This window comes from Cohnella sp. LGH, assembly GCF_017671885.1.
In the GTDB taxonomy this organism is placed as follows: Bacteria; Bacillota; Bacilli; order Paenibacillales; family Paenibacillaceae; genus Cohnella; species Cohnella phaseoli.
Genome location: NZ_CP072117.1, coordinates 8,470,168 through 8,527,838 on the forward strand (window position 1 = coordinate 8,470,168; position 57,671 = coordinate 8,527,838).

The 57,671-nt window shown below is 55.4% G+C and carries 50 protein-coding genes and 2 pseudogenes (2 of these 52 only partly in view); 11 read left to right on the top strand and 41 right to left on the bottom strand.

The window, feature by feature from the left end; translation table 11 throughout:
- The 3 genes and pseudogenes from J4772_RS37260 to J4772_RS34935 form a co-directional block, all read right to left on the bottom strand.
- Positions 1-990: the 5' portion of a response regulator gene (locus tag J4772_RS37260; protein ID WP_371822926.1), read on the bottom strand. The gene continues 144 nt to the left of window position 1, outside the view; 990 of the gene's 1,134 nt are visible here — the first part of the coding sequence; it begins with the start codon at positions 988-990; its stop codon lies off the left edge, out of view.
- 24 nt (positions 991-1,014) lie between these two features.
- Positions 1,015-1,908, bottom strand: a pseudogene (locus J4772_RS37265) (sensor histidine kinase); the annotation flags it as partial.
- Complete coding sequence (locus J4772_RS34935; protein ID WP_209073397.1) at positions 1,838-2,314, bottom strand: LytR/AlgR family response regulator transcription factor; 477 nt, start codon at positions 2,312-2,314, stop codon at positions 1,838-1,840. The pseudogene J4772_RS37265 and the gene J4772_RS34935, both read right to left, overlap by 71 nt.
- A 213-nt stretch (positions 2,315-2,527) precedes the next feature.
- Here J4772_RS34935 and nirB point away from each other — a divergent pair, with 213 nt between their 5' ends.
- From nirB to J4772_RS34950, 3 genes are read left to right on the top strand one after another with little or no spacing between them, the layout of a single operon-like run.
- A complete protein-coding gene (nirB, locus tag J4772_RS34940; RefSeq protein ID WP_209073398.1) occupies positions 2,528-4,933 on the top strand; it encodes a nitrite reductase large subunit NirB in 2,406 nt (801 codons plus the stop codon).
- Between the two features lie 2 nt (positions 4,934-4,935).
- Entirely contained in the window at positions 4,936-5,259 is a 324-nt protein-coding gene (gene nirD / locus J4772_RS34945) for a nitrite reductase small subunit NirD (RefSeq protein ID WP_209073399.1), read from the top strand.
- 31 nt (positions 5,260-5,290) lie between these two features.
- Positions 5,291-6,118, top strand: coding sequence for a formate/nitrite transporter family protein (locus J4772_RS34950; protein ID WP_209073400.1), 828 nt, complete (start codon positions 5,291-5,293; stop codon positions 6,116-6,118).
- Positions 6,119-6,140: 22 nt separating this feature from the next.
- On the opposite strand, the gene J4772_RS34955 is transcribed toward J4772_RS34950, so the two are convergent.
- Positions 6,141-6,869 (bottom strand): proline dehydrogenase family protein, encoded by a 729-nt coding sequence (locus tag J4772_RS34955; protein WP_209073401.1) that lies wholly within the window; start codon positions 6,867-6,869, stop codon positions 6,141-6,143.
- Positions 6,870-6,995: 126 nt separating this feature from the next.
- Here J4772_RS34955 and J4772_RS34960 point away from each other — a divergent pair, with 126 nt between their 5' ends.
- Together J4772_RS34960 and J4772_RS34965 are read left to right on the top strand one after the other, a co-directional pair.
- The gene (locus J4772_RS34960; protein ID WP_209073402.1) at positions 6,996-8,417 is read left to right on the top strand and encodes a MocR-like pyridoxine biosynthesis transcription factor PdxR; all 1,422 of its coding nucleotides are present in this window, start codon (positions 6,996-6,998) and stop codon (positions 8,415-8,417) included.
- Between the two features lie 99 nt (positions 8,418-8,516).
- Positions 8,517-10,430 (top strand): sensor histidine kinase, encoded by a 1,914-nt coding sequence (locus J4772_RS34965; RefSeq protein WP_209073403.1) that lies wholly within the window; start codon positions 8,517-8,519, stop codon positions 10,428-10,430.
- Between the two features lie 58 nt (positions 10,431-10,488).
- On the opposite strand, the gene J4772_RS34970 is transcribed toward J4772_RS34965, so the two are convergent.
- A complete protein-coding gene (locus J4772_RS34970; RefSeq protein ID WP_116063899.1) occupies positions 10,489-10,725 on the bottom strand; it encodes an NHLP leader peptide family RiPP precursor in 237 nt (78 codons plus the stop codon).
- 69 nt (positions 10,726-10,794) lie between these two features.
- Positions 10,795-11,784, bottom strand: coding sequence for a hypothetical protein (locus J4772_RS34975; RefSeq protein WP_209073404.1), 990 nt, complete (start codon positions 11,782-11,784; stop codon positions 10,795-10,797).
- Positions 11,785-12,007: 223 nt separating this feature from the next.
- Here J4772_RS34975 and J4772_RS34980 point away from each other — a divergent pair, with 223 nt between their 5' ends.
- The gene (locus J4772_RS34980) at positions 12,008-12,181 is read left to right on the top strand and encodes a hypothetical protein (protein WP_209073405.1); all 174 of its coding nucleotides are present in this window, start codon (positions 12,008-12,010) and stop codon (positions 12,179-12,181) included.
- A 66-nt stretch (positions 12,182-12,247) separates the two neighbouring features.
- Here the strand turns inward: J4772_RS34980 and J4772_RS34985 are convergent, their stop codons facing one another.
- The 7 genes from J4772_RS34985 to J4772_RS35015 all read right to left on the bottom strand — a co-directional run bounded on the left by J4772_RS34985 (position 12,248) and on the right by J4772_RS35015 (position 20,698).
- Positions 12,248-12,889: an NAD(P)-dependent oxidoreductase gene (locus J4772_RS34985; RefSeq protein WP_209073406.1), complete on the bottom strand. Its 642-nt coding sequence runs from the start codon at positions 12,887-12,889 to the stop codon at positions 12,248-12,250.
- Between the two features lie 115 nt (positions 12,890-13,004).
- Complete coding sequence (locus J4772_RS34990; RefSeq protein ID WP_209073407.1) at positions 13,005-13,442, bottom strand: Rrf2 family transcriptional regulator; 438 nt, start codon at positions 13,440-13,442, stop codon at positions 13,005-13,007.
- A 281-nt stretch (positions 13,443-13,723) separates the two neighbouring features.
- Entirely contained in the window at positions 13,724-15,364 is a 1,641-nt protein-coding gene (locus J4772_RS34995) for a response regulator (protein WP_209073408.1), read from the bottom strand.
- Positions 15,340-17,088, bottom strand: coding sequence for a sensor histidine kinase (locus tag J4772_RS35000; protein WP_209073409.1), 1,749 nt, complete (start codon positions 17,086-17,088; stop codon positions 15,340-15,342). Before J4772_RS35000 ends, J4772_RS34995 begins: the two co-directional genes overlap by 25 nt.
- 125 nt (positions 17,089-17,213) lie before the next feature.
- Entirely contained in the window at positions 17,214-18,743 is a 1,530-nt protein-coding gene (locus J4772_RS35005; RefSeq protein ID WP_209073410.1) for an ABC transporter substrate-binding protein, read from the bottom strand.
- 63 nt (positions 18,744-18,806) lie between these two features.
- Entirely contained in the window at positions 18,807-19,697 is an 891-nt protein-coding gene (locus J4772_RS35010; RefSeq protein WP_116063890.1) for a carbohydrate ABC transporter permease, read from the bottom strand.
- 20 nt (positions 19,698-19,717) lie between these two features.
- Positions 19,718-20,698 (bottom strand): ABC transporter permease, encoded by a 981-nt coding sequence (locus J4772_RS35015; RefSeq protein WP_371822804.1) that lies wholly within the window; start codon positions 20,696-20,698, stop codon positions 19,718-19,720.
- Positions 20,699-20,936: 238 nt separating this feature from the next.
- On the opposite strand from J4772_RS35015, the gene J4772_RS35020 reads away from it, so the two are divergent.
- A complete protein-coding gene (locus tag J4772_RS35020; RefSeq protein WP_209073411.1) occupies positions 20,937-21,914 on the top strand; it encodes a metallophosphoesterase family protein in 978 nt (325 codons plus the stop codon).
- 69 nt (positions 21,915-21,983) lie between these two features.
- Here J4772_RS35020 and J4772_RS35025 read toward each other — a convergent pair whose 3' ends face one another.
- Together J4772_RS35025 and J4772_RS35030 are read right to left on the bottom strand one after the other, a co-directional pair.
- Positions 21,984-22,964: an NAD-dependent epimerase/dehydratase family protein gene (locus J4772_RS35025; RefSeq protein WP_209073412.1), complete on the bottom strand. Its 981-nt coding sequence runs from the start codon at positions 22,962-22,964 to the stop codon at positions 21,984-21,986.
- A 417-nt stretch (positions 22,965-23,381) separates the two neighbouring features.
- Positions 23,382-24,233, bottom strand: coding sequence for a DMT family transporter (locus J4772_RS35030; RefSeq protein WP_209073413.1), 852 nt, complete (start codon positions 24,231-24,233; stop codon positions 23,382-23,384).
- Between the two features lie 363 nt (positions 24,234-24,596).
- Here J4772_RS35030 and J4772_RS35035 point away from each other — a divergent pair, with 363 nt between their 5' ends.
- Entirely contained in the window at positions 24,597-25,043 is a 447-nt protein-coding gene (locus J4772_RS35035; protein ID WP_116063887.1) for a carboxymuconolactone decarboxylase family protein, read from the top strand.
- On the opposite strand, the gene J4772_RS35040 is transcribed toward J4772_RS35035, so the two are convergent.
- On the bottom strand, positions 25,036-25,905 hold the full coding sequence (locus J4772_RS35040; protein WP_209073414.1) for a sigma-70 family RNA polymerase sigma factor: 870 nt from the start codon (positions 25,903-25,905) through the stop codon (positions 25,036-25,038). The genes J4772_RS35035 and J4772_RS35040 overlap by 8 nt on opposite strands.
- A gap of 209 nt (positions 25,906-26,114) precedes the next feature.
- Between J4772_RS35040 and J4772_RS35045 the strand changes: the two genes are divergently transcribed.
- Entirely contained in the window at positions 26,115-26,816 is a 702-nt protein-coding gene (locus J4772_RS35045; RefSeq protein WP_209073415.1) for a glycosyltransferase family 2 protein, read from the top strand.
- 80 nt (positions 26,817-26,896) lie between these two features.
- On the opposite strand, the gene J4772_RS35050 is transcribed toward J4772_RS35045, so the two are convergent.
- From J4772_RS35050 to J4772_RS35110, 13 genes are all read right to left on the bottom strand, one after another.
- Positions 26,897-27,637 carry a Bax inhibitor-1/YccA family protein gene (locus J4772_RS35050; protein WP_116063884.1) on the bottom strand — a complete coding sequence of 247 codons (741 nt, stop codon included), beginning with the start codon at positions 27,635-27,637 and terminating at the stop codon, positions 26,897-26,899.
- Positions 27,638-27,715: 78 nt separating this feature from the next.
- Positions 27,716-29,299 (bottom strand): helix-turn-helix domain-containing protein, encoded by a 1,584-nt coding sequence (locus J4772_RS35055; RefSeq protein WP_209073416.1) that lies wholly within the window; start codon positions 29,297-29,299, stop codon positions 27,716-27,718.
- Positions 29,300-29,378: 79 nt separating this feature from the next.
- A complete protein-coding gene (locus J4772_RS35060) occupies positions 29,379-30,401 on the bottom strand; it encodes an ABC transporter substrate-binding protein (RefSeq protein ID WP_209073417.1) in 1,023 nt (340 codons plus the stop codon).
- Positions 30,402-30,509: 108 nt separating this feature from the next.
- Positions 30,510-33,182 carry a YhgE/Pip domain-containing protein gene (locus J4772_RS35065; RefSeq protein WP_209073418.1) on the bottom strand — a complete coding sequence of 891 codons (2,673 nt, stop codon included), beginning with the start codon at positions 33,180-33,182 and terminating at the stop codon, positions 30,510-30,512.
- An 83-nt stretch (positions 33,183-33,265) separates the two neighbouring features.
- Positions 33,266-34,729: a serine hydrolase domain-containing protein gene (locus J4772_RS35070; protein WP_209073419.1), complete on the bottom strand. Its 1,464-nt coding sequence runs from the start codon at positions 34,727-34,729 to the stop codon at positions 33,266-33,268.
- A complete protein-coding gene (locus J4772_RS35075) occupies positions 34,726-35,247 on the bottom strand; it encodes a hypothetical protein (protein ID WP_209073420.1) in 522 nt (173 codons plus the stop codon). The genes J4772_RS35070 and J4772_RS35075 overlap by 4 nt, the downstream gene beginning before the upstream one ends.
- Positions 35,248-35,334: 87 nt before the next feature.
- The gene (locus J4772_RS35080) at positions 35,335-35,886 is read right to left on the bottom strand and encodes an RNA 2'-phosphotransferase (protein ID WP_209073421.1); all 552 of its coding nucleotides are present in this window, start codon (positions 35,884-35,886) and stop codon (positions 35,335-35,337) included.
- Between the two features lie 266 nt (positions 35,887-36,152).
- A complete protein-coding gene (locus J4772_RS35085) occupies positions 36,153-36,980 on the bottom strand; it encodes a TIGR02452 family protein (protein WP_209073422.1) in 828 nt (275 codons plus the stop codon).
- Positions 36,955-37,542 carry a riboflavin biosynthesis intermediates N-glycosidase gene (locus J4772_RS35090; RefSeq protein WP_209073423.1) on the bottom strand — a complete coding sequence of 196 codons (588 nt, stop codon included), beginning with the start codon at positions 37,540-37,542 and terminating at the stop codon, positions 36,955-36,957. Before J4772_RS35090 ends, J4772_RS35085 begins: the two co-directional genes overlap by 26 nt.
- Positions 37,539-38,435: an NUDIX hydrolase gene (locus J4772_RS35095; RefSeq protein WP_209073424.1), complete on the bottom strand. Its 897-nt coding sequence runs from the start codon at positions 38,433-38,435 to the stop codon at positions 37,539-37,541. Before J4772_RS35095 ends, J4772_RS35090 begins: the two co-directional genes overlap by 4 nt.
- A gap of 55 nt (positions 38,436-38,490) precedes the next feature.
- The gene (locus J4772_RS35100; RefSeq protein ID WP_209073425.1) at positions 38,491-39,522 is read right to left on the bottom strand and encodes an AAA family ATPase; all 1,032 of its coding nucleotides are present in this window, start codon (positions 39,520-39,522) and stop codon (positions 38,491-38,493) included.
- Complete coding sequence (gene pnuC, locus J4772_RS35105) at positions 39,519-40,199, bottom strand: nicotinamide riboside transporter PnuC (protein ID WP_209073426.1); 681 nt, start codon at positions 40,197-40,199, stop codon at positions 39,519-39,521. Before pnuC ends, J4772_RS35100 begins: the two co-directional genes overlap by 4 nt.
- A 123-nt stretch (positions 40,200-40,322) precedes the next feature.
- Positions 40,323-41,666 carry an aminotransferase-like domain-containing protein gene (locus J4772_RS35110; RefSeq protein WP_209073427.1) on the bottom strand — a complete coding sequence of 448 codons (1,344 nt, stop codon included), beginning with the start codon at positions 41,664-41,666 and terminating at the stop codon, positions 40,323-40,325.
- Between the two features lie 106 nt (positions 41,667-41,772).
- Between J4772_RS35110 and J4772_RS35115 the strand changes: the two genes are divergently transcribed.
- On the top strand, positions 41,773-42,705 hold the full coding sequence (locus J4772_RS35115; RefSeq protein ID WP_209073428.1) for a DMT family transporter: 933 nt from the start codon (positions 41,773-41,775) through the stop codon (positions 42,703-42,705).
- A gap of 48 nt (positions 42,706-42,753) precedes the next feature.
- On the opposite strand, the pseudogene J4772_RS35120 reads toward J4772_RS35115, so the two are convergent.
- The 5 genes and pseudogenes from J4772_RS35120 to J4772_RS35140 all read right to left on the bottom strand — a co-directional run.
- Positions 42,754-43,128 (bottom strand): annotated as a pseudogene (locus J4772_RS35120) (DUF1905 domain-containing protein); the annotation flags it as partial.
- Positions 43,129-43,337: 209 nt separating this feature from the next.
- The gene (locus tag J4772_RS35125; RefSeq protein WP_209073429.1) at positions 43,338-43,508 is read right to left on the bottom strand and encodes a hypothetical protein; all 171 of its coding nucleotides are present in this window, start codon (positions 43,506-43,508) and stop codon (positions 43,338-43,340) included.
- A complete protein-coding gene (locus tag J4772_RS35130) occupies positions 43,505-45,163 on the bottom strand; it encodes an FAD-binding dehydrogenase (RefSeq protein WP_209073430.1) in 1,659 nt (552 codons plus the stop codon). Before J4772_RS35130 ends, J4772_RS35125 begins: the two co-directional genes overlap by 4 nt.
- A 44-nt stretch (positions 45,164-45,207) precedes the next feature.
- Positions 45,208-46,437 (bottom strand): deoxyguanosinetriphosphate triphosphohydrolase family protein, encoded by a 1,230-nt coding sequence (locus J4772_RS35135; RefSeq protein ID WP_209073431.1) that lies wholly within the window; start codon positions 46,435-46,437, stop codon positions 45,208-45,210.
- Positions 46,406-46,984, bottom strand: a complete 579-nt coding sequence (locus tag J4772_RS35140) for a guanylate kinase (RefSeq protein ID WP_116063921.1) — start codon at positions 46,982-46,984, stop codon at positions 46,406-46,408. Before J4772_RS35140 ends, J4772_RS35135 begins: the two co-directional genes overlap by 32 nt.
- A gap of 165 nt (positions 46,985-47,149) precedes the next feature.
- On the opposite strand from J4772_RS35140, the gene J4772_RS35145 reads away from it, so the two are divergent.
- Entirely contained in the window at positions 47,150-50,227 is a 3,078-nt protein-coding gene (locus J4772_RS35145; RefSeq protein ID WP_371822805.1) for a hybrid sensor histidine kinase/response regulator, read from the top strand.
- 72 nt (positions 50,228-50,299) lie between these two features.
- Here the strand turns inward: J4772_RS35145 and J4772_RS35150 are convergent, their stop codons facing one another.
- The 7 genes from J4772_RS35150 to J4772_RS35180 form a co-directional block, all read right to left on the bottom strand.
- Entirely contained in the window at positions 50,300-51,175 is an 876-nt protein-coding gene (locus J4772_RS35150; protein WP_209073433.1) for an Rpn family recombination-promoting nuclease/putative transposase, read from the bottom strand.
- A gap of 156 nt (positions 51,176-51,331) precedes the next feature.
- Positions 51,332-52,099, bottom strand: coding sequence for an SDR family oxidoreductase (locus J4772_RS35155; protein ID WP_247740937.1), 768 nt, complete (start codon positions 52,097-52,099; stop codon positions 51,332-51,334).
- A gap of 25 nt (positions 52,100-52,124) precedes the next feature.
- Positions 52,125-53,573 carry a CoA-acylating methylmalonate-semialdehyde dehydrogenase gene (locus J4772_RS35160; RefSeq protein ID WP_209073434.1) on the bottom strand — a complete coding sequence of 483 codons (1,449 nt, stop codon included), beginning with the start codon at positions 53,571-53,573 and terminating at the stop codon, positions 52,125-52,127.
- A gap of 29 nt (positions 53,574-53,602) precedes the next feature.
- Positions 53,603-54,583, bottom strand: coding sequence for a 5-dehydro-2-deoxygluconokinase (gene iolC / locus J4772_RS35165; protein ID WP_209073435.1), 981 nt, complete (start codon positions 54,581-54,583; stop codon positions 53,603-53,605).
- Between the two features lie 115 nt (positions 54,584-54,698).
- Positions 54,699-55,721, bottom strand: a complete 1,023-nt coding sequence (locus J4772_RS35170) for a LacI family DNA-binding transcriptional regulator (protein ID WP_209073436.1) — start codon at positions 55,719-55,721, stop codon at positions 54,699-54,701.
- Between the two features lie 160 nt (positions 55,722-55,881).
- The gene (gene uxuA / locus J4772_RS35175; protein ID WP_209073437.1) at positions 55,882-56,952 is read right to left on the bottom strand and encodes a mannonate dehydratase; all 1,071 of its coding nucleotides are present in this window, start codon (positions 56,950-56,952) and stop codon (positions 55,882-55,884) included.
- Positions 56,949-57,671 carry the 3' end of a response regulator transcription factor gene (locus J4772_RS35180; RefSeq protein WP_209073438.1) on the bottom strand. The gene runs 915 nt beyond the window's last position, so 723 of the gene's 1,638 nt are visible here — the last part of the coding sequence; the start codon falls outside the window, past its right edge; its stop codon occupies positions 56,949-56,951. Before J4772_RS35180 ends, uxuA begins: the two co-directional genes overlap by 4 nt.

Sequence of the window (57,671 nt, forward strand, 5' to 3'; positions counted from 1 at the left end):
GAGCAAACGGGCGGCTCTATCCGGATCCATGCCGATGCCGTTGTCCTTAACTTCGACCAGAATGCCGCGATCCGTGCGAATAACCCGCAACCGCAGCTCGCCTCCCTCCACCCGACTTAGCAAGCCGTGCTTAACGGCATTCTCTACGAGCGGCTGGATGGACAGAGGCGGCAATTCCACCCGAAGCTTAGGCTCGACTTCGCGGATCACTTTCAGTTTTTCCCCAAACCGCTCCTGCTCGATATAGAGGTAAGCTTCAACCAATTGCAGCTCATGCTCCAGATCAACCGTCTCGCCCGTGTTCAAGTAATCGAAGCTGATTCGCAGGAAAGAGGTAAAAGCGTCTCCCAACGCTCTCATTCTTTCCGTATCTATCTCGCTAAGCGCCATGAGCGAGTTCAACGTATTAAACAGAAAGTGCGGATGAATCTGTGCCTGTAGATAGGCCGCTTCGATCCGTAGGCGATCCTGAATCGATTGCTTCAGTAAGATTAATGCCCGAATCCGATATCTCAACTCCACGGCATCCGCCGGCTTGGTCATATAATCGTTCGCGCCCGCCAGGAAACCGGTATAGATGTCGGCCGGCAGGCTGCGCGCGGTAAGCAGCAGCACCGGAAGCTCCGATACGGCATACCGCTCCCTCACTCTCTGCGTCAGCTCATACCCGGACATTCCCGGCATCATGACGTCCGCGATCAGCAAATCCCAGTTGTCCGATTCCAGCAGTTCCAACGCCTCTTGTCCGGAGCAAACCGTTTGCAGAATATAAGGCTCCGACGACAAGATGCCCTCGAGCACCTTGAGGTTGATCGGTTCGTCGTCCACGGCCAATATACGAATCTCCCGGTCCGAGAGCAGATGAAGCGAGGAATCTCCGATCGTCCCGTATTCCTTCTCGTCTTCCGGATAGCGAATGACGGCAATCGCCTGCTGCGACGCGGCGACCTCCCGTTCCGAGAGCTCCTCATCAGTAGGGGGTGAAGCCACTTGCTTATCGGCGAACTGCAGCCTGAATCGAAAAGTCGAGCCCTGTCCCTGCACAGAGTCAAGCTGCAGCCCGCTTCCGTGCAGCTCGACCAGCTGTTTGCAAATACTTAGGCCAAGTCCGATTCATCTGCCGTCGCGAATGCCATAATCTCCTTGAACGTACGGCATGAAAATACGCGCTTTCGTCTCCTCATCCATACCGGCGCCGGTGTCGGACACCTGAATCTCGGCATAGCCTTCACCAGTCTCCAAGGAGACCCGAACGCTGCCTTGCTCCGTATATTTGAGCGCGTTGTACAGCAGATTGTACAAAATCTGCACAAACCTCTTCTCGTCCGCCCATACCGGAGGCGCAGAATCGTCTATCCTCATCTCCAAGCGGATCGGCTTGCCTTCCGCCATATGCTTCAACATCGCCAGAATGCCCGGCACAATCGCCTGCACGCTTACCGGCTCGGGTCGAAGAACGACCTGATGCTCCTGAAGTCGGGCGATATCTAGCAGGTCGTCCAATAGACGAGACATCCGCCTGCTGACCGTGCCTACCAGTTCCATCTCCCTGAGGCTGGTTTCCTCCAGCTTGTGCTTTTCTCTGGCGTAGATGCTGCCCGTAATATTCATAATGCCGTGTAAAGGAGTTCGCAGTTCGTGCGAGGTGCTGGCCAGAAATCGATCCTTCATTTTATCCGAAATTTGCAGCTTCTCGTACAAGTCGCTAATTTTATCGGTATTGCGCAAATATCTCAGAAACCAGTATGCCGAGAAAAAGATGACCGCTACTGCAAGATCGAGCGGATAGTAGACATGCATCGTTTCCGAGAAAGAATCCGCGATGCTCCAGGCCAGATTAAACAGAATGCAGACGCATGTCAGCAGCAGCAACCGCGAATCCCGATCCTCCTGCCTGCGTATGAACATGACGACTGCGCTCCAAATCCGGCATTGGCCTAGCTTTCTTAATCCGCAGCTTCTCTTCCACTCTGAGCAACGTCTGGCGCAATCGGTCCTCCTGCACGGGCTTCATGACGTAATCCAGCGCATACAGCTCGAAGGCTTTTACGGCATACCGGTCGTAAGCCGTCACAAATACAATCTCAATGCCGGGAACTGTAGCCTGTAGCTGCCTTCCCAGCTTTAGCCCGTCTATCTCCGGCATATGAATGTCCAGAAATACCACATCGGGACGATGCTCCATCACGCCTGCAGCGACCTCGTTCGGATCGGTATACTCCGCAGCGATGTCCACCTCTTCGCTCTCGCGTTCAAGCGCCCGCCGAAGCCGGAATAGCGCTAGCGGCTCGTCGTCGACCAATATGATTTTCATGATGGTTCCACCCCGCCCGGATCGATGTTGGTAGGGAATATTATACCATTATCAAGTCGCATCCGGGCAGGGTCGTAGATCCCCGGGACTAATAACACATTTTTCAGGGAATTCCCTGATACACGAAATCCTTGAATCATGATACGATGATCGTATAGAAAGTGAAAACATTCACAATATATAAGTGAAAATTTTCACAACAGGAGGAGCCCTATGACAAAAGAGAAACTGCTTCTAATCGGCAACGGCATGGCCGGCGTGAGAACGATTGAAGAAATACTGGAGCGGAACTCCCATCAATACGAGATTACGATTATCGGCGAAGAACCCTATACGAATTACAACCGCATTATGCTGTCCAATGTCCTGCAAAAGAAGATGACGGTGGATGAAATCGTCACGAATCCGCTGCAATGGTACGAGGATAACGGCATTACGCTTATCCACCACGATCCGGCGATCCGTCTGGATCCGCAAACTAAACAAGTCATTACGGCCGAAGGCCAATGTATCCATTATGACAAATGTATTATCGCCACAGGGTCCAGGTCTTTTATTCTGCCCATCGAGGGCGCGGAGCTGGCGGGCGTGTTGGGCTTCCGCACCATTGACGACACGCTGCAAATGATCGAACAAGCCAAGCAATATAAGCGGGCTGCAGTGATCGGAGGCGGCTTGCTAGGGCTTGAAGCGGCTAAAGGCCTCGTCGATCAAGGCATGGAGGTCACAGTCGTTCACTTGGAAAAATGGCTAATGGAAACGCAGTTGAACGAACCAGCCGGAAATTTATTGAAGAAGGATTTGGAGAAACAGGGCATTCGCTTTCTAATGGAGAAAAAAACGACCCGCATACTGGGAACGAGCAGAGTGGAAGGCCTTGAATTCAGCGACGGCAGCACTCTAGAGGCGGATTTGGTCATTATGGCGGTCGGCATCCGGCCGGTGACCGGGCTGGCCAAGGACGCGGGGCTGCATGTCGAGCGAGGAATCGTCGTTGACGACTTCATGACCACAAGCGCGGCGGACGTGTATGCGGTAGGCGAATGCGCACAGCATAATAAAACGATCTACGGCCTGGTCGCTCCGCTGTATGAGCAAGGGAAGGTACTGGCCGACCTGCTCGCACACCGCCCAACGGACGGCTATAAAGGCAGTACGGTGTCCACTTCGTTAAAAGTGTCCGGCTGCGATCTGTTCTCGGCGGGCATCATCCGGGAGAGCGACGACGTAAAGGGCATTGAGGCTTATAACGGCTTAAACAACAGCTACAAGAAGCTGTTTATTCGGGATAATCGCATTGTCGGCATCGTGCTGTACGGCGATACGTCCGAAGAAAATCGCTACTATAAAATGCTGCGGAACGGGACCGATATTGCCGCCCTGAATCCCGTAACGCTGCTGGCGGCCGCCGACGAAGAAGCCGGAGCAAGCGTAGCGCAATGGGACGATACCGATACCGTATGCGGCTGCAACGGCGTCACGAAGGGAACCATCGTCAATGCGATCCACGCGCAGCAATTAACATCTGTGGCCGACGTTGTTCGCTGTACGAAAGCGGGCAACTCCTGCGGCAAATGCAAGCCGATGATCGGCGAGCTGCTCTCGCACGTCCTGGGCGACAAGGTTGCGCTTGCGCCGACGGGCATTTGCGGCTGTACGGATCTGACCAGGGACGACATTGTCCTGCAAATTCACGAGAAGGGTCTGAAAACATCGAAGGACGTCTTCCGCGAGCTGGGCTTCCGCAATGCCGAAGGCTGCTCGAAATGCCGTCCGGCGATTAATTTCTATCTTAATGTTACCTTCCCTAATGAGCATCAGGATGAAAAAGAATCCCGTTATGTTAATGAACGCATGCATGGCAATATCCAGAAGAACGGCAGCTTCTCGGTCATTCCTAGGATGAGAGGCGGCAAAACGACGCCGCAGCAGCTGTTGAAAATTGCGCAGGTGGCAGAAAAATACAATGTGCCTCTTGTCAAAGTAACGGGTAGTCAGCGCATTGGCCTGTACGGTGTAAATAAAGAGGATTTACCGGCTATGTGGGAAGAGTTGGACATGACCTCCGCTTCCGCCTACGCCAAAGCCGTTCGTTCCGTGAAAACATGCGTAGGCGCCAACTTCTGCCGCTTTGGCACGCAGGACTCCATGGGGCTGGGCATTAAGCTGGAGGAGCGTTACGAGTACATCGATACCCCGCACAAATTCAAGATGGGCGTATCGGCTTGCCCTCGCAGCTGCGTGGAAAGCGGAGTTAAGGACTTTGGCGTCATCGGCGTAGAAAACGGCTTCCAGATTTATATCGGCGGCAACGGCGGTACGGAAGTGAAGGAGGCCACGCTGCTGACTACGGTTGAGACGGAGCAGGAGGTTATCGATCTGTGCGGCGCCATGCTGCAATACTACAGGAAGACAGGCAATTACGCCGAACGTACTGCGCCATGGCTGGAGCGACTTGGATTTGAGCATGTCAAGTCCGTACTGCTGGACCCTGAGCAAAGCAAAGCTTTGCTGGCGGAGCTGGATGCGGCCGTAGCCGGCAAACGCAAAGACCCGTGGACGGAAATTCGCAGCAATGAGCATAAAGAACAAGAGCTTTATACAGTAGGGAGAGGATAAGGATGGGAACAACTCAAGTCAAACAAAAGGTGTTTGTCGCCAACTTCGCCGAACTGCCGCCCCGCATTGGTCGCGAAATAGTGGTAGATGGCCTTAAAATTGCCGTATTTCGCTTATCCGACGATCGAATCAAAGCGATTGGCGGAGTTTGCCCGCACAAGCAGGGGCCGCTTGCCGAAGGAATCGTGGCCGGCGAATATGTGTTCTGTCCGCTACACGAATACAAAGTGTCCTTGATCGACGGCAAAGTCCAGGAGCCGGACGACGGCTGTGTGGCCACCTACGATACTCTCGTTGAAGAAGATAAGGTTTACGTGCTGGTATAAAAATTCGTCTTCCCATGGGAGGGAGATAGCGATGTTTAAGCAAAATGTTGAAGCGATTGTGGAGGTAGGCGTCGCTAAAGCAAACTATATGAAGCGAGAGAAGCTGGGTTACTTCATTGCGACCATGCTTGCGGGAGCCTATGTCGGTTTCGGAATTATACTTATCTTCACCTTGGGAGCGCCGCTGGCCCAATCCGGTTCCCCCTTTCAGCCGTTAGTGATGGGGGCAAGCTTTGGGATTGCCTTGACCCTGGTCATTATCGCAGGAGCGGAATTGTTTACAGGGAACAATATGGTTTTTACGATCAGTACGCTGGCAGGCAAAACAACTATGAAAGAGACATGGATCAACTGGCTTATTGTATTTATCGGAAATTTGGCGGGAGCGGTTGTATTCGCCTTGCTTGTAAAGGGCTCGGGACTGTTCAATGCCGTGCCGGCGGAACATCTAGTCTTTACGGCCGCAGCGAAAAAGATGAACGCTCCGTTTACGGAATTGTTTTTCCGCGGCATTCTTTGTAACTGGCTCGTATGTCTTGCCGTCTGGATGAGCATAAAGCTGAAAAGCGAAGGAGCCAAAATGTTCGCCATCTGGTGGTGCTTGTTCGCCTTTATTGCCAGCGGCTATGAACATAGCGTGGCGAATATGACCTTGCTCAGCGTTGCGCTGATCTTGCCGCAGCATCCCGAGGCGGTTACTGCCGCCGGCTGGTTGCATAATATGTTTCCCGTAACGCTTGGCAATATGGTTGGCGGTATCTTATTCGTTGGTCTGGCTTATTGGAGAATTTCCCCGGTTCGGAAAAGCGAGTCGGTTGAGCTTACTCCGAACCAACCGAAGAAAGCTGCGAATCTGTGAGCGATCTCGCACACGCAGCAGGCTACCGATTCAAGCCCGGCAGCCCGTAAGCGACCTGTATCCTTGGCCGGTATCCGGCGCTCTTCGCTTCATTCAGCAGATCCGGACGCATCCCTCGGGGCAGTTCGATTTCCGCGTTCAAGGCCGCCTGCAAGCCGAGAATCCGAGCTTCGCGATAGGCGGCCTCGTCATGCGCAACCAGCGAAACGAGGCGGCCCGAGGCGATTGCCATGCGTGCCAGCCGATGGTAAGCGGCCGAGTCCGTCCGGCCTCCTTCCACGAGACGGGTTCGGCCGGAGAACGGCATAATCTTGGCCAAGTCCGCCTCCGCACGCCCGGAATCCGCCTGCAGCGTAATGCCGACGCTCGGATAAAGCCTGGCGGCTCTCTTGTAAGCGTCCAAAAGGTTGTCCGCAAGTTCAACCCCCTCCGCGTTAATCATGATCGTTATACCGTACAAAGCCGCCTCCCGGATCAAATCTTCCAGTTGCCGAAAGGCAAGCTCGTCGTCGACGCCCATGCCGATCCGGGAAAGCTCCAGCAGGAGCGTCGTCGACCTTCCGGCGACTCCCAGCATATCGATGAGTCTTCTCAGCTCGTTCTTCGTTTCGACGCACTCCCGCAAGCCTTTGGCTTCTTCTCCGATATAAGCCAACGATACCCCGTAGCCTCTGTATGTTAACCGGACCGCTTCGCAGACGGCATCCTCCCGCTTCGTCCCGACAACGGTTCCCCTCGGCAAATGCTTCATTCCCGCCTTCTCCCCTTCTTCTCTTTTTCCAACTTCCCAGTCCTAATGTACCGTGTTAAAGTGGACTGTAACAGGATCACTTGAACGCATTTTTGACCATACCACTTTGCACGAAGGAGAAGAGAAATGATGTGGACGGCGATCGATCGAACTTCCGGGACGCCCCTGTTCAGACAAATTTACGAGGCCTTCCGCCAGAGGATCTTGCACGGGGAGCTTCAAGGAGGAGATCAGCTTCCCAGTACGCGTGATTTGGCATCCAGCCTGCAGGTGTCCCGGACGGTTATCGTGGAGGCTTACGAGCAGTTGCTCGCCGAAGGCTACATCGAAGGCCGCCGCGGTTCGGGAACGTTCGTCGCCGAGGGCACCCTTCTGCCGCTTATCGAGCCGTCCGTTCCGGCCGCCCGATCTGTCCCGCACGATTCGCAGCCGCTTATAAGAGACGGTCTCGTCAATCCGGATCTGGTCGATTTTCGCCACGGCATTCCCGCTCTCGATCTGTTTCCGAAGAAGCTATGGGGAGATCTAGCCAAACGGATCTGCACGGAAGCTTCGCCCGAAGCGTTCGGCTACGGCCGACCGGAGGGACGGCACGAGCTTCGCGGCGTACTCGCCCGATACTTGCGCAGGTCCAGGGGAGTCGTCTGCGAACCGGAACAGCTTCTGGTGACGACCGGCGCCACGCAGGCGATTTCATTGGTTGCCAAGCTGCTGCTGACCGGAAAATCGGATGTTCTGGTGGAAGATCCGATTACCTCCGAGATCCATACGATGTTCACGCTTCCCGGAACGGAACTTCATCCGATTCCTGTCGACGATTCGGGCATGATCACCGACCTCCTGCCTGCGGACATCAACCCCAAGCTCGTTTACGTCACGCCGTCCCACCAATTTCCGATCGGGGGCTTACTGCCAATCCAGCGGCGTGTCCAGCTCATCCAGTATGCGGCCAGAACCGGAAGCTACATCGTCGAAGACGATTACGACAGCGAATTTCGCTACGAGAGCGCGCCCGTCAGCTCTCTGCAAGGGCTCGATCCGGAGCGCGTCGTCTACATTGGCACGTTCAGTAAAATTTTGTCCCCGGCGCTTCGTATGGGCTACATCGTCCTCCCTGCTTCTCTTATCGAACGCGCTCGGGGTTTGAAATGGCTCACCGACCTCCACACGCCGTCGTTGGAGCAGCTTATCCTGGCCGAATTCATCGAAGAAGGCTATCTGGACCGACACATCGCGAAGATGAAAAAGCTGTACCGCAAGCGCCGAGACTTCCTCATTCGGCAGCTGCGCCATTCGTTCGGGGACGCTGTGCGCATTCTCGGCCATTCCACCGGCATCCATCTGATCGCCGAATTCGCCGGGATCTCATTTACGCCGGAGCTCCTGTCCGTCATCGAAGAAAACGGCGTCAGAGTCTATCCGGTTGCCGTTCATGCCTTCCGGCGAGACGTCCAAAGGCACCGGATCATTATCGGGTATGGGAATTTATCTGAAAGCAGAATAGAAGAAGGGATTCGAAGATTAAGCACAGCGTTGAAGAAAGAATAAATAGTTGCACAGGATGATGACAAATATTGTCGAATTTTATACATTATTGATGGTTTTGTGATACGTTAGACGCATAACTTGTAACTTGCGAGGTGTACGATGAAGTCGGTGCTAAGAATATCGGCTTTGGGAGCGTTTGTATTCCTGTTTATACTTGCGCCTCAGCTTGCCAGTGCCCAGCCTCACGCGGTTACGATCCAGCATTGGCAAATTCAATATATCCCGGAAAAGGGTTCTCTTGACCTTCCTTCCTCGGTTGAAGGAGATTGGCTGGAGGCAGATATTTACGATCCCGGAACGACGCTACCGAGCGAAAGTCGCGGCGTATGGATCCGGCTTGTTCTGCCTCCTACTTCGGATTGGGTCAATCCAGGTTTGCTGGCGGATCGCTTGTATGCGCAAGATATCGCCGTCTATCGGGGGGAGCAGCTGCTTCTGGAATCGACCCGCGCTTTCGCTTTCGATCTGAACAAGCTGATTTTGCCGATCGGGGCGCTCTCGGAGTCTTCCGATCTGTATATCCGCATCCTGGTCACCGGAGAACGGGCCGGCTTGGTCGGCGGCATTCGGCTCGACGATTTCAACGATCTCTCCGAGCGGTTCATCTCCCGGGACATTGCCGATGTCCTTCTCGGAACCGGCATCGCTTTCCTGGGGTTGATCATGCTCATTTGTACCGGATACTTGCATAGGAGACAGCGCAGCACGTGGATCTCGCTCTCCCTGATCGCCCTCACGACGGGTCTGCTGATGATCTTCTATTCGCCGCTTCCTTACATCTACTTCGAAGAATACGGACGCCTGCTGTCGTACCTGTTCGACGCGTCGATGTTCGTACTGTTCCCGTCTCTCATCTACTATATCGATCAGATGTTCGAGGGACAGTTCCGCTTTTTCACGAAGTTTCGTTATTTCCAAACGGGCTATTCCGCTCTTGGCCTGCTTGCGTTGCTGATTTACGCCGTCACGAACGGTCGCTTCTTCGAGCCTTATTACTTGCTCTCGAATCGTATTTTCGGAGTTCTGATTCTGTTCCAACTTGTTCTTGTTCTCGTCTTGTCCATCATCCATGCGCTTAAAGGAAACAAAAACGCCATCACGTTATCGATAGGAATGTTTCTGCTAGCGATACTGGGAACGGCCGACATGATCATCTACTATTTAAGCGAGAGAACTTATACGCTCTTCCTATGGAAATTCGGCGTTGTCGGGCTCATGGTGACGCTCGTCATCATTCTCGCCAGACGAATCTCCGCCGATTACGGCACACTGGTCAATTACTCCAAGAAGCTGGAGCTGTACAACCATAGGCTCGAGAGAACGGAGAAACTGAAAATCATCAGCGACCTCGCCGCTTCCGTGGCACACGAGGTCCGCAATCCGCTCCAGGTGACAAGAGGCTTCCTGCAGCTGCTGTCGGGTAAATCCGATGACAAAAACAAGCCGTTCTTCGATATGGCAACAAACGAGCTGGACCGAGCGGCCACGATCATCACCGATTTTCTAACCTTCGCGAAGCCGGAGATGGAGACCGTGTCTTTGCTGAATTTATCGGAGGAAATTTCCAAGATTGAGACGATGATGACTCCGCTAGCCGCGATGCACGATACAGTTCTTCTGTTCCGTTCGCAAACCGGCCTTTATTGCCACGGAAATTCTTCCAAGCTCAAACAGGCGTTCATCAACGTGATCAAAAACAGTCTGGAAGCAACGGGGTCAAATGGGAAAATCGAGGTGTCCGCCACCGCCGAGAACGACGAAGTCGTCATTCGGGTCAAGGACAACGGAGAAGGGATGGAAGAGGAACAAATCGCCAAGCTGGGAGTCCCGTTCTTCTCGACCAAAGCGAAGGGAACCGGTCTCGGCCTCATGGTTACCTTCCGCATTATCGAAGTCATGAAGGGAACAATCGAATTCCGGAGCGTCAAACAGCAAGGAACCGAAGCCATTATCCGCTTCCCGTTGGTCACAGCCGCCGAGGAGCCCGACTCGCTAAGCGGTACCGGCGCTTGACCGTTCAACGCCAAAAAAAAGAACCGAAGGAAAACCCTTCGATTCTTCCGCAGATCCATTACCACACGATATTGACGCTTGGGTCTCCGCCGTCGACATCCTCCGGGTTCGGAGGAAGTACCAGGAAGTACTGCGAAGCGGTTTCTTCTACGACCTTCAGGTCGATGCCGGCGGGAATGTCGATCCCGAACGCGGCTTTGATCGCTTCCTTAGGTTCGCTCAGAAGACTTGTCTTGAAAGCGGGATCTTCCCAAGCTTTCTTGATAATCTGCACTTTAAGAGATTCCAGTGACATGAGAGCACGCCCTTCCCAAAATGTGGTTAAGCCTACTTTCATCATACCATGGACCTCGGTCAAAAGTCCTCATTTATTTGATAGATTCGACAAAAGCATGGATAATCCGCCTTCGGCTGCCAATTGATCAACTCGTTCTTCCGTTTCAATAGCATCCTTCTCAAGCCCCATTACAATATCCGCATGAAAGGCCAGCAACGCTTCAGGAACTTCGGGCATATTTACGAGTTTCTCGTGATGCCCTTTGGCGATCCCAACCAACTCTCGCAAACAGCCAATCCGATAGATCCCCCGTTTGACCAACCGTTCTTCCAACGGTTGGTTCGAAGGGAGTTCCAGCGCACGCCGAACGAGCGTCAGAAAAGCGTTGCGCCTTTCCCCGTCCTCGGCCAAGTCCTCCCGCCAGTCGGCCCAATCGTCGGAAAGCTGCAGCGTCGCCAGAGCGAGATCGAGCGCCTCCTCCATCTGGGGAAGGCGCTCCGCCCGCCCGGACACTAGCAGCATGCCTGCCGCGCACAGCTTCACGGGCGCCGATTTGCGCGCCAGAGCCGCGGGATTAGCGGGATCTGCCTTCTGGTCGCCTTCATCCGCAACGGCACAAGCCCAGTCTGCGAGATACGTCTCGTACCGCTCCCAAAGCGGGGATTCCGGCGGAAAATAATACCCATACCGCCGTTTAAACGCCTCATGCAGCATCTGACCAAGGGCCAATGCGCGTCTCGTCTCCTTTAGGTCTGCAACGGTCTTCGCATCCATCACATCGTCGAGCAAGAAGAAGTGCAGCATCGCGTACACGTTGCCAACCGCGAGTTCCCGGCACAGATCGTCCCCACACCCGGTCAGCTCCTTGAACCAGAAAGGCAGAAGAAAGCAAATGTAGTTCGTTCCTCCGCCGGCTTCTCCCGAATTCGAGGCCGCTGGATTGAAGCTCTTCAACAGCGACGATGCCAAATCGGCGAGAGGAGCCGGCAATGCCGAAAGACCGCCTGTCGCTTCCGCAAATATCCGCGCTAGCTCCCCCTCGTACCGTCCCAGCCAAACCTCCCGCATTCCGTTCATGCGTTCCGCCCCCGTCTAATCCCCGGTCGCGTCCGGAGATGATGCGCCGTTTTATCCCGTTATCCGTTCTTCATCCGGCGTTTGCTCTTGTTTCCGTCAGTATACTTCGAATTACCTAAGAAAGCTACGAAATCGCGACAGGATTGTGCGGCGCATAAACGAACCGTCTCCATTGCACACTAATCAGTGGATCTAATTAACGATGCAGAGGAGCGATGTTCTCATGGCCAATCACCGAGACAAATTATCGAAGGCGGAGGTTCAATCCATCCCGCTTAACAAGATGCCTGTCCCCGGAGAAGATGACGTAGAGTTCTCCGCTGAGGAGGCGGCTGAGGCGTTCGAGCAGAACGGGGCGGCGAACGCGACTGCCGATCACCAAGGCGAAAGAGAATAACGGCAAAGAAGGTGCAGCTACTCCGTCAACGGGAAATAGCCTGCACCTTTTTCGTTCGACAGGGACTTATTCAAAGTCGGAAACGACTGTAAACCGCTCGTTTTCGTGTTGCGGATTCTCGATCTCATCGACGATAGCGATCGCGTAGTCGGCATAGCTGACATGGCTTTCGCCGGAGGAGTTAACCAGCAGATGGTCTTTACCGGTACGGTATGTCCCTGTTCGCTTGCCTTCCGGGTTAAAGAAGGCGGACGGGCTGACGAAGGTCCACTTGACGCCTGTCGACTCCTTCAGGTCCTGGAGATTCTGAGCTTGATTGGAAGCCGTCGCTTTGAACAGATCCGGGAAGTCGGGCGTGTCCACTACTCGCAGCGTTTTGGCTTCGTCCACGTACAAGCTGCCGGCGCCTCCAACGATGATCAAGCGGGTATCCGGCGCGCCTCGGAACGCTTGAATCAGAGACCGACCCGCTTCCACATGCAGATGCTCCTGACCGAGCGGAGCTCCGAAGGCGTTCACGACGACATCCAAACCCGTTACATCCTCCGCCGTCAGTTGGAACGCATCCTTCTGCACAACCTTAACTCCGCTTTCCTTGATTTTCGCTGCATCGCGCACGAACGCCGTAACCTCATGACCTCTCGCTACCGCTTCCTTCAGAATAGCTGTGCCTGCTTTGCCGCTTGCCGCGATAATTCCGATTTTCATAGTCGTTTGCCTCCTAAGCAAAGTGGTTTTTATGAGGGAAAGGGTGAAGCTTCTTCTGCTGAGTTGTAACTATTATAGTTACAACTCCCGTATGAAAAACCGCAGTCCGCCCGCCTCAAGCTTGTGCTTGAATCTGCTTGGAAAGGACGGATACGAGTTCCTCCATGGTGATGTCGGCCAGAACGCCTTCCATTGCTTCCTGCGCACGCGCCAGCAGCAGTTGGAGAACCGCTTGAATGTTAGCGCCGACTTGGCATTGCGGGTTAGGCTCATTATGGATATGGAACAACTTGCCTTCCTCGACAACATCCACCGCGCGATAGACATCCAGCAGAGAAATCTCGTCCAAGCCTCTAGACAGACGAGCGCCGCCGCTCCCCGCCTTAACCGTCGCAAGCCCCGCCTTCTTAAGCTGCCCCAAAATTCGCCTGATAATAACCGGATTAGTCCCAACGCTTCCGGCAATCCACTCCGAAGTATTATGAGCGCTTGGCGTAATTGCAAGCAGCGACAGCACGTGTACCGCTATAGCAAAACGGCTGCTGATTTTCATGCGCAACACCCTTTCGTTGTAATCATTATAGTTACAACACAGGGTAAGTGTCAAGATATAGAGGATGGAGGATTGTGGATCCCGTTCCGGCAGATCGCAATTGCGTATAGCCGAACCGCAAACGAAGATCGAAACAGTCTGGCAGGCCGTTGCGAGGGCGTGTCCCTGCGGTTGTTTACTCAAAGGCTCACGCTCCCCCCGCTCGGCGAGCGTCGAGGCACTTTTTTGGCCTATGCTCCCCTGCTTGGCGAGCGTCGAGGCACTTTTTTGGCCTTCCCCCCTCATCCCGGACAGCCCGATAACTTCCGAAGCTGCTGAGGGTTTACATTGTGCACCTTTTTGAACATTTTGGCGAAGTAGGAGAAGTTGCTGAAGCCAACCGACTGCGCGATGTCCGAGATCGGAAGCGTCGAGCTCTCGATTAGATCCCGGGCGATCCGCATGCGTTCCTGCAGAAGATAGTCGGTGATGCTCATCCCCTTCTCTTTCTTGAACAGACGGGACAGGTACGCCGAATTCAAATACACGTGCTCGGCCAGCATCTCGCGCGTGATATTTTCCGCCAGATGCTCGGAAATGTAGGCGCATAGACGCTCTATCGTCGATTCCTCCTGGAACAGATACCTGTGAACCGTGCGGATAATGCGGATCCCCCAGTCCTCCATCTGTTCCAACGTGCGCGGAGACGCTTCGGCGGGAACGCCTGCATCCTGCAGCAGCCGATAGGCCGACAGCCCTTTCTTCTGCAGCAGATAATACACCATTTGCAGAAAGCCGAGGTAATAGGCTTGAAGCACACTTGCCCCAAAGCGACGATCCGCAGCCAGCTCCCGCAAACTCGCGCTCAGCCGCGCTCCCAGCTCCTCCGCCTTGCCGTTCTCCAGCAGCAGCGTCCACGCGCCGAAGTCCGGCAGCCGGGGGTCGGCCGCTGGCTCGGCCTCCTGTTTGCTTAGCCAATTGAGCTGGTTCGATTCGCTGAGATTGTTGTATTCGAGCGCAAGCAGCGCTTTGTACATCGGAGTTAGCTCGCGCAGCGGCACAGGCTCTCCGATATAACAGGACACCGAGCAGTTCAAATACGTGCTGCAAGCTTCAATATATCTGCCGCACCGTTCGCCGACGACCTCCCGCAGCGTCCCTTCCTCGTCAGGAGAAACGTACAGCAGCGCTACCGTTACCCCATGCTTCGTCTGCACGACCTCCCCGCTGGAATCGGCGACGACCATCTCCGACACCGACTGACGAATCGCGTACTCCATCACTTCCTCGTCCCGCGTGCTGAGCTCCCTTTTCCAATTTTCCACACTGACGACTACCGGAAGCAGCTTCGCATCCGCCTGCATCGTAATCCCATACTCCGCCGGCAGCCGTTCCTCGTCGCCGGGACCGACCACGATGCGTTCCGCCAGCAAATCGTACCAGAACTTCTCGCTGAGCAGCGTCTTCTTCTTGTTCCACAGCTCGTAATAGGGCTTATATTGCTCCGTAAGCGCCAATTCAGCCTTCTTCTTCTGCACCGTATCCAGCGCTTTGCGGATTGTCTGCTCCAGCACGTCGAACTCCACCGGCTTCATAATATAATCAAAGCTGCTTAACTGAATCGCCCGCTGCATAAACCGGAAGTCGCCATGTGCGGTCAGAAAGATCGTCTCCATCCTAAGAGACCGCTCGTTCACCCACTCCAACAGCTCGATTCCCGTCCCCTTCGGCATCTCGATATCGCAGATCATGACGTCGACCGGCTGGCGCTCCAGTATTTTCACCGCTTCCCGCATGTTGAAAGCCTCGCATACGTCGGTCACGCCCAGCCCCTGCCAATCGATCGCATCCTTGATCCCCATGACTGCGTACATCTCATCATCGACAATAAGCACCCGCAAATCGTTCACCTCCGGCTTTATCCGCTGCGGCTCGTCAGCCATTCCGCTTGTTCCTTGTTTTCCGCGGGAATTTCCAGCTCCACCCACGCCCCCGAATCGCGCCCGTTGCCGAACGACAATCCGGCCCCGCTGCCGTACAGCAGGTGCAGACGATGATAGCTGTTGCGCATCCCTAAGTGCAGATCGTCGTTCCTCATAAAATAGCTCCCGCTCTGCAGTTCGGCCAGAACCTCCTCCGGAAAACCGGAGCCGTTGTCGGCAATCCGAATCCGACAGCCCTCCTCTTCCAACCGCGCCCGAATCTCAATGTGAAAAGGCTCATCCATAAAATCGAAGCCATGCTTCACTGCGTTCTCAATAAACGGCTGAACGACAAGCGGCGGAATCGGAATCTCCCCGACATTGCCCTCCATTTCGATCCGAAACGTAATTCTTCCGGGAAAACGCAGCTGCTGAATCCGTAAATAGCTGTCCATATGCTCCATCTCCTCCGCCAAAGCGACGAAGGGTTGACCGGTTTTGGTCGCGAAGCGAAAATATTTCACGAGATTCAGGCACATCGCCTGAATGACGCTGTAATTTTTGATCTGGGCCAAGTTGTAGACGACGTTGATGCTGTTGAGCAGAAAGTGCGGATTGATCTGCAGCTGCAAATGCTTCAGCTCCGCCTTGTGCGTGCGAATTTGCTCCTCGTAGACGTGAATCTGCAGAGTTTGAATTTGCTGAACCATATCGTTAAAGCTCTCGTTCACCAGATGAAACTCCTTGGACGGGGAGCCGGTAAGGCGGAATTCCCAATCTCCCCTTTTGAGCGTTCTCATCCCTTTAAGCAGCTCGTTCACCGGTCGAATTATGATTTGGTTCAAATAGAGCAAATAGAGGGACAGCAGCACGACAACGAAAATCGGAATCCACGCAATAAACTCGCGGAAGCGCGACAGGTTTTGCAGCATTCCCTGCTCAGGGATGAACGCGGCAAGCTCCACGTCGGTCGAAGCGACCGGATGGCTGACGACAATGTAGGTATCCTCTTTACCTGTCATCCGTTGATAGGGCGCCGCGGAATCGATCACGGGCGATCCGGTCAACCCTTTGTCTGCAGCCGTTCCCGTGAGCAGCCTGCCTTCCGCGTTCGCAAAGGCGGCAAAGCCTTCCCTTCCCAGCTGAATTAATTCCAGCGGAACCATCAGATGGTCGAGCCTGACCCAGGCGCCAAGATAAACCCCGGAGCCGGAATCGACGATCCGCATCAAGCCGTACGTGTCGCCGCAGGAGGTTGCCTTCCACTGAGTAAAATACGGACTGCCCGGCTGGGCGTCCTTCAGGCGGCGCTCCAGACATTGCCGGATTTGCAGCATGTCGTCGTAGTTCTCGCCGGGAATTTGCGTTGGAATAAAATCGCGATGAGCGACGGAGTAGGCGAACTGCGTATCGACGCTGCTGTCGAATCGACTATACCGGTCCAAGCTGTGTAAGATGCGAACTTTTGTCAAAGTATAATCGCTGGACGAGCCTTCTAGTTTGCCCAAGGACAAAATGTCGACGTCGTTAGAAGCTAGATCGTACAAGTAGTTGGTCTCTATGGCGAGAGCCGTCTGAATCTGGTTCGAATACAAGGCGATCATGCTGCGGTTCGATTCCGCAGCTTGCTCCCGCACCGAATTGGACGCCATATAGTTACTGTAGAGCAGCAGACAAACAAGCGGCAGCGCGATCGTGACGAAGCCGACGATTAATTTGTAACGAAGCGAACGTTTGGGATTCATCGCTCGGCCTCCTCGAAGGATCGTGGAAGATAGATTTCCTATGCCGTTATTATGTCATACTCCGCGTCGACGGGAAAAGGAAGGAGGAGCTGGAAAACTCTCTCCAGCCCCGCTCTCGACCTATTTTATTTTCCGTTGGCTTTCGCCCACTCATCCAGCTGCCGCTGCGTTTCCTGCAGCACCTTCTGATAGCCTGCCGCATCGCGCTTCGCCTTAAACTTGGCGACCGTCTCCTCAACATCGACTGCTCCGGCGCGCAGCACCGCTCCAAATTCCTTCTCTACGTTGCCGATCGCCGCCATCTCCGCTTTAACCGGCGTCTCGTCGAATGTAAAACCTAGTGCAATGGAGCGCTCCGCGCTGTCGTTGAACTTGCTGAACTGCTCCCATTTGTCCGGGTCTTCGTTCGCCCAGAGGTAGGAATTGAACTGGTTGCCGAACATCCAGCCGCCCGGGCTCGGGTAGCCTTGCGTCTCTGCAGTGACGCCTTCCGGATAATCGATCACGTTATCGGATACTTTGACGTAGTGCTGGCCTTCGATGCCCCAGTCGAGCATATTGAGCAGCTTGGCGTCGGTATACAGCAGATTCAGGAACATCATCGCGCGCTCGGGATCTTTGGACGTGCGGGAGATCGCCAGCATCGCGCCTTGCGCTTCGCCCGTCGTCGTGTACGGCATCGCCGTCTCCACTTGTACTAGCGGCACTCCGGTCGTTACGGTCATCTCTTTGTCCTTGCCCGGCTTCAGCGATTGTCCGATGGCGAAAGCTTTGCGAGCTTTGATCATGTTGATCGCTTGGTCGCTCTCGTCGGATGTGACGACGTCCTTGTCAAACCAACCGTTCAAGTTCCACTGACGCATCCGCTTGAGGAAATCGATGAACTTCGGATCCGCCAGATCGTCGACCACTTTTAGCTCCTTGCTGTCGCGGGAAATTCTGCCGTCGTAGTTGGCCGCATGCCAAGTGTTGGAGAAACGGTTACTTACGATAGGCACAACGTCAGGCTCGTTCTCTTTGATTGTCTTAAACATTTCCTCCATCTCCTCCAGCGTCTTGACGCCGGAGATGTCGAACTTGTACTTGTCGACCAGATCCTTGTTCAGCAGGAAACCGAAGCCCTGAGCAAACTCTTTTTTCGTCGGTACGCCGTACAGCTTGCCGTTAATTTGCGCCCCTTTGATAAAGTCGTCGCCCAGCACCTGAGGAATATCCTTGCCGTGGCTGGCGACCAGATCGTTCAGCTCCAGGAATTGTCCCTTGGACACGTCTTGCGCATAAGCGTACCAACCCGCAGTGAAAATCAAGTCGAACGTTTCGCCCGAGATTTTCATCAGATTCGTTTTGTCGGTCCAGGAGCCCCAATCGATCGGCTTCAGTTCAACGGTAGCGTTGATTTTCTCCGTCAAATATTTGCTCATTTCCTCCTGAACCGCAGCCATATCGCGCTGGGCCGAGCCTGGATAAACCAGCGTCAGCTTGTATGGCTCCAGACCTGCAGCGCTTGCGGATGCAGGCGCCGATGCGGACGGACTGCCGGACGCTCCGGCTTCCTTGGACGGCTGGCTTCCCCCGTTATTGCTTTGACCGCAGGCACCAAGCGTCAGCGCGGTCGCCAGAACTAATGAGCCCCCGGCTATTAGTTTCTTTTTCATGCCCCATCATTCCTCTCGTCTCATTAAGTATATCCTGTATATTGGAACTGAGCAGCCGCGCTATCAGCCTTTCACAGCGCCGCTGGTAATGCCGCTAATGTAGAACCTCTGGAAGAACGGGTAAGCGAGCAGCAGCGGGGCGACGCCGATAATGGCCAGCGCCATACGCACCGTCTCCGTAGGCATCTTGGAAATCAGATCGCCGACCTGGCTTGAGGTATCCGCCTTCATGATCAGAAACTGCACGTTGTTGAGCGTCTTCGTCATCAAGTATTGAATGTTCATGAGCTCCGGCTTGTCGATGAAAAGCATACAGTTGTACCAGTCGTTCCAGTAGGCCAGCAGATTAAACAGTCCGATGGTCGCCATGATCGGCGCCGATAGCGGTACGATCAGTTTAAGGAAGATCGTAAACTCCCCCGCCCCGTCAATCGTACCCGACTCGACAATCGATTCCGGAATCGTATTGGCGAAAAAGCTGCGCATAAGCAGGACATTAAAGGCGCTCAGCATCAGACCGGGGATGATCATCGCGAGCAGCGTATTTTTCAGCCCGAACGTCATCACGTAGGTCATATACCACGGGACCATCCCGCCGCTGAACAGCATCGTAAAAAACAGGATAAAAGACAGCGTACGGCGCATCGGCAGCCCTCTTCGGGACAGCGGATAGGCGAACAACGCCGTAATCAGCAAGCTGACGGTCGTTCCGATCAATGTCACCGCAATCGTCACGCCGTAGGAACGGGCAATCTGCGCAAAGTCGTTAAACAGGAAGGAATACGCGGCGAAATTGATTTTGCTCGGCAGAATGGAATAACCGTTCTGAACGATCGAGCTCTCGTCGGTTATCGAAACCATGAACACCAGCAGGAACGGAAATAACGATGCAATCGCGAATGCTCCGAAGAACAGATGAATGAAGGAAACGCGCGCAAAACTCATACGGTTCATCTACAGTGCGCCTCCTTGGATTAGAATAGAGCGTCATTCTTGCTGATTCTGCGGACGGCGAAGTTCGCGCTCAGGATCAAGAAGAAGCAGACAACGGATTGATAGAAACCGGCGGCGGCCGACATGCCGATGTCTCCCAGCTTCACCATCGCCCGATAGACGAACGTGTCGATCGTATTGGTCGTTGGCATCAGCGGCCCGGAATTCATCGTGACCTGATAGAACAGACCAAAGTCCGAGCGCATGATGGAGCTGATTGCAAGCAGCGTCATAACGATAATAACGGGAGCGATCAGCGGCAGGGTGATGCGCGTCATCTGTTTCCATTTGCCGGCTCCGTCGATGATGGCGGCCTCGTAGTACTCCTTGTCGATGCCGATGATCGCGGCGAAGTAGATAATTGCGAGAAATCCGACGCCCTTCCAGGCGTTCACGATGACGAGAATGTACGGCCAATATTGCGGCTCGTTGTACCACGAAATGGAGTCGAAGCCGAACAAACTGGAAAGCTGCCGATTCACCAGTCCGCTGTCCGCGTTAAGAAAGCTGTAGACGAGGTACGCGACAACGACCATCGAGATAATGTGCGGCAGCAAGAAGGTACTCTGATAAAATCGGGCGACAACCTTGTCCTTGATCTCGTTGATCAGCAGGGCAACGGTCAAAGCGAGCATGAGGTTAACGATGATAAAAGCGACGTTGTACAAAATCGTATTGCGAGTAATCAAATACGCGTCCGGAGAGTTGAACAAAAACTTGAAGTTGTCCATTCCGACCCACGGGCTGCCCCAGATGCCTTGGACGTAGTTCAGGTTTTTGAAGGCCAGAATGACTCCGTACATCGGAATGTAATTGTTGATAAATAAGTAAACCAGTCCGGGCACCGTCATAAGCAGCAGCATCCTGTATCTCTTCACTTCTCTCAGGAACAGGCGAGCACGGCTCGGTGCGGCTTTGGCTGCCGCGGCTTTCGTTCGGTTAGCGGTCGCAAGCGCTTCCATCAGGTTCATCCTCTCTCGTTGCGTAACTCATGATCCTATTATTGCAAAGCCGGCAGGTCGCTCACTACTAGGATGATGACTTCCGAATGATACGAATGTGACTTGTTGGCGAAAATGCAGAAGCGCTGGTTGACGAGCGGAATTGCCGCTCTTATGCTTAGGGCGTGTCTTCGTTCGGACGAGAGAAGTCGGCTTGTTCGAGTGGACTATGTTAATGAGGCGAGGAGCGAGGTATCCGATGAAACAGGGGTATGCCAAGGCTAAAACGTTGCGGTTTCGCGAGGACGGAACCTTCAAGATTGTGCAGTTTACGGACCCGGAGTTCTATGAGGACAGCGAAGCGGAGCGCGCGATGGAAGCGATGATGCTGTCGATTCTGGAGGCGGAACGCCCGGATCTGGTCGTCTACACCGGGGATGTCATCGCTTCGGCCGGGCATCCCGATCCGGCGGGCGCATTCCGCCGCGCTTGCGAGATTCCCGAGCGGGCGGGGACGCCGTGGGCGGCCGTATTCGGCAACCACGACTCCGAGGGCACAATTACCAGGGAGCAGCTTCACGCTCTCCAGCTTACCTATCCGCTGAACTATGCCAAACCGAATCCTCCAGGCGTTCACGGGGCGGGCAACTATGTATTGAGTGTCGCAGGCAGCGACGGGAGCGCTGCTGCGGCTCTGTATTTTTTGGATTCCGGCAGCTATTCGCCGCTGGAGTATAGCCGCATAGGCTTCTATGATTGGATACGCCGGGATCAGATCGAATGGTACGCGCAGCAATCGTATCGGCTGACCGACGACAACGGAGGCGTGCCGCTGCCGGCGCTTGCCTTCTTCCACATTCCGCTGCCCGAATACAACGACGTCTGGGACTTCGAGGTCTGCTACGGAGAGCGATACGAAGTCGTTTGCGCCCCGTGGATCAACTCCGGTATGTTCGCCGCAATGATCGAGATGGGCGACGTGATGGGAACCTTCGCCGGGCACGACCACGGCAACGACTATTGGGGCGAATGGCGAGGTATTCGCCTCTGCTACGGACGCACGACGCGCAATGCGTATCTTGATCGCCCTTTTATGCCGGGAGCCAGAGTCATTTCGCTGCGGGAAGGCGAACGCAGCTTCGACACCTGGATTCGCCTTGCGGACGGCTCGGCGGTCGCCAAGCAACCTCGCCACGAGCCGACGGGACGTTTGCCCAGTCAAGTGCTTCGAAAATAGTTAAAGAGGCGATCGCTCTTGGGTGAAAGTACCCGAGAGCGATCGCCTTAGCGTTATGTCGGAGCCCTTTTAATGCTGAGCATGTGCACAAACTTCAAGCGTTTCTTTAATGCTCGCAACCACGTCGTCTCGATTTATTTTCAAGATAGGCAGTGTATCGTTCGGGTCCAAGTATGCATCGCGGCCTTGAATGTCGGCGGTAACGGCGAGGTGAATGCCGTGCTCTTTTCCGGCTTTTCCGACCGTTTCATCATGTTCGGCCATAGCGGGCTTAAACGCTTCGATCGGAGCAGGAACAAGCTGGGTCGTGTCGGTTTGTCCCAATGCTTCTACCATATATTGATAAAATTCAAGATACTTCATATTGGTATCGCAAATCGCGTATCGGCCCTCATGCTCCCCGTACTCTACCGCACCTGCCGCCGCTTCGGCCACTTGTTTGGCCGTCACCATGGCCGTACCGCCCTGTGGCACGTACACCGTTTCTTTTCCCCTGACTTGCTCGACAAACATTGTCCAAAGCGGGGTACGCCCCGGCATTACGCCGAATATATAAGGCAAGCGCAAGCTCATGACAGCCATATCCTTGCCGCCTTCAAGCATGGCAACCTCTTCTTGCAGCAGCCGTGTACGAGGATAAGCTTGCTTTCTTAAATTCAGCTCGGGCCATTGCTCGGCAAAATGGCTGAAGTACGAATTGAACAGCACAAACTTTTTCACACCGGCCTGACGGGCTAATCGGGCAATCCGTTGCACGGAAAGCACGTTTGCCTTGTAGAAGAAGGTGGCTGCCGGAGCCTCCGGGCAAATACGCTCATCCGCGCCCGCTGCGTAGATAAAGGCATAAACCCCGTCGAGCAATTGAAAAATTTGCTCATCGGTATAGGTCTGAATATCGCCTAGATGACTCTCCACCTCTGCAGGAAATAAATCGGGAGCAGGAGTAGGAGGAAGCGAGATTTCTGTGACTTTGTATCCTCTGGCAAGCAATTCCTTCGCTGTGTAGTATCCGAGAAATCCTGTTCCGCCTAAGATAAATGCCTTTTTCATAGTTGTCATCTCCAACTTGAATTGTATTTTAGGATCTATATAAGTTGAACCAGGGAAGAGGGGAGTCCATTGCAATCAGTAAGAGATGATTTGGGTCAACTTATATATACCGATTATAACAATGGGGCATCGTTAAGGTTGTGATATAATTCACAAATTAATGTGAAGAATATGAGGCTGTCCCATAAGCAGAGTTGCAAGATGAGCGATAATCAAAAAAGGTGTATATACCTCCTGGAGACTGCCTCATACGCTCCTGAAATCACCGCGTAACGGGTTTACCCATTCAATTTTCAGGAGCGTATAGCATCGGAGGGAGGTATATACACCTTCACCTTGTTCATCGATTATCTTACAGAGCAACTTGGTTGGCTTATGGGACAGCCTCATTGTGGCGGTTGCAACGGCTATCCAGCTTTAGTGTCCGCCAATCGCGATCATCATGATCCCCGTAACGACCGCGGCGGATGCGACAAGTCGGCGCGTACCTTGCGACTCCTTCAAGACGAGCAGTCCCAGCAGCGTGCCAAATACGATCCCGACCTCCCGCAAGGGAGCGACCGTGGAGACGTCGGCCGTTCTGGCGGCGAATAGAAACAGCAGGTATGAACCTGGAGACAGGATTGCCCCCAGCCAGAGAATATTGCGATGACGCAGGATGACCGTTTTTAACCGGCCCGGCTTCAGCACAGATGAAGTCAATCCCAGCAAAAACCCGATATTCGTCACTTCCAGCAAGGCGAGCGGAGACAAGTGCCCCAAATTCACCTTGTCGACCAGCGTATATGTCGTAATACACAAACCGACTCCAAGTGCCAGCAGGACCGGCCGAACGGACGATGATGGTCCCGTCCCCTGCCGCCGTCCAACCATGACCACGAATCCGATCAGCATGCAGCCGATACCGATCCATCCCCATGTCGGCAGCGATTCGCCCAGCAGCAGCACACCCAACGCCGGCGTCAGAAGCGTCGGCATTCCGCGCATAATCGGATATACCTGCGACAAATCCCCCGCTTTGTACGTTTGCGCCAACAGGAATGCATAAATGCTCTGCATGACCAACGACGCTCCCATGAACATCCATTCGCGCAAAGAAAACTGGCTTCCCGCCAGCTCGTTGATCAGCACAGGCAGCAGCACGACGGTCGACGGAGCGTAAATCGCCCATAGGAATACCGCTTTATCCGTACTCTGCTTAGCAAACATATTCCAAACGGCATGCGCAAGCCCGGAGCATAAGACGAGAACGATGGAAACTGCAATCATGACTGAAACCCCGCCTTCAATCCTTTTGATAATTCTTTTGACAATACTTTTGTTAACGTAGTGTTAACTCTATGTTAACACATAAATCAAAGTAAAAACAATATAAAAAAGGATAATACAAGTTGCGGGTTGTATTCCAACTGTTTTGCGGCAGCTAGTTTGGCGTTTCTGACGAGGTGCAGCTTGCGGGATTACGAGATTAGTGCGCGGGGCGGTTCTATTAGAGCAGACTTTGGTTGAATGGCGGGAATACGCACGTGTGGTGTGGCGATTTTCATGGAGAGCTTCCTGCGTGTCACAAATCCGGTTTCCTCGTTGTCTTAATCATGTAAGCAAATAAAGGACTGTGAGGAGAGATTCAATATGGAGCTTAGAATGAATCATTACGAGGCCAACCCGGCTGCCTACAAGGCTATGCTCGGGCTTGAGCAATTTATTCAGAACAGCGGGCTGGATCGCAAGCTGTACGAATGGATCAAGCTGCGCGCTTCGCAGATCAACAACTGCTCGTACTGCATCGATATGCATGCCAAGGATCTGCTGAGCATGGGCGAAAGCGCGGAGAAGCTTCTGCTGCTGACCGCTTGGCATGAGGTGCCGCATTTTACTGCGGAGGAACGCGCCGTGATCGAGCTGACGGAGTACGCGACCAAGCTGTCTGAAGCCGGAGTCCCTAAGGAAGTCTATGATCGCGTACGTCAGCACTTCAGCGAAAAACAATTCATCGACCTGATCATGGCGATTAACGTCATCAATGCATGGAATCGCATCGGCGTATCCACGGGCTTGTACCCAGGCGCCGTCAAGTGAATCGAGTCAGCTTATCCGGATTTACGATGATATAAAGACGGCGGATACGGGAGCCATCCGGCTCCCATTCTGCGTACAGCACTTTCACAATCCGCCCTTCCTTCCGTTGCAGCACGGCCGGTTCTCCATTTATAAAGATGCGTTCGCAGCCCTCCTGAAAAGTACCCTTGGAGGACAAGCCTTCGAGGAACGCCTGTACTCGCCGGATCCCGAAGATCGGATTGATCGCTGCCCGAGCTTTGCCTCCCCCGTCCGTAATCAGGACGACATCATCGAGCAGCAACGAGAGCAGCGGCCGGAAATTGCCCGTATCCGATGCGCGAAGGAATGCATCGACAAAGCGCTCCTTGGCATCCTTCACCGCCTCCCCCGTCAACGGTGCGGCCGAATCGTCCCCTACCTTCGCCTTTGCCCTGCTGAACGTTTTCCGGCAGCTCGTCTCGGTACGATCCAGAATGCCCGCGATATCCGCATATTCGAATCCTAGCGACTCCTTCAGAATGTAGATCGCTCTCTCCAACGGAGTAAGCTTCTGCAGCAAAACAACATACGCATAACCGATGCTGTCGCGGCGCTCCGCCTGATCGGCGACCGACTCTCCGCCGGGCAGCGGTTCGGGCAGCCACTCCCCGACATACGTTTCCCGCTTGCGGCGAGACGACTTGAGCAGATTGATGCAGCGGTTCGCCGTCATTTTCGCCAGATAAGCTCTCTCATTCAAAATTCCCGTCGAATCGACCTGCATATATTGAGCGAACACGTCCTGAACGATATCCTCCGCGTCCGCAGCCATCCCCAGCATCCGATAAGCCAATCCGAAGAGCATCGACTGGTATCGCTCATAGGTTTGGGCGACTGTCATCGGCAATCCTCCTTGCTTCTTGATTCGTTAGTACTACGACAATGGAAGGCACCTTTTTGTGACAGTCGTTGCCCGCCTTCCGTCCTTGCCGCCTGACGATCGGAAACGTTGCATATCGCTACTCTCCCTCAAATTCTGCCCAAGCAAAGTCCCGTGATTTTGAATTTCATAAAAGGATAAAGCCAGGTAACCGAGCGGAGGGGGAAGCGTTGTCCAAACCGGGTGTGTCCATTATCACTTGCACGAATCAGCCTGATTTTCTCCTAAATATTTTGAACAATTACCGCATGCAGCGCTATAGGCGCAAAGAATTGATTATTATCCTTAACAAGGACAGCATCAATTTGCAGGAATGGAGAAAAAAAGCGTCCATCCTCCCGAATGTATCCGTTTATCAAGTTCCGGAGCAAATCTCGTTAGGCCAATGTTTGAACTGCGGCATCAGCAGGGCCAAATATCCGCTCATTGCTAAATTCGACCACGATGACTATTATTCCCCTTACTATCTGAACGAGCAAGTCAAAGCGCTTCTGCGCACGAAAAGTCCGGTGACCGGCAAGCACGCGTGCTTGGTCTATTTGGTCGCGAGCAACAAGCTTATCATTCGCTCTCCTCAAGAAAAGAACAAATTCGTCCGCTTCGTTCAAGGAGGAACCCTCTTGTTTCGGAGAGAAATCCTCAAAAATGTACGCTTTCAAAATCTTTCGCTTGGCGAGGACGTCAAATTTCTACGGGATTGCGCAAAAAAGGGCTACTCCATCTACGCCACTACCCCCTACAACTACGTCTATATTCGCAGAAAAGATAAATCCACGCACACATGGCGGGTGAGCGATCAGCGCTTCCTGACAGGCAGTCAGCCTGTGGCCGTGACGAAGGATTATCTTCGTTTCGCCTTGCGTAAGCATTGAAAAACCGTGGGCCATAACCACAAAAAAGAGGCCGCTCCGCCAAAAGCGAAACAGCCCCTTCGTCATCCCAACTAGCCGCTTTAATCACGGCTGGCGATCTTGGCTAACAGGCGAAGCATCTCAATATACAGCCAGACAAGCGTAACCATCAGGCCGAACGCGCCGTACCATTCCATGTATTTCGGTGCGCCCTGCTGCGCGCCGCTTTCGATGAAGTCGAAATCGAGCACCAGATTAAGCGCCGCCACAACCACGATCACGAGAGAAATGCCGATACCGATCAGGCTGTTGTCGTGCAAATACGGAATCGTGATTCCGAAAAAGCCGAGCACGAAGCTCGCCAAATACAGAAGCATAATGCCCGCCGTCGCAGCGAACACGCCAAGCTTGAAGTTCTCGGTCGCTTTGATGATCCGCGCCTTATACGCAAGCAGCAAGGCAACAAATACGCACATGGTCAGCAAGGAAGCCTGCAGCGTAATGCCGTTGTACAGAGATTCGTAGGTCGCGGACAGCCCTCCGAGGAACATGCCCTCCAGCGCAGCGTAGACCGGAACAAGATAGGGAGCGGTCGTTGCTTTGAAACTAACGATCAGAGCGACCACCAGTCCGCCGATCGCACCGCCGATCATAAAAGGAGTCACATTCTGGCCGTTGAAGAACATCGACCACGTCACGAACGCCGCTCCGAGCAAAATCGCCAGCGTGATGAACGATTTGTTCACCGTGCCGTCGATCGTCATTCGCTCCGTTCCGCCGTAATGTCCGGAGTTCTCGAACGTACTATCGTTTAATGTTGGATTACCGCTGCGTCCAATCATTCCATACCCACCTTGTCCGTAAGATTATTCCAATTATAGCATCCCACCCCGTCCGGCTTCCATCCTTAAATTCCGAAGTCAGCGTCTCTCGGTCAGCATTCGAGCGAAATCCTTGAGCTGTCCCGACAAGGAGAGCGGGTCGGTCATAATCCAGTCTTCGGTCAGCCGATAGACACGGTCGCGCCGAACGGCTTCCAGTTCGCGCCAGAGCGGCTGCTTCTTCAGCCGCTCCCAGCCAAGCAAGGATTCGGCATCCTCCGAAACGACGATAAAGAGATAATCTCCTGCATACCGAGCTATCTCTTCAATCGGAATGTCCTCCTTGAACTCATGTCCCTCCTGCCTTTGGACGCGGGCAACGGCCTCGGGGGCCGGCAAGCGCAAATCCCTGTACAATACCGGCATGTCGTAATACACCTGAAACGACTCAGGAAGTCCTCTCATCCAGAAGAAGGAGAAGGTCGCATTTGCCTCCAGACCGCTCATTGCCGATCTTCTCGTCTCTGCAACTTGCGCCTGATATTCTTCGATCCAACGCTCCGCTTCTTTCCCTTTGCCGATCCAGTTCGCAATAAAGCGAAATCGTTCAAAAAATGGCGTAAACCACGGGATGCTTAGCGTAGGTGCAATGTGCGCATAGTCCTCGTAATGGTGCCCATCGAAGGTCAGCACGACGTCCGGACGCAATTCGGCGATTCGAGCCAAATTCGGATGAACGACGGAAGAACCGACAGCGGCAATATCCGAAGTCTTCGCACGTAAATAACCTCCATTAAGGAGCAGTTCCGGAGCACCTACCGGAGTCACGCCCAACGCTAGCAAATCGCCTAAATACTGCATGCAGACGATGCGGATTTCCTGCCTCCGGAGACGGGCGTAGACTCGGGGAGAGACGTTCATATGTCTTTTAAAGCTTCGGCTGAAATGAAACGGATCGCGGAAGCCGGTTATGGCCGCAATTTCCTGAATCGAATCTCCCGACGTCAACAAAAGCTGCTTGGCGCGATTCAGACGCCGCTTGATCAAGTATTCGATCGGACTCATTCCGGTCAGCCTTAAGAAAAGCCGAGAATAGTGCCTCTCGGACATATCCGCCATTTCGGCCAGTTGCGCAAGCGTCAAGTCGAGGGCATACGAAGCTTCGATGAACTCGATCGTCTGGCGAACCGCTTGACTGCTGTCGTCGTTCGGCTTCCTCGCCTCCGATTGCAGCACAAGATAGATAATTTCCTGGAAGAGCAGATGTTGCCGATAGGGCTCCGCCCCTTCCTCCGCATGCCTGCTCTCGTACAGTACTCGAACCTGTTCGATCATCCGAGTGAACGGAATAATGCCCCATTCTCCTTGCGGAATCGTCGACTGCCCCTCCCCAGCCAGTGTGAGCGGATAGAACTCCAACACATATGCGCTGAGCGGATAATCGGAGAAATTATCAAATTGCAGCGATGTGCCCGGAGGGAAAATGAAGCATTTTCCAAACTCCAGCGCGTATTCCCGTCCTCCCGCCGACAACTGCCCCGCCCCTTCGCGGGCAACGATCAGTGCATGCTTCTCGTATTTCCGATCGTGAATTCCCGATGAAGGCGAGAATGATTCGATCCGAATATCCTCCCAGAGGTAGACGGCGGACAATCGCGGCGAAAAGCCATTAGGGACGGACACGTAAATCTTCCCTCCTATAGGAAAAGGGAAGCCCCCGGTTCGTATCGGAGAACTTCCTCAATCTCATTCATTATGAAGCTTAACGAGTCAGCAATCGAACGGCATCGTCCAATTGGGCCGCGAAGGACATGACGTCGTAAGAAAACCATAGCCCGTCGTCCACCGTGTAAACCTTGTCGTTCTTGACGGCCGGGAGGTTCGCCCAGAGCTTGCTCTGCTCGACTTCCTTCACGAAGTCTTCATCGTTATGGAACGTTACTAGAAACAGCCGGTCCGCGGAGGCAAGCTCGGGCAGCTGTTCAAGCGAAATCGCCAAGCCCTGGCCATTATCGCCCTTCTCCCATGCCGCCTTGACGCGATCGGTCATGGAAAGCCCAAGCGTTTCGAATAAAGTATATCCGACGTTGCCGGAGCCGTATACTCGAAGCTGTCTGTTTTCATAGCCTCCGATTACGACGACGCCGAACGTCTCGCCATCCGCAACGTGACCGACCAGCTTGCTCCGAGCCTCTTCGCTCTTCTTCTCGTAAGCTTGAATCCACTGCTCCGCTTCGTCGGTCTTGCCCAACACGTCGGCTACTTCGCGCAGATGGCCGAACGGATCCTTGTCCGCCCATTGGACGACAACTGTAGGAGCGATCTTGCTGAGCTGCTCCACACTATCCTTGTTCCATTCCGCTACAAGAATAAGATCCGGCTGCAGCGTTAAAGCTTTCTCGATATTCAGCTCATTGGCCGGTCCGACATCCTCGATCCCACCGATCTGATCCTTGATCGCGTCGAATCCCGTTAACAGATGGGTGGCCGCCCCTATCGGCTTTATTCCCAGGGCAATCATTTGGGGCAGGTATTGGGAAGTAATGATCCGCTCGGGATGAGTCGGAATTTCAACCTCTCTGCCCAAAGCGTCTTTATAGATTCTGGTGCCGGACGGATCAGCGCTTTGCGCGCTTTCGCTCGGAGATGGAGATTCCGCCGCAGAGGAGGACGGAAGCGCCGACTGACCGGCATTCGAGCCCTCTTCCCCTTTCCCGCAACCGGTTATTAAAACCGCGGCTAGGAAGAACGCGGCTAGCAGCATAACATTTTTCCGAATGAACATGAGCTTTCCCTTCTTTACTCCATGATGAGAACCGTTATCAATGATAACAAACTCCCCATCATGCTTGCCATGTTGCATTCGGACATTGGACATGAAATATTCGGACACCTACGCGATGATTTTCGTCTTCTTGGCATTCTCTGTGGACTTGCGGATAATTCCGCTCAAAGGCCGCTTCAGCGCCAGCGCCAGAACCAGACTCAGTGCGATAAATAAGATCAGCGCAAGCATGTCTTTCAACGCCGTCTCCCACAGAATGCCGCCGACCGCCTCCCTCAGCAGGCTGATCGCATAAGTGAACGGCATAAACGGGTTCAGCGCCTGGAAGAACGGAGAAGTGGTGCTGATCGGGAATGTGCCTCCCGAGCTGGAAAATTGAAACACCATAAAGATGATCGCTATCCCTTTGCCCACATTGCCGAAAACGGACAACAGCGTATACGTAATCGTCACGAACACGAGGCTGACCAGCATGGCGAACAGAACAAATTCAAGCGGATCGGCGACATAGGCATCCAGAATGAAAATGTCCCCTAACGTAATGAATAGCGCCTGAAGCAATCCGATCGTCGCGAATGTGCCCAGTCGGCCTAGAAACAGCTGATAGGCCTTGTAGTTTTCCCGATCGTCGGGCTCCGTTCTCAACAAGGAGATGAGCAGCGTCGCGCCGACCCATAGCGACAGCACGCAATAGAACGGCGACATGGCCGAGCCGTAGTTCGGTATCGGATATTTGCGATTTTCCTTAACGAGAACGGGGTTGGCCAGAAACTCGCTTTCTTTCCGAATATCGCCCCGCAGCAGCTTGGACAGCTCCGCAAAATGATTGTCTTCCTCGACTTCGCGCAGCTTGTCCGCCGCCGTGCGCACCGCGCGCTCCAGCTCCGGAAGATCGTTCTTGACCAGTCCCGCCACCTTGTGCACGCCGGATTCGACCTCCGGAAGCTTGTTCCGCACGAAATCGGCCAGCTTGGACAGCTCCCGCTCCGCTTCGGGCAAGTCGTTCTTCACGAACGCCGCCGCTTGATCCAGCTTCTTCCCGATCGCCGGAAGCTCGTCGCGAACGAACGGAGCCGCGAGGTTCACCGCTTGCTCGAACGCCTTCGCTTTCTCTCCGAAAGCTTGCGACAGCTCATGCACCTTCTCCCGGATTTGCGGCAGATCGCCCTGAAGCTTCTTCAGCTCCTCTTGCCCGAAGAGCAGCCCGGCCTGCGCATCCTCCAAAATCGCTGCGACGTCCGGCAGCCTCGCCTGCGCCTCCCGCAGCTTCTCAGCAGAAGTTCCCGCCGCTTCCGTCAGCTTGCCGAGTCCGCGCGAAATCGCCGGGACAATCTCGCTGTCGTAGCGAGCCAAGACGTCTCCCAGCGCCCCGCTCGTTTCCTTGGACAACGCGTTCAGCCGCTCGACAAGCTCCTTCGCGGGAGCTTTGCCATTCTCCAGCCCGGACGCGATAACGCCCAATATTTCGGCCTGCCGATTCATCCGGTCCGCTGCGTCGCCAATCCTCTTAGCCGCATTGCCCAAAGCCTCTCCCGGCAAATAGGAGTCGATCCGCTCCAGCAGCGCAGCCGTCCTCTCTAGCACGCCTGCCGCCCCAACCAGACGGTCTCTGACCGCGCGCACCTCTTCCGGAGTCGGCAGCTTCTCCGGGTCGATGCCCATAAGCCGTCCGGTAAGCTGAGCGACCGCATCGGCGGCCTGTTGTGCTAAAATCAGATTCTGCTTCACGATTGGAGCGATCGTCTCGAAAGCCCCTGCGTTCGCCGTTAGAAAACCATTGAGACCCTCCGCAAAGGCAATGCCTTTGTCGGCGATTTCCGCCACCCGCGGCAGCGCCTCTTGGGCCGCCGCAACAAGCTCCATGGCTTTGGCCGCTTTGTCTGACGCGAGCTGAATCGCCTCCGCCACGCGGTCGAAGTTGCGATCCAGCTCGGCGACTCGGTCCGCGGCCTGTCGAATGAGCGGCAGCTTCTGCTGAATGACCAGCACCTCCGAGGCGGCGGCCTCGACTTTCGGCCAATTCTGCTGAAGCTTCAGCAGATGCTTGGCCGCCTGCTCGATTTCCGGCAATTTCGCCTCGACCTGCGTAATAATCTGCGCTTTGTCGTGAATTTCGGGCAGCTTCTGCTCCAGCTCCAACACTTTCTGTCCAGCGGCCCGGATGTCCGGCAGTTTGCTTTCCAGCTCAAAAACGCCGCTCTCGACTTTACGAATCGTAGGAAGCTGATCCTCGACCTGCACCCCGACCTCTTGAAGCTTCGTCAGCAGCGCTTCGCTGACCGCCTCCGCGAAGCTTTCATTGATCTGCTTGGCGATCGCGGATACGCCCGAAGACGTAATCTTGGGCGCGATCGCGTTGATCTTCTCGTTCACCGTATAGACGACCTCGGGACGGTCAAGCCGACCCTCGGCAATTCCCGTAATGCGTTCGGAGAAATCGGCGGGCACGAGAATACTCGCGTAATACGTCCCGTTGTCTACTCCATGCTCCGCTTCCTCGCGGTCGACGAACGTCCAGCCCAGCTTCGGGTTTTTACGCAAATTGTCGATCAGGCCCTCTCCGACGTTGATGCTCTTATCCAGCACGGTCGCTCCCCGGTCCTCGTTCGTTACCGCAACCTTCACGCCGGAAGTATTGGCGTACGGGTCCCACACCGACTTGATATTGACCCAGCTGTACAAGCACGGAAGCAAAATAATAGCCAAAATCAAGAAGATGCCCGTAGGCACCTTGAAGATATTTTTCCAATCCGTCGTATAAATTTTCAATATGGCACGCATCGTCTCGTCTCCTACTGTCTGCCTTTGCTTATGTTCTGACTTATCGTACCATATTTCCCCTTTTTATAAACGTGTCCCGCGGATTATACTCGCCGGGCTGCAAGCGAGAACACTTGGACCGTTCCGAGCACCATTAACGCAAACGACAGAATCAACAGAGCGTGCCCCGAGCCTGGGCAAAATCTTAACACCGTTCCCCAAGGCGCTCCGGCCAGCCGCGGCACTGCGATCAGTACCGCCAGCGGCAGAACTATGTAAGGAAGCGCGATCGCCGACGCTCGAAGCCAAACCGGGAACCGGCTGCCCCCCCTTCCGCGGCGAACAACCATCCCAACGGCAACGGCCGCGATCCATACCATCACAACTATATAAGCGGCGTTAAGGATCTCTTCAATGGGACCAAACCGAACTGAGGGCGGGTACCCCGGCGGCAGATCTCCACCGCGCACAACCGCCTCCATTAGCCTCATCGACAGCTCGCCGTAGGCATGGCCGTATAACGTCGTTTTCAACGCGTCATTCGTGTTCATCAGCACGACGAGCCCCCATCCCGAATCGAGATCGACGATCACGTCGGAGTGAAAGTTTTCATTGTCCCCGCCGTGCCAGATCCTGTCTCCGAAAACAAACCAGCCAAAGCCGTAGGATTGGCCGGCTTCCGGCGTATGCATCGTTCGGATTCCTTCCGGGGCCAAAATTGCTCGGCCGCCATATTGCCCCCCGTTGAGCTGAGCGGTCAGGTAATGCGTCATATCCTCAGCCGAGGCGGCCAAAAAACCGGCGGGAACGAGCGCTAGCGCTATCGGGTGCCTCGTCTCCAGCATTTTGCCGAATACGGACTGATAGCCGACGGCCATTCTTCCGTCATCCGAATTCCCGTCAAAGCTATTCCGCATCTCCAACGGTTGAAAGATGCTCTTGACGACATATTGCTCATAGCTCATTCCCGAGACCCGGGCCACGATCTCTCCAAGCAATACGAAATTAACGTTGGAATAATAAAAGACGGCTCCCGCCGCCTCTTTAAGCTTAACCCCGTCCAACCGGCGGAGCGCATCCGCCGGCATGAGTTTACCGTCGGCAAGCCACGCTTTGCCGTGATAGGTAGACAATCCGCTCGTCTGGTTCAGCAGATGACGTACCGTGACCGGACCGCCCGCTTCGAATTCCTTCCAGCGCAGCTCCGGCAAGTGCTGCCGGACGGGATCGTCCAACTTTAGCCTTCCTTGCTCGACAAGCTGCATGATCGCAAGCGCGGTGAACGATTTGCTTATCGAGCCTAGCATGAACGGCGTTGCGGGGGATACCGGCCGCTTGCCTTCGTCGGCTATCCCGTATCCTTGCACGTACACCGTGTGGTCTCTATGCACGAAACCGACGGCCAGCCCCGGAATCCGATACTGCTCCATCGCCTCTTGAACCAGAGCATCGATCTTCGCCGTATCCAGCCCCAAACCGGACGCCGCGGACGCATGCACGCCATACGGAGGGAAGAACGGTACGGTCGCGATCAGCGCTGCAAACAGCAGACCTAACACCCTTTTCATGACTCATACATCGCAAAATCGGCTACGGCGATCATCATCACACGATCGTTTTCCATCATGAATTCGATCGCTCTGCCGTTCTCCTTATCCAGGTAACCCCATATCCGCAATTGATCGATCTCGCGCACGTAATGGTCTTTGCCGTATTGCGTCTCTATCCGAGTCCCGTCGTCGCCAATTTTCACCTGCCTAGCCGTCGCCGCTTCCCCGTTCAGAGAATAGCCTTCGACCCGCCCGCCATTGAGATTGTAAGTGAAATCTCCGTAATCGAGGACCACATCTCCCCGCCAGCTTGTCGAGCCTTGCAGCTTTCCTTTCAGCTTCGGTTCTCCGCGCTGAGCGACCACCTCTTGCTCTGAAATACCGAGATCGCTCAGCCCTCCGGTCTCGGCGGCCAGGTCTACGCTCGCCACGGAATCCATGTAGTCCAATGGAGACGGCAGCGCCTCCTTCTTATCTCCGCACGCCGCCAGCGCAAGCGCCATTACCGCAATCCACACAAGCATCAATTTTCTCATCGGCTTCTCCCCCTCATCTCTCTTGCCCCATATTGGTCGGGTAAAGGAAAAAGGTTCGATTCCGCCAGATGCCTCAGTCCTCTTAGCCTATTTTTCTTGCGTCACATACGCCCACGGCACATGCTCGCACAGCCAGACCCCGTTCTCAGATAACCAGAACTTGTGGCCGTCCCGATGCATGTTCGCCGCCGAGACCCGCAGCAGGAGCGGCCTCCCGTGCCGTTTGCCTACCTGCATCGCAGTCTCCGTATCCCGCGACAAATGCACATGCTGCCGGGACCCCTTTTGGATGCCTTCAGCGCGAATACTCTCCAATGAACGGGAAGCCGTTCCGTGGTACAGCCATTCGGGAGGAGCGCATTCCTCCATCTCCACGTCGACCGTCACCGAATGCCCCTGGTTGGCCCGTATCCGGGTTCGGTCTTCGTTAAACTTGTAACGCTGCTTGTTGTTCTCGCGAACGATTCTCTCCAGCGTTTCCGGGTCGATCTTCTTGCCCGCGCGATTGCAGCCTGCCAGCAGGCTGTCGACATCGGCCCAACCGTTGTCGTCCAGTTTAATTCCCGCCGCAGCTGGATTATGGCGAAGCACCAGGCTCAGAAACCGCCCAAGCGCGACGTCCCTGTCGTTCTTTCTCATCTTGCAACCCTCCTCTCTTCATAAACTTTTTGTAAAGTGTACGGCTAATTTCGCAGCATTTTTAAATAAGGCGGTTCTCCCGCTTTATTTCCGGCTGCCAGGCTGATTCGGCCCGATTAAAGCCGATTTTCCGCTTTATTTTTCAAAAAATCAGCTTTTCTCGAATTTAAAGCCGATAATCCGCTCTATTTCCTTCAAAATGGGCCGTTTCGCGCATTTAAGGCGGATTTTCCGCTTTATCGCATGATCGTTCCAACTTCCTGTTCTCATCCAAACTCCCGCTCAAAGGCGCTAATACATTTTCCATCCTTGGCGTCCAGTACGGAAAAACGGATTTCACCGAACAGAGCGCCATACCCTTCCGAGTCCAGCAGCTCCCTCCACCAGGCAGCCACCTTGACCGGATCGTTGCGGAACACGCCGCAGCCGTAGGCTCCGAGGATCAAATTCTCATCCCCCATCGAAGCAAAAATCGCAAGTGCGAGCCGCATCCGGTCCTTCATCGCCTGCTCGGCCTTAGCCGGATCTTCCCCTTTCAACAGCACCTGTCCGAAGTTGACTGCGGGCAGCGTCAGCACCGAGGCCGTCACCGGAGCATGCAGCAATTCAAACCGTTCATCCCGGAAAAAAACGACGTCGGGGGAGTAGATGGCATTGTCGGTGTACATCATGGACGAGTAAGCGCGGTTGGCTTTGTAATATTCATCGTTGCGCAGCAGCGTACCGTATAGTCCGCTGGAAGCGGCCAAGCTTTCCTCCTGAGCCATGGCTCCGTTCAGGAAGCCTCCTCCGGGATTTTTGGCGCTGGCGAAATTCAGTACGCCGACGCGAGGCTTTCCGGCTTTCGCGAAATCCAGAATCGCCTTGACGGTCGGTTCATTGGCGACGGAACGGCGATCTCGCCCTGCCGCGGACCGCATCTCCGGGATTTGTACCCGGGCTTCCATCTCTCGCCCTTGCTCCGGGGGGATCAGCACGCTGGCTTCCTCTGAGCGCTTCTGCTGCGCCGAGAAGTCGATCCGTCGCCCCTCATATTCGTACCAACCTTGTTCCATCATGCGTACGGTCTCATGCGCGATCTCTTTGCGGTTCATTCGTATTCCCTTCTTTCTGTAGCAGCTCGTCGCGCGCCTCGGTCAGCGCAAAGCCGAGCAGATTTCTTCCCCGCCATTGCAGCAGATTGTCCGCGTTCGGATTGGACTGCCCCATGCCGATGCCCCAGATGCGGTCACGAGGGCTGGCCTCGACCAAAATGCGATTGCGGGTTGACTTCAAGAAGTCCCAAAGCTGCGGGTTTTGCGAAAATTTAGCCAAGCAGCCCCGCTTCACGATCTCGTAGCAGCGACTTTCCCACACGTCCTTGTCGAAGTTTCCTACGGAGCGGCCGAACGCCTTCATTTCCTTAGGATGCTTGGCCTGCATAATTGCCGCCAGCATCTCGCCGTCTCCGAACAGCCTCGCCTTCTCGGCCATCATGTACTGCTCGGTGCAGGAGTACTCCGTTCCTTCTATTTCAAAAGGGCTCATCCACCATTGGCTTAAGCAGCTCTGGTTCACGCTCCCGTCAGCAGGCGGCGTATGGCCCCAGAAAAACAAATATTTAAACTTGCGGCCCGCCCGACAGGCGCTCCGCAGCTGTTCCAAATCGTAAATCATCGCAATTCCTCCAAATTTCTGCGATATAAGCGGGACGGACGATGACCGGCGTTTTCCGTGTAATGGTCCGTCTCGGCGACGAGATCGGCCACTTTGCGCCGGAAGGCGGCTTTCAGCAGCTCCTTGTCCAGAATGACCTCGTACACCTGCTGCAGCTCCGTCAGCGTAAACAGCTTCGGCATCAAATGCAGCGCGATATCCGTATAGTTCACTTTGCCTCGCAGACGTTCAATCGCGTACGCGATAATTTGGGCATGATCGAACGCCAGCCCGTCGTTGGACACGACCCTGTAGGACGTGCTGGAAGCCGTCTCGGTTACCGTTTGTGCCCGCTCCACGATCGCGGTCAACTCGCCGTGCTCCGACACCAACCTAAGCTCGTGCTGCTGCGTTCTCACGTATCCGCCGTCCTTAAGCAGCTCCTTCCCTTCTCCCAGAAGACGGTAAGCCACCTTAAACCACGCGGCGTTCGCCGCATCGTCTCCCGCCCGCACCTGCACTTTGCCGGCATCGATCAGCGCCATATACGAGCAGCTCATCACCCATGTCCGAGGATCGCGCCCAATATCGCTAAACGTGTATAGCTGCTCCAGATAGACGTTGTCCACGCCCGTTTCCTCGCTCAGCTCCCGCTGTGCGGCCTGCTCCGTTGTCTCCGTCGGCCGAACAAAGCCGCCCGGCAGCGCCCAACGTCCCAGATAGGGGTGGCCGCCGCGCTGGATGAGCAGAACCCTCAGCTCCTTCTCCGGAAGCTTGCGGTAGTTGTCTTCTTCCTCATCCGTCACGGTGAAAATGACCATATCCGCCGCCACGGAAGGCCGCTCGTAGTCACCTGCGCTATACCGCTCCAAAAACTCCCTCTCCGTCAAACCATCGCGATCCCGCACGTCCATTTTTTTATCCCCGTCCAATCTCGTTCGTTCTGCCCTTACGCTCAAACCTGCTCGCTCACGACAATCTGCTCGAACCTCTGTCGACCAGCTCTCCGAAAAAGTTGCTATAAGGCATAAACCGAGCCAGTACCTCGTCGACCTTGCTCATTCGTTCCTCCAGGTCGCCCCTCAACGTGATGTAGGGAATCCTACGCTGCTTCAAATCCGCGATGATCTGCTTGTGGAACACATGGCGCTTCTGATCCCCGCTCCGGTCCCATGTATCGTCATACGGAATGTCGTCGTCGCACAGGAAGAACAGGTCGTACCGCTGCGCGTTCTCGAGCGCAATCCGGGTAAGCAGCTCCGGCGCCGTTCCGTGATAATCAAGCGCGAACATATAGGTCGTAATCGCATTAGTGTCCACGAACAAGTAGCGATTCGCCTCCAGCAGCGCCTGCTCTTCACGTTCGAGGTGGCCGATCGCAATCTCGTCGAAGGCCGGCAGATCGATTCTGCGGTCCACTTGATGCTCGGTCCAGTAATCCCGGCCGTATTCGCTTGCAAACGTCGTTCCGTACCGTTCGGCCAGCGCCTCGGTAATCGTGGATTTCCCCGTCGACATCGCTCCTACGAAGACGACTTTAACGATCAAGTCCCGATAGACGATATCGCTGACGAATTCCCGGTATTTGTACGGATCGGAGCGAACCATCGTCGCCGAGATCGGCACGACGCCGCGCGCTTCGTCCACCCGCCGGTCGATTGCGCCGAGCGCCTTGCTCATATGCTCGCCATAAAACTCGCTGGAATAGAAATGCGTCACCTGCTCGCCGTTCAACAGTCCGAGAATGTACTGTTCCTCGCGAATCTCGTGCTCCCGGTCGTTCGAATAGCCGTCCGGCCCGTCCCACGCCTCAATGACTCTGACGGTCGGGTACAGCTTGCGAATCCAGGCGGCGCGAACCTGCAGCGGAACCGGAGTCACATCCGTCTCGTAAATGACCACGATCAGCTCGTCAACCTCGCGCAAAGCCGTCTCGAACATATATTGATGTCCCTTATGCAGCGGGGCGAATTTGCCCAGCGTTAAACCCAACGTTTTCATGCCCGCGCCTCCCTTGCCCCTTTATTCCACGTGTAGTAGCCGTATATCGCATTGACCAGATACGCGCTCCACATCACGATCATCAGCAGGCCGTCCGGGCTGCCGTCCGCCGTTCGGATCACCCACAGCAGCACCGTGAAAACATTAAGCACAATGTAGACAAGCCATTGCTCCTTGTATCTTCTCACCATCAAAATCGTCGCCACAATCGATAAAACAGTCGTCAGCGCGTCGATGTAAGGCGAATTCTGCCCCTCGATCAACGACAGGCCATACCCGAGAGCACCGCTGCCCGCCACGCAGATCGCCGCCACAATCACCAAACCTCTAATGTCCAGCTGCCTCATACTAACCTGTTGATTGCCGCGAAGATGCTTCTTCCACATAACGAAACCGACCACATTCATCGGCACGAAGAACAGCAGGTTCAGTCCCACCTCGCCGAACAGCCCGTTCGTGTAAGCCAGATAAGCGTAACCGAACGTATTGTACATTCCGAACACGTAAGTCATCAGATTGCCTTTGGCCGCCAGTACGACGCAGAGGACGCCTGTGAGAAACACGGTAAAACCAAATACAGTATCCTTCATAATAACCGTCAACGCGATGGCGACTCCCGAAAACAATGCCAGCCATGCGATCTCGTAAACGTTCCAACTGCCCCACAGCTTCCTCATCCGTATCCCTCCGACTGCCGCCCGCCCATCGAATGCTGAAGCGAGCATCTTTGTAATGTTTTGATAATAACAATTTGTTAATATCAAAAATAACAGAAAGACCGACGGGATGCAATCCTTTTTCTACCGAAGCGTCGACAAAACCTCCGCCAACCGCCCGATCCCTTCCCCAATCCGTTCCGCCTCGACCATGGACACGTTCAGCTTAACGATTTTGCGCCTCGGGAAGTTGGCGAGATAGTTGATGTTCGCCGTCTCGACAACGACGCCCCTGCGCTCCGCGCCTTCGATCAGTCTATCTACATTCACGCGCCGATCCAGCTCGATATGCGTATGCATGCAACCGGTCGGCCCGGCCAGCCGGACGAGGTCCGGAAGCGCCGCGCCCATGACGCTCACCGCATCGTTCAGCGCTTGGGCGCGGCTGAGATACGGCGTTTGAATTTTGTTCCGGTGGTGATCGAACATACCACTCTGGATATAGATTTCAAGAGCCCCTTGGGAGATCATGGAGCTGTCGATATGAATGTACTTACGATATTGTTGAAAAGCGGGCATCAACGTCGGGGGCAGCACAGCCACGCCGATCCGCAGTCCCGGAAACATAATCTTCGAGTAGCTTTTCAAGTAGATGACGCGGTCACGCGAATCGTAGCTGTAGATCGGATCCGCCTTCGCATCCCGTTCGAAGTCTGCGAGAAAATCGTCCTCGACGATGTACACGTCATACTTATGCGCAAGCTTCAATATCGCAAGCTTCTCTTGCTTTGAATAGGACGTTCCGAGCGGATTGTGAAAGCGGGGCATCGTACAGAAAAACTTGATGTCGCCCTGTCGGAACAGCTCCTCCAGCCGGGCCAGATCGATTCCATGTGCGGTTCTTTCGATCCCGAGCGCTTTGCGGCCGAACCGATTCAAGTACTCCACGACCAGATGATAACCGGGCTGCTCGACGAGAATCGTCTCCTTTCCGTTCGGAAACGGCATCGACATCAGGATAAACAGCGCCTCCTGAACGCCGGACGTCACAATCAACCGCTCCTCCTTGGCGAACACCTGATGGCTTTCCAGCTGCTGTTTGGCAGCTTTCAGCAGCGCGGGCAGCCCTCTCTGCGTTCCGTAGCCGAACAAATCCCGCTGATAGAAATCCATCGCCTTGCGGATGCAGTGCTGGAATTCTGCATAAGGGAACGCGTTCCAATCCGGCGCAGCGGTCGCGAAGTCGTATTCGCCCCTTGGCTCCCGCGCGGACTGGAACGACCTCTTCAGCACGTAATGTCCGCTTCGCGGAACGACATAGGCCAGCTTCCGATTTTCCAGCTCCTTTAGCGCCTGGATTGCAGTACTCTTATTGCAGCGATAGACTGCGCAAAGCTCGCGAACCGAGGGCAGCTTTTTTCCCTCTCGATAGGTTCCCTGCTTGATGCCTTCCTCCAATTCGTCCGCAATCCGATAGTAGATATACATGCTCCCGCTCCTCTGTACCGGTACAGTTGCCGGTTTCTTTCATTGTAACCGAACTGTTTCGAGGTTACGATGTCGTTATCGCTATTTTCGTTTGGAGGATCCATCTATGAATCAGACCGGCAAAGCTTACATCGCAACGCTCGTTTACACCGCCATCATCGGCTTTTCTTTCCTGTTCGTGAAAATCGGCCTGACGACTGCCAGCCCGCTCGACACGCTGGCGCATCGATTCACGATCTCGCTGCTCGCGGCCTTGATCCCGGTGGCGCTCGGCAAGATCAAGCTCTCCCTCGGGCGGAAGGATCTACTCGCCATTCTACCGATCGCGCTGCTCTATCCGGCAGGCTTTTTTCTGTTCCAGACGTTCGGACTGGCCTATACGACGTCTTCCGCGGCCGGCATCATCCAAGCCTGCATTCCCGTGTTTACGCTGGTGATGGCCGCTTCCTTCCTGAAGGAGCATTCCACCCTGCAGCAAAAGCTGGCCATCCTGCTCTCTACGGGCGGCGTCGTCTTCATCTTCATCATGCAGGGCGTTCATCCGGCCGGCGCGTCTTTGCTCGGCTCGTTCCTGATTCTCTTGTCCTCTCTGTCCTCCGCCGGTTACAGCGTTCTCGTGAGGAGGACCAAAGGCAGGTTCTCTCCATTCGAGCTGGCGTTCGTCACGATTTCATTCGGATTTATCGTATTTAACGTCTCGGCGCTGATTCAGCATCAAGCCAGCGGTACGTTGTCCACCTATTTCGAGCCTTTGGGCGACAGCAGCTTCCTGATGTCCGTACTCTACTTGGGAATCGCGGCTTCGTTAGGAAGTGCGCTTCTGTCCAATTATGCCCTGTCCGTGCTGAAAGCTTCGCAGGTCAGCGTCTTCATCAACCTGGCTACTGTCATTACGATGGTGGCGGGCGTTCTGTTCCTGGACGAAAAGCTGTTTTACTACGACTTGATCGGAGCGGCCGTCATTATCGCCGGCGTCGTCTTCACTCAGATCCGACTGTTCCCGGCAGCTCCGGAAGTCAGACGTTCTCTCCTTCAGTGAAGCGATCGCTTTAACGATCCGTTTGCGCCTCGTCTCCTCCGTCTTGGCCTCTTCGATGGAAAGAACGATTCGCCTCTTGTTGCTGTAGGACAACCCTTCGAACGCCTTATGCGCGTCGGGCTCGTTGGCAAGCGCATCTACAAAGTCCTGCGGCACCTCCACCTCGCGAGGCTCGAGATCGAGCTCGATGCCGACTTCGACCTCGTCTCCGGCGGCGACTCCGGCCGCCATCCGGTTTTCCGCGCTTAACGTGATCATAAACCTTCCGCCCATAACGGCTACCGTCGTTCTGTACGTATGGCTGCCAACGGTGACACGGACCGCTGGCTTCTTGCCTTGGCCGAGAGAAGCCACTACCTCACCGGGCACCTGTATACCCGTGGCCGTCTTGCCGGCAAGCTCTACCGTCGTCTTGAATTTCATCGCGATCTCCTCCAATCTTTTTTCGAGCCCAAATCAACCCTATCTGCCGAGAAGAGCCAGTTGGACGATAATGCAATAGAGCGGAAAATCCGCCTTAAATGCGGGGACTCAGCCATTTTGAGGAAAATAGGGCGGATTCTCCGTTTTAATTTCAGGAAAAGCGGATTTTTTGAAAAATAAAGCGGGAAACCCGCATTAGTCGCGCCGAATCAGCCCCGCATCCGGAAATAAAGCGGAAGATCCGCTTTATTGGCAAATATGGAATCGACGGGATCTGCACCGCCATCGCGCACGCTAAGAGGTGCCGCACCTATCGCGCTGTTCCCCGCATCTCCATCCTTCAAGTACGAAACTTCGCAAATCCGATGTCTCCAGCTCATCCAATATCCTCCGCAGCCGCTCGCCCCGCCGTCCGGCCCGAGAACAGACAGCCGCCGAGGAAGGTGCCTTCCAGCGCGCGGTAGCCGTGCATGCCGCCGCCTCCGAATCCGGAAGCTTCGCCGGCAGCGTAGAGACCGGGGACCGGCGCACCGTCCGTGCCAAGTACTCGCCCGGACAGATCCGTCTGCAGGCCGCCGAGCGTCTTGCGGCTGACGATATGCAATCTTACGGCGATCAGCGGTCCGCTCTTCGGGTCGAGCAGCTTGTGCGGTCGCGCGACGCGTATGAACTTGTCGCCTTTGTACTGGCGCGCGCCGCGAAGCGCGATAATTTGCAGATCCTTCGTAAACGCGTTGTCCATCTCCCGGTCCCGCGCCAGCACCTGTCTCTCGATCTCTTCGAAGCTGAGCAGCCCTTCTCCGGTCAGCCGGTTCATTCCGGCCACCAGCTCCGCCAGATTGTCGGCCACGACGAAATCCTCGCCTTTGTCGAGGAAAGCCTGAACCGGAGCGGTAGGTCCCGGCAGCACCCGAGACAACACCTGCCCCACGCTCTTGCCCGTTAAATCCGGATTCTGCTCCGAGCCGGACAGCGCAAATTCCTTCTCGATGATTTTCTGCGTCAGAATGAACCATGAATAATCGTAGCCCGTGTGGCGAAGCGTCTCCAGCGTGCCGAGCGTATCGAAGCCGGGGAAATTGGGAGCAGGCAGTCTCTTGCCTCGGGCATCGAGCCATAGCGATGACGGTCCGGGAAGAATGCGAATACCGTGGTTCGGCCAGATCGGGCTCCAGTTGCGGATCCCCTCCGTATAATGCCACATCCGGTCCCGGTTCACGATACGCCCTCCGGCCTCTTCGGCAATGCCAAGCATTCTGCCGTCCACGTGGGCGGGAACGCCGGACAGCATATGCTTTGGGGGCTCGCCTAGTCGGCTCGGCCAGTTGGCTCGAACTAGATCGGGGTTGCCGCCAATCCCTCCGCTTGTGACAAGCACCGCTCGCGCACGGTATTCGAAGTCGCCGATGATGTCGCGGGAGCTGGCTTCTCCTCTTGCCGCATCGCTGGCTGTAAGTACGGAACCGCTTACACCGACGACCGCGCCTTGCTGGCGAATCAGGCGATCGACGCGATGGCGCGGCAGGTAGACGAGCCGTCCGCCGTCTCTATGCTCGCGGACTCGCCGTTCGAATGGCGCGACGATCGCCGGGCCCGTCCCCCACACGATATGGAACCTCGGCACGGAATTGCCGTGGCCTTCGGCCAAATAGCCGCCTCGCTCCGCCCAACCGACGATCGGAAAGAAGCGCACGCCCATGCCGTGGAGCCAGGCTCTTTTCTCGTCGGCGGCGAAATCGATGTAGGCCTCGGCCCATTTCCGCCCCCAATGATCCTCTTCGGCCCTGTCAAAGCCCGCAGAGCCCATCCAATCCTGCAAAGCCAGTTCCTTCGAGTCCTTGACGCCCAGCCGGCGCTGCTCCGGAGAGTCGACCAGAAACAGCCCTCCGAACGACCACCACGCCTGTCCTCCGAGCGATGCTTCCGGCTCTTGATCCAGCAACAGCGTTCTCTTCCCCTTGTCGGCAAGCTCGGCGGCGGCGACCAGCCCGGCGAGTCCCCCTCCGACTACGATCGCATCGAACTCTCTCTCCATGGAACCTTCCCCCTTATCGCGAATAGCGTCCCTTGTCGGTCGAATTACACGAGCCGGTTCAGCTCTCCCGCTCCATAATACTTCTCGTACTCGTGCATGGCGAATTGATCCATCATGCCGGAGATAAAGTCCGCTACGTTTCGCAGCCGCTCGGCCTCGTCGGCAAACATCCGATACTCCGGAGGAAGCAGCTTAAGATCGGCGTTGGTCCGCTCGTCGGCAAACACTTGAAACAAACCGCGCAGAACCTTCTCGCCCCTCTTTTCGTACAGCTGAACCGAGGGTCGACGCATTATCAGGAGAAACACAAGCTTTTTCAGCCCTCTGGCCAGCTCTCCGTATTCCTTGTAGTCCAGCCGCTTCTTCGCTTCGTTATAATGAATGTCGCGAATGAGACGATTCACGATGACCGACGTAAGCTCCTTGCGAAAAAGAAAGGAATATTCCTCCGACGAGCCTAGATGCCGACCTTTGTAGGCAAATTCCCGGCAGTCCTTGACGATCCGGTCCAACTCGCCGTAGGCTGTCTTGTACTTGTCGTCAATATGAAACTCGTACAGCAGATCGTCGATCGTAAACAGATTCTGGCTGAGGCAATCCTCCAGGTCATGCGCCGCATAAGCGATCTCCTCGGCCAGATCCATGATCTGCATATCGATCGTCCGCACCCGTTCCATTCGAATGCCGCGCTCCCCCAGCACCCGGAGAATCCCGTCGTAATCCTCGTCGTAGATGAATTTCTTGTTTTGACCTCCGTCATGCCTCCGAAAGTACTTAATAACGCCAAGCTGCGTTCGGAAGGTCAGATTCAGGCCGCGATAGGCATGATGCTTCTTCTCGAGCTTGCGCAAAATGCGCAGCGTCTGGGCGTTCCCCTCAAATCCCCCGATCTTGCCGACCAACTCATTCAGCACCGTCTCTCCATGATGGCCAATCGGAGGATTGCCAAGGTCGTGCGCCAGCGCGCACGCTTCGGCCACAAACGTGTTTTCGATGTCCATGTCCAAGGCGATGCCCCGGGCGATCTGTGCCACCTCCATGCTGTGCGTCAAGCGGTTTCGGATAAAATGATGCTGATCCACTCCGAGCAGCTGCATTTTCCCTTGCAGTCTGCGGAAGGAAGCCGAGTACAAAATTCGGGCGTAATCCCGCGAATATTCGTCTCGGCCCCGCTCGGCGGATTCGCCGGGATGAAGACGGAAATCCAGGTCTCGGACAAGCTCCGCCTGATCCCGCACGTATTCAAGCGTTATCGGATCGTAGTGATGCGCCATCGCCTTTCCTCAATCCTTCCCGAATGAAGTCTGCCAGCAGATCGATTTTGTTCAGATTGCCGTCCGTATTGTTGAGAATCAGGTCGCACACGGCCAACGCAGCAATCTCATCGTCGTAAGAGCTTAGCCGGGTGCGAATTTCCTCAGGGCTGTGACCCCGCGACGCAAGCCTCCTTCGGCAATCCTCTTGGTCCGACTTCACGCCGATCAGCAGCGTACGGTCGCGAAACAGCTCTCTCAGCCTTCCCGCGCCGGCTTTATCTAAAATGACGGAACGCGGCAGCCCCCCGCGAACGATGTCCTCGATCAGCTGCAGCGGCGTACCGTACAGGTTGCCGTGATACTCGGTCATCTCCACCATCTGTTCCCGTTCGTACAGTAGCTCCATCTCGGAACGGCTTTTGAAGAAATAGTCCGTCCCGTCGACTTCCCCTTCGCGCGGCGGACGAGAAGTCCACGTCACGATCCGGGGCAAGCCGAGCCGCGACTGAATCGTGCTTTTGCCGGAGGCGCTAGGCCCTTGAAGCACCACAAGCGATATCGACATATTGGCCTCCCTTGCTTTATCTGTTTAGACTTAATAGCCTTATTAGGCTTATGTTTACACTATACCTTCTTTTCGCCCGGAATGCAGTCCTGCGTAAACAAGGAAAAGCGGGAAAGAACGTCGAATGAATACGATACTATGAAGCGAATCCACGATTCTAAATTATTGAAATCCGCCGTCATCGCCAGCCTGTTTCTCGGCTTCCTGCTCGGTCTGAGATGGTTCTGGTCGGAAATTTTTTCTACTCCGGAGCATCCAGGCGTTGTTCAAGGCACGCTCGACTTGCGAGGCTGGGACTTTGACGCCAATCCCTCCATCCCGCTCGACGGGGAGTGGACGTTCTATCCCTTGGCTTTCGTAGACCGCGACAACGAAGCGAGCCAGCCGGCCAACGCCGGCAGGTCTATTCCCGTACCAAGCAAATGGATGAAAATCGGCATAGAGGAATTTGACGGCGCCTACGGTTATGGTACTTACAAGCTGCGCATTCTGATCGATCCCGATCCCGATCTCGACCTGAGCTTCTGGTTTCAGGAAATCGCTACCTCCTCCCGCGTACAGATTAACGAGGAGAAAGCGAACGAATTCGGCAAGATGGGAGAGAGCCAAGACAGCTACGTTCCCAATGCGAGAACGTATTTGCTGTCCTACGAAACGAAAGGCGTCGAAGAAATCGACTTATACATTCAAGCGGCCAACTTCGATAATTTCTCCAGAAGCGGAATCGTCCGTTCTATCCGAGTCGGCGCCCAGGACGCAATCGATACCGAACGATGGTACTCGATCGGCTTTCAGCTCGTTACTTTTGCGGTGCTGCTCATTCACGGCTTGTACTCCTGCATCCTGTTTATCTTCAGCCGCCGGGAGAAAGAATTTCTGATCTTCACGCTGCTGCTCTTCGCCGCCGGCATATCGGTCGTCACTTCCGACGAAATCCTCCTTCTCCACTGGCTGCCGCTCAATTATACGTGGCTGTTCAAAATCCGCCTTCTCTCGTATATATGGCTATCCATGCTCATTCTGATCATGGGGAGAATTTTCTCGGGCCGGACAGGAAAATCCACAGTATACCGGGTTTTCTTCGGATCGTTCGTGGCGTATACGTTATTTATCCTGGTCGCGAACGCTCAGCTCGTCACCTTAAGCTTCTGGCTTAAAATCTCGACCTTCTATTACTTGGTTCCTCTGGCGGGTTTCATCTGGCTGACCGTAAAAATGATGCTCGAGCGCAAAAATGACGTTTTCTATTTGTTCCTGGCTATAGTAAGCGTGCTGTCTAGCGTCATCTGGGGGATTGTTAAATATTCCGAGGAGAGTACGAATGTCTATTATCCGATCGATATTATCGTAGCGATCATCACATTCTCCGCCTATTGGTTTAAGCGCTACTTCCGCAACGCGGAGGAAAATACCCGGCTTAACGTTCAACTCAAGGAAGCGGACAAGCTAAAGGACCAGTTTCTGGCCAACACCTCGCACGAGCTGCGAACGCCGCTGCACGGGATGATGAATATGGCCGGCAGCATTTTAGAGCGGGAGAAGCTAGTGCTTGGCGAGAGAAGCGTTGCGGAGATGGAACTGCTCGTTACGGTGGGCCGGCGCATGTCGCATCTGCTCGACGATCTGCTGGATGTCGTCAGATTGCAGGAAAAGAGGATCGTTCTGCAGAAGGAGCCGTTGTCCGTCGCTTCAATCGCTTCCGGCGTCGCCGCTATGCTGAGGTTTATGACCGACGGCAGGCCCGTTCGACTCGTGACCGATATCGCGGACTCGCTCCCGCATGTGTTGGCCGACGAGAAAAGACTGGTACAAATTTTGCTTAATCTGCTGCACAACGCATTGAAATTCACCGATGTCGGGACGGTAACGATCTCGGCGGCCGCTGAGAACGGAAGGGTCGTTATTCGCGTCAGCGACACCGGCTCCGGAATGGACGAAAAGACGCGGCGACGGGTGTTCCTCCCTTACGAGCAAGGGACCCCGGGCATGAACGAGGACGGCGGCATCGGCCTTGGCTTGAGCATTTCCAAGCAGCTCGTTGAGCTTCACGGCGGCGAACTGAGCGTCGACTCCGAGCCGGGCGTCGGTTCCGTGTTCAAGTTTGCTTTGCCGGCAGCCGATCAGCCGCTGCCTAGCGCGGCCCGATTAGACGAAGCGAACGTCGGATATCGTGAAGCTGCCGCCGCACTCTTGCCCGAAACGCCTGCCGCCTCCCCGGCTTCCAACGCTTCGACGACGGCGGAGATCAATGCCGGAAATGCGAATATCCTTGCCGTAGATGACGATCCGGTCAACTTGAAGGTGCTTGCCGGCATTCTTTCATCCGAACCGTACAACGTCGTTACCGCGACCTCCGCCCGAGAAGCGCTTGAGCGGCTTGCCTTGGGCACATGGGATTTGGTTGTCGCGGACGTAATGATGCCGCAGATGTCCGGCTACGAGCTAACCGTCAAAATACGGGAACGCTTCTCGATGTCGGAGCTCCCGGTTCTTCTGCTCACTGCGCGCAGCAAGCCCGAGGACATTCAGGCCGGCTTCGTTGCCGGAGCCAACGATTACTTAACTAAACCGGTCGAAGCGACAGAGCTGAAATACCGGATCCGGGCGCTGACCGCCTTGAAGCAGTCCGTTGGCGAACAGCTTCGTTTGGAAGCCGCCTATTTGCAAGCTCAGATACATCCCCACTTTCTGTTCAACGCCCTGAACTCGATCATGGCGCTGAGCGACGAAGATACGGATAGGATGCGCAAGCTGGGGAACGCCTTTACTTCTTATCTGCGGATCAGCTTCGATTTTCTGAATTCCGGCAAGCTTGTTGAGCTATCCCACGAGCTGGAGCTTGTCAACTCCTATCTATACGTCGAGAAGGAACGGTTCGAGGACAAGCTGAACATCGTCTGGGAGGTGGAAGCCGATGTGAGTCCGATGCTGCCTCCGTTGACGATCCAGCCCTTGGTGGAAAATGCGGTTCGACATGGGGTCCGAAGCCGAGCTCAAGGAGGCACAGTGCGAATTCGGATTGCGCGACAGGACGATTGTGCGTTGATTGAGGTTTCCGACGACGGCATCGGGATGGATGAGGGGAAAATAGCTCGATTGCTGGATTGGGCGAACAGAGGCAAAGGCATCGGAGTGGCCAATACGAATCGCCGATTGACTCAGCTATACGGGCAAGGCCTGCTCATCCACAGCATTCCCGGCGAAGGGACGACCGTGTCCTTTCTCATTCCGCATCAAAGCTAGCGAGTTAAGCAAAAGAAAGCAAAAGGCCCTCATATTCCGCGGAAGAGCGGAGTGTGAGGGCCTTTCGTCTACTTAATGCGAGACCTTCAGCTTCTCAATGTCCGGGCCGGGGAGCCCCGTCACTTTGGCGATCAAATCGACAGACAGGCCTTCTTCCAACATTCGGGCCGCGGTCTCAATCTTTCCTTCGATCTTGCCTTCAATCTTGCCTTCGTTCAGCCCCTGCATGTAGCCTTTCCGCTCATACGAGCTCATCAGTCCCATCAACGGTTCCTCCTTTTCGGGATATTCTTTTATAAACTCCGCCCGAACCTCTTGCTGTTCGGTCTTGGTCGATTTCATGTAGGTTTCGAAAAACAACGTCATTAAGGATAGTTTAGCAAGGTTTTGCTCGGTTTGGAATATCATGCGCAGAAAGGCCATATACACCTCTTTGCGCTCCTTGCGCCTATAACCCATGCTGCTTAGCAGCGCGGCCGCAACCGGATTGTCCGAACGGGCGAACGTCCGCCAGTCTTGCCGGCAAAGCTGGAGCGCGTAGTAGTCGAACCTAAGCACCTCCTTGAACGGCAGTTTCCAGCGGAACGAGTCCGGCTCGACTACCCTCGACCGGTGGCTGAACACGGCGATCGGCACGACCGGCTTGCGATGCTTCTCGTACAATCGAGCCGCGTAAATAAACATCCGCTCGGCGAACTCCTCCTCCCGATAGGACTGCGGCTCCAGGTGCACGAGAATGAACGCCTCCTCTTCCCTCAGCCTTGTCTCGACGAGCAGGTCGACCCGCCCTTTTTTGCCGCCCGTCAAATCGGTCACCACCTCTTCGGACAAGAACACGACATGCTCGAAATCGAGCACTTCCGCCACCTCCGGGAAAAACAATTCGATGAATTCTTTAAAAAAGGTACGCAGCAGCGTCTTGAACAATCGATCGTGATCGATTTTCAAATGCCAACTCCCCCTTCATGCGGCCGGAAAACAAAAAGCCGCCCGGCATCCCCACAAGGGAATGCGAGCGGCGTGTGCTTCACGACCGAATAAATTTTGATACCGATATTCTATCACAATTGTTCCCAGCTGTCCCATAGTGCCCCGTACGCGGAGCTATCTTGCCAAATAGCCCCCGTCGACGGGAAGAATAATTCCGGTGACGTAGTCGGATGCGGCGGAGGACAGAAATACGCCGGCCCCTGCCAAATCGTCCGGCCCTCCCCATCGTCCGGCCGGGATGCGGGCGTTGACTTGCGGCAGTCGATTGTCATCCTGAAGCAAATCCGTGTTCATCTCTGTCGCCATGTAACCCGGAGCGATCGCATTGACCTGAACGCCACGGCCCGCCCACTCGTTGGATAGCGATTTGGTTAACTGAGCAATGCCCGCCTTGCTGACCGCGTACGCGGAAGCGTTAAAACCGCCGATAAAGCTGAGCATCGACGCCATGTTGATGATTTTGCCGCTGCCCTTCTCGACCATGATCGCGCCAGCCAGCCTGCAAAGCTGGTACACCGCTGTGATGTTCAGCTCCAGAACTTTGTCCCAGCTTTCGACCGGCAAGTCGAGGCAAGCTCTACGGTCGTGCATACCTGCATTGTTAACAAGAATATCCACCGTATCTCCCAACACGCCGACGGCTTCCCCGAAGCTGCGCTCCAGATCGGCGCGATCCATCAGATTACCCTTTACCGCATGAACGGCTAGCCCTTCCGCTTGCAGCTCGGCGGCGGTATGGGCGGCCGCATCCGAGATGTCGAGAATCGCCACCTCAGCGCCCGCCGTCGCCAGTGCCGTTGCGATGCCTCGGCCAAGCCCTCGGCTTGCCCCGGTGACGAGCGCCTTTTTCCCGGTGAGATCGAATAAGTTCAAGTTTGCCATAGCGGTTCATCGCCTCTCTTCTCAATTATCGAAGCACCATCATCTTTTTCCGAGTGTAAAACTCTACGCCGTCGCGCCCGTTCGCATGAAGATCGCCGTAGAACGATTTCTTGTAGCCGGAGAAAGGGAAGAACGCCATCGGAGCAGGAACGCCCACGTTAACTCCCAGCATCCCCGCGTCGATCGTATCGCGGAACTCGCGAATCGCGCTGGAGCTGTCGGTATAAATGCAGGCTCCGTTGGCGAACTCCGAACGGTTGGCGAGCGCGACCGCCTCTTGCAGCGTATTGACGCGCACGACGGACAGCACCGGAGCGAAAATTTCGTCCTCCCAAATTTTCATATCCGGCTTCACGCGATCGAAGATCGTCGGCCCGACAAAGTAGCCTTCGCCCCGGGCCGCTTCCACCCCGCGGCCGTCTAGCACAAGCTCGGCCCCTTCCGTCTCGCCGTTTTCGATGTAGCCCAGCGTGCGTGCTTTATGCGAATCGCGGATGACCGGCCCGAGAAATACGTTCGGCTCCAACCCGTTGCCGATCGACAAGCCTGAGGCCGAGCGCCGGAGCGCTTCGACCAGTCTATCCGCTACGCCCCCCACGGCGACGACGACGGAACAGGCCATGCATCGTTCGCCGGCGGATCCGAACGCGGCGTTCGTAATTTCTTTGACGGCCAGCTCCAAGTTGGCGTCCGGCAAAACGATCGAGTGGTTTTTGGCGCCGGCGAGCGCCTGCACTCGTTTGCCGTAGGCCGCTCCCGTCTTGTACACGTACTCGGCGACGGGCTGCGAGCCGACGAACGAGATCGCGTTAATTCCTTCATTCGCCAGCATCTCGTTTACGACGTCATGGGCGCCGTGTACGATGTTGAACACGCCGGACGGCAGCCCCGCTTCCGTCAGCAGCTCCGCCAACCGATTAGCCAGCAGCGGCGTTCTCTCGGACGGTTTAAGCACGAAAGTATTGCCGCAAGCGATCGCCAGCGGGAACATCCAGCAAGGAACCATCATCGGAAAATTGAACGGCGTAATGCCCCCGACGACGCCAAGCGGGTACCGGTACATAGAGGATTCGATGCCCGTGGCGATGTCCGGCAGCGTGCTGCCCATCATCAGCGTGGGGGCTCCCGCCGCGAACTCCACGCATTCGATGCCCCTGAGCACCTCACCGTAAGCTTCGCCGTAACTCTTGCCGTTCTCCGTCGTGATCAGCTTGGCCAGCTCATCCCAGTGGTCGACCAGAATTTGCTGGTATTTGAACAGAATGCGCGCCCGCTTCGGCACGGGCTCCTTGCGCCATTTCTTCGACGCTTCAGCCGCCGCCCGGACTGCAGCCCGCACGTCTCCCGCCGTCGACAGCGGCACGTAAGCCAGCGTCTCGCCTGTCGCCGGATTCGGCACCTCCTCCGTCCGGTCAGATGCCGATTTCACCCATTCCCCGCCGATAAAGTTGCGCAACACTGTTGGATTGTTCATAGATGATTTCCCTCCCGAAAATGTATGGATCAAGCCTGCTTGGCAATAACCGCTTCGATCTTGTCGTTGGTCGGCATCGCGTCTGAGCAGCTATGGCTCGATACGACGATGGATGCGGACGCGCTGCCGTACTCCAGACAGCGATCGATGCTCCACCCCTGCATCAGTCCGTAGATGAACGCCCCGGCGAAGGAGTCGCCCGCTCCGAACGTCTTGACGACCTGCGCCGGAAACACGCCTGCGCGGTAGACTCCGCCATCTTTCGCAAAGGCGATTGAGCCGTCCCCGCCATGCTTGACGACGACCAGCTTCGCCTCGTGCGCAAACCATGATTTGGCCGTCGCGAAGTCTTCCGTACCCTCGGCCCCTTCCAGCAGGTCGAACTCCTCCCGCCCTCCGAGGATGACGTCGCATTGCGCCGCCGCCATCCGGTAGTACGTATAGATTTCGTCCCTCGAAGCCCACGTGTACGGACGGTAATCAATATCGAACAACAGAACGGCCCCATGCTTACGGGCCAACTCGATCGTGCGGAATACCGCTTCGCGGGACGGGCTTCTCGCCAGTGCCGTGCCGCTGATCATGACAGCCTTCGCTTTTCGCACATACGCCTCGTCCACGTCCCCCGGCTCCAAATTCAGGTCCGCCGCGTTATCCCGATACATCAGGATGCTGCATTCCGTCGGCGACTTGATTTCCGTGATCGCCAGTCCGGTGACGCTGCCCTGCCGGTCGGTTATAACGCCCTCCGTATCGATCCCCTCCTTGCGCAAATAGTTCACGATAAACCGGCCGAAAGCATCGTCGGCCACCCTGCCGATAAATCCGCTCCGCAGACCGAGCCGCGAAGCCGCAATCGTAATATTCGCCGGCGATCCGCCCACGTATTTCGTGAACGTCAGCGTCTCCTCGAGCGGTCGGTTAATCTCGTTGGCATTCAAATCGATGCACAACCGCCCGACTCCGATCAAATCCAGCTCCTTATCGCCCCGAAAAACAATTCCGTTCATGGGTGTTTCCTCCTTCTTTATTCATCTAAACGATTAGCTAATCGATTAGATAGTTGTGTGAAAAAAGTGCCGCCTGCGCACGCCCGCAAGAAGCGGAGGGCGGGCAGCAATACTTTCAAATCCGATTCGCCTGTTCTCCTCCGCAAGTCCCGCGCACGATCAGCTCTACCGGAAGCACGACGTGCCGGGCATCGCGACTTGCTTCGGAGAGGCGCTCGAGCAATAGCTCGGTCGCCCTCCGTCCAAGCTCGTAGCGCGGAATGCGGACGGTCGTCAGCCGCACGGAGCGGAAAGCCGCGAGAAACAGATCGTCGAAGCCCATCACCGCGACGTCCTCGGGAACTCGCAGCCCTCTGTCCGCCGCCGCGTCCAGCACACCCATCGCTCCGACATCGCTCATGTTGATCACGGCAGTCGGCCGCTCGTCGGGCGGCATATCCGCATAACCAAGCATTCTCTCGTAGCTGGCTGTATACTTCGCTTCGCCGGACAGCGTCCACACAGGGGGCACGTCGATGCCGGCCTCCTTCATCGCCTGCCGATAACCTTCCTCGCGGAGCTTGCTGGTCGGCGAGCCTGCGACACCGGACATAAACGCGATGCGGCGATGACCCATACGAAGCATATGCCGGGCGGCCATCAGCCCGCCTTCGAAATTGTCCGACTCGACCAGGTCCGCATCCAGCCCTTCAAGACGGCGATGCGCCAGCACAAGGGGAAAGCCTCGCTCGCGCAGCGATTGCAGCAGCTCCCGGTCGGCCTCCAGAGCGGAGGTAACGATCAATCCGTCGATCTTCCCCTCCCGCGCTTGCGCTGCGGCCTGCCTCATCCGCTCCGGCTGGTCGTTCGTGTTGATCATGTGAACGGCATAGCCGTGCTTCTGCGCCTCGTCCTCGCATCCCTTGGCGAGATCGGGGTAGAACGGGTTAGAGATGTCCGAGACGATCAGGCCGATCGTCCGGCTCTCCCTGGCGCGCAAACCGCGGGCCGCCGCATTGGGCGCGTAATTCAGCTCGCGGATGGCGGCGAGCACCCGCTCCTTTTTCTCCGGACTTACGTAACGGTTATTGTTCAGCACATAGGATACGGTCGCTACGGACACGTCTGCGTGCTTGGCAATATCTTTAATCGTACTCATCCGCAGCACTCCCGTCTAATCGATTAGATGTAGTGGGAGTATAGCACAAAGCCTCGGCGAAGGACAGCCTCTCACGTCCGACTCGTCCAAGCAGGCTTAGGATTCGACTCGTTTGCCGGCAAATCCCTCTACTCGCAGTCCTGACGATTCGGCGAGCCGCTCACGAACGGCTCAACCTCAATCGTCCCAAGCGCTCCTTGCGCACCGCTTCCCACAGCCCGTTCAGATAGACGGCTCCGAGCGCCCGGTCGTACAGGCCATAGCCCGGTTTGCCCGTCTCTCCCCAGATCATCCGACCATGGTCCGAGCGGATCGGCCCCTCGTAATCGAAGTCGCTCATCGCCCGAATCACCTCATACATATCGATCGAACCCGAGGAGGACAGATGAGCCGATTCTTGGAACGACTTCGGACCGGTCAGCTTCACGTTGCGCGCATGAACGAAGTTGACGCGCCCTCTGCGGCCGAACTCGCGCATCAGCTCAGGCACGTCGTTGTCGGCGCTTGCTCCGAGCGATCCGCTGCACAGGCATAGACCGTTGGTCGGACTATCGTACAGGCCGATCATCCGCTCCAGGCTCGCCCGGTCCGTCATAATGCGCGGCAGGCCGAAGATCGGCCAGGGCGGGTCGTCCGGATGAATCGCCATCTTGATTCCGGCTTCCTCCGCTGCAGGCATAATCTCCCGCACGAAATACGCCAGATTGTCCCACAGCTTTTCCTCGTCCACGCTCTCGTATTGCGAGAACAGCCTTTGAAGCTCGGCGACCTCGTAGCTGCTGTCCCATCCCGGTAAGCTGAGCTCTCCCGTCAACGGATTCATTCGCTCGACGACCTCTTCCTCGTAGATCAGCGCCGTCGAACCGTCTTCCAGCTCGTAGTCGAGCTTCGAACGGGTCCAGTCGAATACGGGCATGAAGTTATAGCAGACGACCGGCACTCCTGCTTTCCCGAGATTGTGCAGCGTCGTCTTGTAGTTCGCGATATAGCGATCCCGAGACGGCAGCCCCAGCTTGATGTCCTCATGCACCGGAACGCTCTCGATGACGGATAACTCCAAGCCCGCTTCATTAATGCTTCTCTTCAAATCCAGAATCGTTTCGAGCGGCCATGCCTCCCCTACGGGCACGTCGTATATCGCCGAGACGATCCCCTTCATCCCCGGAATTTGCCGAATATGCGACAGAGACACAGGGTCCGAATCGCCGTACCATCTAAAGGTCAGCTTCACTGGCAGATCGCCCCTTTCTTCTGTTGATCCCGATAAACCTGCGGGGTCACGCCATGATGTCTCTTGAATGCGTAGTTAAAAGAATGCGGGCGCTGGTAGCCAAGCATAGCGGCGATCTCGTACGTTTTCTCGTGGCTGTTCGCAAGCAGATAGACCGCCTTCTCCATTCGCAATTGCTGAATGTAGTCGCTAATGTTGCCCCCGGTCTCCAGCTTGTAAATTTTCGAAATGTAGACCGGATGCATATGGACGTGATCGGCAATACTCTGCAGCGTCACGTCCTGCGCCAGATTGTCGTCGATGAATTGATGGATTGAGCGGATGAGCTCCGAACGATTGTCTTTCATCTCGCGGTCCATGTCCTCCATCAAGCGGCGCAGCACGCGCAGCGACCACTCGCGCAGATGCGCGACGGAGCGAAACGGAATGCCGTCCGCCAGCTTCCCGTAGTCGTCGCCGATCAGGTCGGACAGCGGCTGCCCATTCTTGTGCGAGATGTACGAGAACGCCGAGGATACCGCGAAATATACCTCGAGCAGATGCTCCTGCGAATGAGGGTGAGAGGACTTGCTGCGCAATTCCTCGAATACGCGTTCCAGCTTCTCCTCCATCGCGTCCCACCGGCCCGCTTCAAGCAGATGGATAAGCGTCGGCGGCTCATAGAGGGAACGAATCGACTCGACCTCCGCCTCCGCCGGCTCACCGGAAGCCCTCAGGAA

Bases quoted from the DNA above. Each gene is read 5' to 3' on its own strand.
- J4772_RS35040 (WP_209073414.1), bottom strand. From the start codon at position 25,905: ATGACAGTCGCCCAAACCTATGAGCGATACCAGTCGATGCTCTTCGGA.
- J4772_RS35080 (WP_209073421.1), bottom strand. From the start codon at position 35,886: ATGAGAAAGAACGACAGGGACGTCGCGCTTGGGCGGTTTCTGAGCCTG.
- J4772_RS34980 (WP_209073405.1), top strand. From the start codon at position 12,008: ATGGCCAATCACCGAGACAAATTATCGAAGGCGGAGGTTCAATCCATC.
- J4772_RS35010 (WP_116063890.1), bottom strand. From the start codon at position 19,697: ATGAACCGTATGAGTTTTGCGCGCGTTTCCTTCATTCATCTGTTCTTC.
- J4772_RS35020 (WP_209073411.1), top strand. From the start codon at position 20,937: ATGAAACAGGGGTATGCCAAGGCTAAAACGTTGCGGTTTCGCGAGGAC.
- J4772_RS34970 (WP_116063899.1), bottom strand. From the start codon at position 10,725: ATGTCACTGGAATCTCTTAAAGTGCAGATTATCAAGAAAGCTTGGGAA.
- J4772_RS35065 (WP_209073418.1), bottom strand. From the start codon at position 33,182: ATGCGTGCCATATTGAAAATTTATACGACGGATTGGAAAAATATCTTC.
- J4772_RS35170 (WP_209073436.1), bottom strand. From the start codon at position 55,721: ATGAGTACGATTAAAGATATTGCCAAGCACGCAGACGTGTCCGTAGCG.
- J4772_RS35090 (WP_209073423.1), bottom strand. From the start codon at position 37,542: ATGATTTACGATTTGGAACAGCTGCGGAGCGCCTGTCGGGCGGGCCGC.
- J4772_RS35125 (WP_209073429.1), bottom strand. From the start codon at position 43,508: ATGAGCTGGAGACATCGGATTTGCGAAGTTTCGTACTTGAAGGATGGA.
- J4772_RS35100 (WP_209073425.1), bottom strand. From the start codon at position 39,522: ATGAAAACGTTGGGTTTAACGCTGGGCAAATTCGCCCCGCTGCATAAG.
- J4772_RS35085 (WP_209073422.1), bottom strand. From the start codon at position 36,980: ATGAACCGCAAAGAGATCGCGCATGAGACCGTACGCATGATGGAACAA.
- J4772_RS34990 (WP_209073407.1), bottom strand. From the start codon at position 13,442: ATGAAAATCAGCAGCCGTTTTGCTATAGCGGTACACGTGCTGTCGCTG.
- J4772_RS34960 (WP_209073402.1), top strand. From the start codon at position 6,996: ATGATGTGGACGGCGATCGATCGAACTTCCGGGACGCCCCTGTTCAGA.
- J4772_RS35110 (WP_209073427.1), bottom strand. From the start codon at position 41,666: ATGTATATCTACTATCGGATTGCGGACGAATTGGAGGAAGGCATCAAG.
- J4772_RS34965 (WP_209073403.1), top strand. From the start codon at position 8,517: ATGAAGTCGGTGCTAAGAATATCGGCTTTGGGAGCGTTTGTATTCCTG.
- J4772_RS34985 (WP_209073406.1), bottom strand. From the start codon at position 12,889: ATGAAAATCGGAATTATCGCGGCAAGCGGCAAAGCAGGCACAGCTATT.
- J4772_RS34975 (WP_209073404.1), bottom strand. From the start codon at position 11,784: ATGAACGGAATGCGGGAGGTTTGGCTGGGACGGTACGAGGGGGAGCTA.
- J4772_RS34955 (WP_209073401.1), bottom strand. From the start codon at position 6,869: ATGAAGCATTTGCCGAGGGGAACCGTTGTCGGGACGAAGCGGGAGGAT.
- J4772_RS35130 (WP_209073430.1), bottom strand. From the start codon at position 45,163: ATGGAGAGAGAGTTCGATGCGATCGTAGTCGGAGGGGGACTCGCCGGG.
- J4772_RS34995 (WP_209073408.1), bottom strand. From the start codon at position 15,364: ATGGCTGACGAGCCGCAGCGGATAAAGCCGGAGGTGAACGATTTGCGG.
- J4772_RS35035 (WP_116063887.1), top strand. From the start codon at position 24,597: ATGGAGCTTAGAATGAATCATTACGAGGCCAACCCGGCTGCCTACAAG.
- J4772_RS35160 (WP_209073434.1), bottom strand. From the start codon at position 53,573: ATGAACAATCCAACAGTGTTGCGCAACTTTATCGGCGGGGAATGGGTG.
- nirB (WP_209073398.1), top strand. From the start codon at position 2,528: ATGACAAAAGAGAAACTGCTTCTAATCGGCAACGGCATGGCCGGCGTG.
- J4772_RS35000 (WP_209073409.1), bottom strand. From the start codon at position 17,088: ATGAATCCCAAACGTTCGCTTCGTTACAAATTAATCGTCGGCTTCGTC.
- J4772_RS34950 (WP_209073400.1), top strand. From the start codon at position 5,291: ATGTTTAAGCAAAATGTTGAAGCGATTGTGGAGGTAGGCGTCGCTAAA.
- J4772_RS35050 (WP_116063884.1), bottom strand. From the start codon at position 27,637: ATGATTGGACGCAGCGGTAATCCAACATTAAACGATAGTACGTTCGAG.
- J4772_RS35005 (WP_209073410.1), bottom strand. From the start codon at position 18,743: ATGAAAAAGAAACTAATAGCCGGGGGCTCATTAGTTCTGGCGACCGCG.
- J4772_RS35115 (WP_209073428.1), top strand. From the start codon at position 41,773: ATGAATCAGACCGGCAAAGCTTACATCGCAACGCTCGTTTACACCGCC.
- J4772_RS35155 (WP_247740937.1), bottom strand. From the start codon at position 52,099: ATGGCAAACTTGAACTTATTCGATCTCACCGGGAAAAAGGCGCTCGTC.
- J4772_RS35135 (WP_209073431.1), bottom strand. From the start codon at position 46,437: ATGGCGCATCACTACGATCCGATAACGCTTGAATACGTGCGGGATCAG.
- J4772_RS35025 (WP_209073412.1), bottom strand. From the start codon at position 22,964: ATGAAAAAGGCATTTATCTTAGGCGGAACAGGATTTCTCGGATACTAC.
- pnuC (WP_209073426.1), bottom strand. From the start codon at position 40,199: ATGAGGAAGCTGTGGGGCAGTTGGAACGTTTACGAGATCGCATGGCTG.
- J4772_RS34935 (WP_209073397.1), bottom strand. From the start codon at position 2,314: ATGAAAATCATATTGGTCGACGACGAGCCGCTAGCGCTATTCCGGCTT.
- J4772_RS35075 (WP_209073420.1), bottom strand. From the start codon at position 35,247: ATGAGAAAATTGATGCTTGTGTGGATTGCGGTAATGGCGCTTGCGCTG.
- J4772_RS35030 (WP_209073413.1), bottom strand. From the start codon at position 24,233: ATGATTGCAGTTTCCATCGTTCTCGTCTTATGCTCCGGGCTTGCGCAT.
- J4772_RS35140 (WP_116063921.1), bottom strand. From the start codon at position 46,984: ATGTCGATATCGCTTGTGGTGCTTCAAGGGCCTAGCGCCTCCGGCAAA.
- J4772_RS35060 (WP_209073417.1), bottom strand. From the start codon at position 30,401: ATGTTCATTCGGAAAAATGTTATGCTGCTAGCCGCGTTCTTCCTAGCC.
- J4772_RS35070 (WP_209073419.1), bottom strand. From the start codon at position 34,729: ATGAAAAGGGTGTTAGGTCTGCTGTTTGCAGCGCTGATCGCGACCGTA.
- iolC (WP_209073435.1), bottom strand. From the start codon at position 54,583: ATGAACGGAATTGTTTTTCGGGGCGATAAGGAGCTGGATTTGATCGGA.
- J4772_RS35095 (WP_209073424.1), bottom strand. From the start codon at position 38,435: ATGGACGTGCGGGATCGCGATGGTTTGACGGAGAGGGAGTTTTTGGAG.
- J4772_RS35015 (WP_371822804.1), bottom strand. From the start codon at position 20,698: ATGGAAGCGCTTGCGACCGCTAACCGAACGAAAGCCGCGGCAGCCAAA.
- nirD (WP_209073399.1), top strand. From the start codon at position 4,936: ATGGGAACAACTCAAGTCAAACAAAAGGTGTTTGTCGCCAACTTCGCC.